Genomic DNA, 55,494 nt, shown 5'->3' with positions numbered 1-55,494 from the left:
TTCCTCAGGCGGTGCGCGCGCCGAGGTGGTGGAGCAGGTTCTGCGAGAACCGTTGTCCCATGAGCGTGACGACGCCCTTCATCGCGGCGGTGACCGCCGGCCGGGTGACGGCCGGGAAGGGCAGCTCGACGGTGATCGCCATCGAGGTCTCGAGGTGGGTTCCCGCCGGGTGCGGCGCGAGGGCGTACCAGCCCTCGACCCCGGCGCTCTCGTGCCCGGTGCCGGCCGCGGGGTCGTGGGTGAAGCCGATGCGGTCGGGCTCGTCGAAGGCCATCCGCTCGGTGAAGGTGAAGGAGAAGCTGCGCCCGAGCACCGGCACCCGGGTCATCTCCCACACCCAGTGCTCGCCGCGCTCGGTGACCCGGTGGAGGAACGGGGTGAGGTGGGCGATGAGGTCGGGGTCGGTGAGGGTGGCCCAGACCTCGTCGGGGTGCGCGGTGACGGTGGCCGCCGAGCGGGTCGCGGTGGAGAACGAGGCCATCAGGGCGTGATGGCGAGCGCGGCGAGGACCCGGCGCGCGACGTCGTCGTCGCCGGAGACCGTGACGGGCAGGTCCTCGGGGGCGCGGCGGCCACCGGCCAGGCGCATCGCGACGCGCGTGGACATCGAGAGGGTCGTCGTCACGACGTCGGGGTGCTCGACGTCCTCGCCGATGAAGAGCGGGATGCCGACCGCCCGGCCGTCCTGCTCCTCGACGCGGGCGCCGACGCGGCCGACGGTCGGCCCGGTGAGGTCGAGGACGACGGCGTTGCCGGGCTCGATGCCGGCGTCCTTGGCGACGACGCGAGGGAGCTGGCGGAAGACCCAGGCCACGCTCGTGGCGGCGGCCGGGCCGTCGAGCCCGCCGGGGCGCTCGAGCGCCTCGCGCAGGTCCTGCTCGTGCATCCAGACGTCGAAGGTCCGGACCGCCACGAGGTCGACGAGGCGCGTGGGGCCGAACGGGCCCTCGACCTCCTCCTCGCCGGTGACGCCCTCGGCCCGGTAGGCGGCCAGCCGCTCGGCGAGCCGCCACTCGAGCTCGTCGAGCAGGTCGTCGAGGGTGCGTCCGCGCCGCGACTCGACGAGCCGCTCCATCCGGGCGCCGAACGCGTGGCGGACGTGGGCGTGGCCGCTGACGTCGAGGTCGGGCACGGGGTCGCCGGCGACCGCGGCCTCCGCGCTGGCGACGTGCGCGACCTGGTCGAACACCGTCCACCCCGGGCAGTCGGTGGCGTGGCCCTCGTCGCCGGGGCGGAGGGTGCGGCCGAGGTCGAGCACCGACTGCACCGTCTGGGCCCAGGCGTCGACGGCGCCGGCGAAGTCCGTCGGGGCGGGCGGGTGCAGCGACATCCCGCCACAGTACCTACGCTGGAGGACATGGCCGTCCCGCAGCGCAACCCGCTCGTGCAGCCGCTGTCCGCGGTGGTGGGTGCCGCGCTGCTCGCGCTCGTCCCGGCGGCCCTGCTCACCGGGGCGGTGGCGCCGCTCGCGCTCGCCGACGCCGGGCCGTTCGTGCGGTGGATGGTCCCCGTCACCGACGCGGTGGCCGTGCTCGCGTCCGTGACCACCGTCGGGCTGCTCGGGCTGGCCGCCTTCCTCGTCCCCGAGCGGGCGAGCACCGACCGGCGCGGGGAGGCCGTGCGGCTCGCCGCGACGAGCGCGACCATCTGGTTCGTCGCCGCCGTCCTCGAGCTCGTCGTCACCTTCGCCGACCTCGCCGGGACGCCCCTCACCGCCCCCGAGCTGCTCGGCCAGCTCGTCTCCTTCACGTGGTCGCTCGAGACGACCCGGGTTCTCCTGCTCAGCGCGCTCGCGGCGCTCGTCGTGGCCGTCGCGGCGCGGGTCAGCCGGCGCCGGGCGCCCATCGCCTGGCTCGGCCTCGTCGCCTTCGTCGGCGTCCTCGTCAAGTCGCTCACGGGTCACGCGGCGGGGTCGGCGAGCCACGAGGACGCCGTCAACGGGCTCGCCGTGCACCTGCTCGGGGTCGTCGTCTGGGTCGGGGGGCTCGTGGCGCTCGTCGTCATGCGCTCGCGGCTGGGGCGCGACCTCGGGGCCACGGTGGCGCGCTACTCGACGTTGGCGCTCTGGTCGTTCGTCGCCGTCGCGGCGTCGGGCACCCTTCAGGCGTGGATCCGGATCGGTTCTCCCGCAGGCCTCCTCACGGCGTACGGCGGGGTGGTGCTGGCCAAGACCGTCGCGCTCGTCGCGCTCGGCGTCATCGGCTGGCGGCACCGGCGCAACCTCGTCGAGCGGCTGGCCACCGACCCGTCCGACGGCCGGGCGTTCGCGCGGCTCGCGACGGCCGAGGTCCTCCTCATGGGGGTGGCCACCGGTCTGGCGGCCGTCCTGGCCCGCAGCCTCCCGCCCGTCCCCGACGCCCTGCCGGACCCCGGCATCGTCCTCAACCTCACCGGCTCCCCCGACCCCGGGCCGATCTCCGGCGCCGACTGGTTCCTCACCTGGCGGATGGACTGGCTGTTCGTCGCCGTCGCCGTCCTCGCCGTCGGGCTGTACGTGGCGGGGGTCGTGCGGCTGCGGCGGCGCGGTGACGCCTGGCCGGTGCTGCGGGTCGTCCTCTGGGTGCTGGGGTGGGCGCTCTTCGTGTGGGCCACGTGCGGTGCGCCGGGCATCTGGGGCCGCGTGCTCTTCAGCGCGCACATGGTGATGCACATGGCCGTGGCGATGATCGTGCCGCTCTTCCTCGTGCCCGCGGCCCCGGTGACGCTGGCCCTGCGGGCGCTGCCGACGCGGCGCGACAAGACGTGGGGGCCGCGTGAGCTGCTCCTCCAGGTGGTGCACTCGCGCGCGCTGCGGGTGCTCGCCAACCCGGTGGTCGCGGCGGCGTTCTTCTTCTTCAGCCTCGCGGCCTTCTACTACACGGGCCTGTTCGACCTCGCGCTGACGACCCACACGGGTCACCTGCTGATGATGGCCCACTTCCTCCTCACCGGGTACCTGTTCGTCTGGGTGATGATCGGCATCGACCCGGGCGTGCCCCGGTGGTCGCCGCTCATGCTCCTCGTCATCCTCTTCGCGACCGTGTCGTTCCACGCGTTCTTCGGGGTGGCCCTCACCGGGAGCACCTCGCTGCTCGCGCCCGACTTCTTCACGGCGATCAACCTCCCGTGGGGCCCGGACCCGCTCGCCGACCAGCACACCGCCGGCGAGATCGCGTGGGGCATCGGGGAGGCGCCGACGCTGACGCTGGCCGTCATCGTCGCCGTGCAGTGGTTCCGCAGCGAGGCGCGCGAGACCGCCCGCCTCGACCGCAAGGCCGACCGCGACGGCGACGCCGACCTCGCCGCGTACAACGCCCGGCTCGAGCAGCTGCGCGAGGAGGCCGAGCGGCTCGGCTGAGTGGGAACGGTGCGCCGCTCGCGCGAGCGGGTGCGGTGCGCCGGTCCGGCCGGCGGCGCAGCCGTCCCGGGGCGGGCGCAGCCGTCCCCCGGGCGGGCGCAGCCGTCTTGGGGCGGGCGCAGCCGTCCCGGGGCGGTACTGATGTCCTCCAGCGATCCTTGCCGGTCGGGCGTCCGGTCCCAGGGCGCCGCGGCCGCGGCCCCGGCCCACCGTGGGGGAGGATGGACGCATGCGCATCGCCGTCGTCCAGCTCGCCTACGGGGACGAGGAGCCGCGCGCGGCCCGGGTCGAGCGGGTCGCCCGCCTCGTCGCCGACCTCCGCGGCCACGACCTCGTCCTCCTGCCCGAGCTCTGGGCCCCCACCGGCTTCGACTACTCCGGCTGGGACGCCGCCGCCGAGCCGCTCGACGGACCCTGGGCGGCCGCCATGGCCGACGCGGCGCGGGCGCTCGGGGCCACGCTGCACGCCGGGTCCTTCGTCGAGCGGCTCCCCGAGCCCGGGCCCGACGGCAACACCCTGGCCAACACCTCGCTCGTCTTCGCGGCCGACGGCGACGTCGTCGCCACCTACCGCAAGGTGCACCGCTTCGGGTTCGGCAGCGGCGAGCCCAAGCTGATGGAGGCCGGTCAGGACGTCGTCGTCCTCGACCTGCCGGACGGCGCCGGCGGCAGCATCCGCACCGGCCTGTCCACCTGCTACGACCTGCGCTTCCCCGAGCTCTACCGCCGCCAGCAGGAGGCCGGCGCCGAGCTCCTCCTCGTGCCGGCGGCCTGGCCCGCGGCGCGCGTGGCGCACTGGACGCTTCTCGGACGGGCCCGGGCGGTCGAGGACCAGTGCGTCGTCGTCCAGGCCAACACCGGCGGCACCCACGCGCGCACGCCGATGGGTGGGCACAGCCAGGTCGTCGCGGCCACGGGCGAGGTCCTCGCCGAGGCGGCGCACGGTGACGAGGCCGTGCTCTCGGTCGACGTCGACCTCGCCGCCACGTCCGCCTACCGCGAGGCCTTCCCCGTCCTCGCCGACCGCCGCCTCTGAGAGGGTGGTGCCCATGACCACCGACGCCGTCGCCGCCGTCGCCGAGCTCGTCCAGGCCCTGCCGCAGGGAGTCGTCACCACCGACCCGGCCGCCCTCGAGAAGTACCGCCACGACTGGACCCACGACGCGAGCGCCGACACCCCGCTCGCCGCCGTCCGCGCCGAGGACGCCGGCCAGGTGCAGCAGACCCTGCGCTGGGCGACCGCGCACGGCATCGGCGTCGTCCCCCGCGGCGCCGGCACCAGCCTCTCCGGCGGCTCGATGGGCGTCGACGGCACCGTCGTCCTCAGCCTCGAGCGGATGCGTGCCGTCGAGATCGACACCGCCGCCCGCGTCGCCGTCGTCGAGCCCGGGGCCCTCAACGTCGCGGTGAAGAACGCCGCTGTGGCAGAAGGCCTCTGGTACCCACCGGACCCCAGCTCGTTCGAGATCTGCTCGATCGGCGGCAACATCGCCACCAACGCCGGCGGCCTCTGCTGCGTCAAGTACGGCGTGACCACCGACTACGTGCTCGGCCTCGACGTCGTCCTCGCCGACGGCACGCTCGTCACCCTCGGCGGCAAGCGGGTCAAGGACGTCGCCGGCCTCTCGCTCCTCAAGCTCTTCGTCGGCTCCGAGGGCACCCTCGGCATCGTCACCCGCGCGATCCTGCGCCTCGTCCCGGCCCAGGCCCCGCGCTCCACCGTCATCGCCTTCTTCCCCACCGTCGCCGACGCCGCGGCCGCCGTCATCGAGCTCGGCCGCACCGTGCGCGCCTCGATGGTCGAGCTGATGGACCGCGCCTCGATCAACGCCGTCGAGGACTTCCAGCCGATGGGCCTGGACCGTGACTCCGGCGCCCTCCTCCTCATCCAGTCGGACGCCCCGGGCGCCTCGCGCGAGGAGGAGGTCGCGGCCATCGTCGCCGCGTGCGAGGTCACCGGCGCCAAGGAGGTCGTCGCCACCGACGACCCGGACGAGGCCGAGATGTTCGTCCAGGCCCGGCGGGTGCACTTCACCGCCCTCGAACCCCGGGGCGCAGTCCTCCCCGAGGACGTCGGCGTCCCCGTCCCCCAGCTGCCGGCCCTCCTCGCCGAGGTCGAGGCCATCGCCCAGCGGCACGAGGTCGAGATCCCCGTCGTCGCGCACGCCGGCGACGGCAACACCCACCCGGCGATCGTCTACGACCCCACCGACCCCGACTCCGAGCGCCGCGCCCGGCTGGCCTTCGACGACATCATGCGCGCCGCCATCGACCTCGGCGGGACGATCACCGGCGAGCACGGCGTCGGCCGGCTGAAGAAGGGCTCGCTCGAGGCCCAGCTCGGCCCCGACGTCATGGCCCTCAACCGCCGGGTCAAGGCCGCCCTCGACCCCGACGGCATCCTCAACCCCGGTTCCTTCGTCTGACCCGACCTCCTGTACACCGGATCGGTCGTGTGCGACCCTGACCGGACAGGGGCCCGGAGGCACCGGGCGCCGGAGGGAGGGACGCCATGTGGTGGTTCATCGGGTTGCTGGCGCTCATCGTGGTGCTCGGGGTGGTGCTCGACCGGCGCCGCCGGGGCACCGGCACCCGCTCGGAGTTCACCGGTGACGCGCCCTACGGGGCGGAGTCGGCCGCCTCACGCGTGAGCCGCGGTGGCCCCGGCTTCGGCAGCGGCGGGGGCGGGGCCGGCTGACGGTCCCGAGGACCCCGGTCGAAGGAGTTTGCACAAACCTTCGACGGCCGGCGTCGTCGCAGGTAGGGTCGGTGCGCCAGCCGACCCCGTGCCCCAGAGGAGACCCCCATGTACATCGGACTCGGCATCTTCCTGCTCGTCGTCGGAGCCATCCTGACCTTCGCGGTCGGTGACAGCGTCGACGCCGTCAACCTCACGATGATCGGCTACATCCTCATGGCCGGCGGCGTGCTGGCCATCCTCCTGTCCTTCCTCGTCCAGGCCGGCGGCCGCCGGGGCCGGGTCACGACGACGCGCGAGAGCCACGTCGACCCCGCCACCGGCACGCGGGTCGACCGCACCGACATCGACCCGCACTGACGGCACCCGCCGCAGGCAGTCGCAGCACGCGCCGACGGCCCGTCCCCCACCGAGGGGGACGGGCCGTCGCCGTGTGGGCCGGGCCGGGAGCGCGCTCCGGGCTGCGCTCCCGACCCGGGGTCGAGGTGGCTCAGAAGGCCGACTCGGGGAGCTCCATCAGCTCGTTGTCGGTGGCCTCGGCCATCGCGCGCTCCGCCGAGAGGCGGGGCAGCACCTGACGAGCATAGAACTGCGCGGCCGCCACCTTGCCCTCGTAGAAGTCCTTGTCCCTGCCCTCGGCCCCCGCGGCGAGCGCGTCGAGGGCCACGGCGGCCTGCCGCAGCAGCAGCCAGCCGACGACGAGGTCGCCGGCGCCGAGCAGCAGCCGCGAGGTGTTCTGGCCGACCTTGTACAGGTTCGGCAGCTCACCCCCCTGGCGCGGGTCGGACTTCATCAGCTCGCCGACCATGTAGCCGAGGATGCCCTGGACGTCCTCGACGCCCTGGCCGAGCAGCTCGCGCTCGCGGTCGATGCGCCCGCCGTGGGCGCCGAGGTCCTTGGCGAACTCCTGCATCTGGGTCGCGAGGTGGGTCAGCGCCTGCCCCTTGTCGCGGACGATCTTCCGGAAGAAGAAGTCCATGCCCTGGATGGCGGTCGTGCCCTCGTAGAGGGTGTCGATCTTGGCGTCGCGGACGTACTGCTCGACCGGGTAGTCCTGGAGGAAGCCGGAGCCGCCGAAGGTCTGCAGCGACTCGGTGCCGAGCAGCACCCAGGCCCGCTCCGAGCCCAGGCCCTTGACGATCGGGAGCAGCAGGTCGTTGACCCGGTTCGCGACGTCGGCCGCCGAGCCGGTCTCGAACGACTGCTCTCCGGTGGCCAGCACGTGCTGGTCGACGACGTCCTGCTGGCTCGCGGTGAAGAGCACGAGCGCGCGCAGGCCCTCGGCGTAGGACTTCTGGAGCATCAGCGAGCGGCGGACGTCCGGGTGGTGGGTGATGGTGACCCGGGGCGCGCTCTTGTCGGTCATCTGGGTGAGGTCGGCGCCCTGGACGCGCTCCTTGGCGTACTCGAGCGCGTTGAGGTAGCCGGTGCTCAGGGTGGCGATCGCCTTGGTGCCCACCATCATCCGGGCGTTCTCGATGACGTGGAACATCTGCGCGATGCCGTCGTGCACCTCGCCGAGGAGGGTGCCGGTGGCCGGGGCGTCGCCGCCGAAGGTGAGCTCGCAGGTGGGGGAGACCTTGAGGCCCATCTTCTTCTCGACGTTCGTGACGTAGACGCCGTTGCGCTCGCCGAGCTCACCGGTCTCGAGGTCGACGTGGTACTTCGGGAGGATGAAGAGGGACAGGCCCTTGGTGCCCGGCGCGCCGCCCTCGGGGCGGGCGAGGACGAAGTGCACGACGTTGTCGACCATGTCGGACTCGGCGCTCGTGATGAAGCGCTTGACGCCGGTGAGGGTCCACGTGCCGTCGCCGTTGTCGACGGCCTTGGTGCGGCCGGCGCCGACGTCGGAGCCGGCGTCGGGCTCGGTGAGCACCATCGTGCAGTGCCAGCCCTTCTCGACGATCCACTTCGCGAGCTGCTGCTGCTCGGGGGTGCCGAGGGTGTGCAGGAGCTTGGCGAAGGAGTACGAGGCCGCGAACATCGCGAGCGCCGGGTTGGCGCCGAGGAGCATCTCGTTGACCGCCCAGCGCAGGCTCGGCGGGGCGACGGTGCCGTCGAGCTCGGCCGGCAGGTCGATGTTCCAGAAGCCGCTCTCGCGGTAGGCCTCGAAGCTCCTGGCGAACGACGCGGGCATCGTCACGGCCTGGCTCTGCGGGTCGTAGACGGGCGGGTTGCGGTCGGCGTCGGCGAAGGACTCGGCGATCTCGTGCTCGGCGAGCCGGGAGACCTCCTTGAGCATCTCGCGCGCGGTGTCGGCGTCGAGCTCCTCGTAGGGGCCGGAGCCCAGGACGTCCTGGCGACCGAGCACCTCGAAGAGGGTGAACTCGATGTCGCGCAGGTTGCTCTTGTAGTGGCCCATGGTGGTCCTCCCGGAGACGTCGCAAAGTGAGCGCTTGCTCATCAGTGTGCTACCAGTGGGTAACAAGCGCAAGCAGCAGGGGTGTTCCCGATGGGCCGCGCGCTGCCCCGTGGGGTGCTCGTGGCGACGGCATACTCGGGGCGTGAGCATCGTCCCCGTGCCGCTGCGCCGGCCCGTCGTCGCCCGCGAGCGCACCGAGCGCCACCGCGTCGCGACCCCGCTGGAACTGCTCTTCGACCTCGTCTTCGTCGTCGCCATCGCGAGCAACGCCGCCGAGCTCCACCACGGGCTCTCCGCCGCGCACTACGGCACCGTCGTCGGCTACACGATGACGTGGTTCGCGATCTGGTGGGCGTGGATGAACTACACGTGGTTCGCCAGCGCCTACGACAACGACGACGTCGTCTTCCGGCTGCTGACCTTCGTCATCATGACCGGCGCGTTGTTCATCGCGGCCGGCGTGCCGGACATCTTCGCGGACGGGCAGTCCACGACCGTCGTCATCGGGTACGCGATCATGCGCTTCGCGATGGTCGGCCTGTGGTTGCGGGCGGCGGCGGGTCATCCGGAGGGCCGCCGGACCGCCCTCTGGTACGCGGGAGGCATCGCCGTCGCCCAGGTGCTGTGGATCGCGCGGTTGTGGGCGCCCGACTCCTGGCTCGTGCCGTCGTTCTTCGCGCTCGTCGCCGTCGAGCTGCTGGTGCCGGTGCTGGCGGAGGGCCGGCACGGCTGGACGCCGTTCCACCCGCACCACATCGCCGAGCGCTACGGCCTCCTGACGATCATCGTGCTCGGCGAGGTCATCCTCTCGTCGGTGCAGGCCGTCCAGGGCGTGATGGCGGCTCCGGCCGAGGGGCCGGCCGGGTCCGGCGGTCACACCGCGCCCTACGCCACGGAGGCGGCCTCGGGCCTGGGCTGGGGGATGGCCCCCCTCGTCGTCGGAGGGCTGCTCATCGTCTTCTCGCTGTGGTGGTCCTACTTCGCGCGCGACAACGCGACGATCCTCGAGAACCCGCGCGCGGTGTGGATCTTCGGGTACGGGCACCTGCCGGTGTTCGCGTCCGTCGCCGCCGTCGGGGCCGCCCTGGCGGCCGCCGTCGACGTCGTCCAGGGCGCCTCGGAGGCCGGCCCCCGGCCGGTCGCCCTCGCGCTGGCCGTGGCCGTGGCCGTCGTGCTGCTCGCCGTGTCGGGACTGCACGCGCTCGCGGGCGACGAGGGCGTCGGGGTGGTCGTGCCCGGTGCGCTGGCCGGCGGGCTGTGCCTCCTCGTGGCCCTCGTCGTCCCGTCGATGGCGTGGGCGGTGCTGCTCATCGGGCTCGTGCTCGCCGGCCTGGTCGCCCACAAGGTCTGGGTCACCCGCGCGGCGGCGCCGCGTGGTGTCGAGGTGGTGGCGTGAGCGGCGCCGACGACGTCCTCGCCGAGGCGCGGGCCCACATCGAGGAGGGCTCGGCGTGGAAGGCGCGCGACCTGCTCGCGGCGCACGTCGAGACGCGTGAGGACGCCGAGGCCCTGACGATGCTGGGTCACGTGCTCCACGGGATGGGGGACCTGCCGCGGGCGGGCGCGATGTGGTTCGCGGCCGGGACCAAGGGTCCGGAGGCCGACGCCGCCGTCGCCGCCTGGCGCGAGCAGTCGGGCGACGACTTCGCCGTCATGTGGCGCTCGCTGCCCACGCCGGTGCGCGAGGAGCCCCGGCCGGCGCGCATCGAGGCCCTGCACGCCAAGGCCCTCGACGCGGACCCGCGGCTCGACGCCGACCCCGAGCCCTTCGTCCGCACCGGCGAGCTCGTCGCTGCCCCGGAGGACGAGGCCGACGGCGTCGACGGCGCGCAGGTCATCGGCTGGATCCTCGCGGCGCTCTTCGTCGTCGCGGCCGTCATCGGCGTCGTCACCGTCCTCGGCTGGCTGGTGCCGGGCGGCTGACGGGCCGGCTCGGCCGACGGGCTCGGGTCAGTAGCAGCCGTTCACCGTCGCCGCGAGCATGTCGACGTCCTTCTTGAGGGTCGTCGACGAGGTCTTGCCGTTGACGACGAACGCGAAGACCTTGACCCGGCCGTCCTTGGCGACCGTGAACCCGGCGAGCGAGACGACGTCGTTGAGCGTGCCGGTCTTGGCCCACACCTTGCCGGCGGCGCAGCTGGACGGCGCGGTCGTGAAGCGCGAGTACTTCGCCGCGAGCGTGCCGGTCCGCCCGGCCGTGGGGATGGCGGCGGCCGAGCGCATCGGCGCCAGCGCGGAGTAGTCGGTGTTCAGCCCGCGGTCGACGACCCGGGCCAGCTGCAGGCTCGAGAGCCGGTCGGAGCGGGAGAGCCCCGAGCCGTCGTAGAGGGCGCTCGCCGAGAGGCCCTGGCCGGTGAGGACGGACGACTGCGCGGAGCGCGCCCCCGTCCACGAGCTGCCCTTGCCCTTCTTGATGCCGACGATCTTGTGCAGCGCCTCGGCGATCTCGTTGTCGCTGTTGAGGAGCATCCGGCTGACGATGTCGGAGAGCGGCGCGCCCTGCGAGGAGGCCATCACCGAGGCGTCCGTGGCCGCGTTGCCGCGGCCGATGTAGCTCACCGTGGGGATGCCGTGCGCCCTGACCCGGTCGCGGAAGTAGGTGCCGACGTCGACGCTGGTGTCGGCGACGTCGCGCTGGTCGCGGACGAGCCCGCGCACGGGGGTGATCGAGTCGGGGACGTAGCTGGACTTCCAGCCCGGCGCCAGCGTGGGCGTCGGGAAGACGTCGTCGTCGGCGTAGACCCGGGCCGAGGTGACGCCCCGGCTCTTGAGGACGGCGGCCGTCGTCGTCGCGAGCCGGTCGATGTCGGCGCTCGTGAGGCTCGGGTCGCCCGAGCCCTGGATGATCGCCTGGTTGCTGTTGGGTCCGCTGCGGACGGTCGTCGTGAAGCGGTACGAGGGGCCGAAGACGGTCAGCGCGTTGTGGGCCGTGACGAGCTTGGTCGTCGAGGCGGGCATCAGGGCGGTCGTGGGGTTCTTGGTCCAGATGACCCGGTTGGAGACCGAGTCGAAGACCGTGCCGGAGAACGACGCCCCGAAGCGGGCGGTCGTCGCGCGGCTGGTCAGGGCGGAGGCCATCCGGGTGTCGGCGCTGGTCAGCGCGTAGACGGGGGCGAGGGCAACGGGGCGCGGACCGCCGGGCGGGAGCGTCGCAGCGTGGGTGCCGGCCGTGGCCGCGGGGGCGAGGCCGAGAAGGGCCAGGCCGAGCGCGGCGACGAGGGCGGTGCGCATCGAGCGCGTCCTGCCGGTGCGGCTGCGGGGGCGGGGGGAGCGGGCGAGCTGGGGCATGGCGTTCCTCGCTGGTGTCACGGCACTGACTCCGCTGCCCCTGCACGCGGTGGCAGGAGGCTAACCCCCCGGGGGTGTCGGCGTCCGGTCGACGCGCGAACTGTCGCCGAACGGTCGGGGCGCCGGGTCGGGGCGCGGGTGGCCTCAGGTGAGGGTCAGGGCCCAGCCGAGGAGGGCGAGGGCGGAGGTGCTCGTGGCGACGCGCACGAGGTTCCACCGGGTCCAGGTGGGCTCGTCGAGGGCGGCGCGGGCCTCGGCGGCGGCGGCGGGGTCGTCGGCGAGGGCCGTGAGGCGGTTGTTGCGGGGGAGGTGCACGGTCGCGGTGACGACCGTCGTGAGGACGTGGAGGACGAGGGCGGCGGCGACCCAGGGGGCGGGCGGGTCTCCCCAGGTGGCGACGAGGGCCGCGACGGCGAGCGCGGGTGCGCCGAGGAAGGAGGAGGTGAGGAACCACGGGTTGACGATGCGGCGGTCGAGGAGGGCGTAGGAGGTGACGGCGGTGCGGTCGTCGGTGGCGCGCAGGGCGGGCATCACGGTGTGTGCGTAGAAGAGGTACACCCCGGCGACGAGGCCGGCCGAGACCGTCGCCGCGAGGAGCAGGAGCCGCGCCACCATGTCGGCGAGCCTAGTGAGGCCGGTCGGCGACGGGGTTCGAGGTGATGTCCGACCCTCTGGTGGTCCGATTTCACCTCGACCGGCCGGCAGATGCGGTGCTCTGCCGGCGGAGGCCGATGACGGGATCCGCCGCGTCGGGCTCGCTGCGCTCGCCCGGGGCGGCTCCCGATTCCCGGCCACCTCACCAATGAACGACGAAGGACCGGACGGAAAAGCGTGTCCGGTCCTTCGTCGTTCAGAGCCGATGACGGGAATCGAACCCGCGTGTCCAGCTTGGGAAGCTGGCGCTCTACCATTGAGCTACATCGGCGCGCCGGGTCGAGATCGTCAGCGCGACCTCCCCGGCGCCGGGAAGTCTAGCCGACCGCCGCCGCGCCACCGCACCGCCCCCCGAGCCCCACCGGTAGCCTGACGCCGTGCTCCTCTCCGACCGCGACATCCGCGCAGAGGTCGACTCCGGACGGGTCGTCCTCGACCCGTGGGACGCCGACATGATCCAGCCGAGCAGCGTCGACGTGCGCCTCGACAAGTTCTTCCGGCTCTTCGACAACCACAAGTACCCGGTCATCGACCCCGCGCAGGACCAGGCCGACCTCACCCGCCTCGTCGAGGTCGACCCGGCCGAGGGCTTCGTCCTCCACCCCGGCGAGTTCGTCCTCGGGAGCACGCTCGAGACGGTCAGCCTCCCCGACGACCTCGCGGCCCGGGTCGAGGGCAAGTCGAGCCTCGGCCGGCTCGGCCTGCTCACCCACGCGACGGCCGGCTTCGTCGACCCCGGCTTCACCGGCCACGTCACCCTCGAGCTCTCCAACGTGGCGACCCTGCCGATCATGCTGTGGCCCGGGATGAAGATCGGCCAGCTCGCGTTCTTCCGCCTCTCCAGCCCGGCCGAGAGCCCCTACGGCTCGGAGGGCTACGGCTCGCACTACCAGGGCCAGCGCGGCCCCACCGCCAGCCGCAGCTTCCAGAACTTCCACCGCGCCGACGTCTGAGCCCGCGCGGCCATCCGCCGCCGCGTCGGCACCGAACTCCTCCACGACACGCCCGGGGTGCGGGCGGTCCCGGCACGGCGCGTCGCTTCGCGATACCCATCGGTGTGCAGGAACGGTCCGCCCCGGACACCGACCGGCCTGCACCGAACCGGAGGACGCGATGCCCGACCGCCCCGCCAGCACGCCCGAGCACGATCTCCCGCCGCTGACGATCGCCCCCGAGCCCGCCGCGTCCCCGGCGCACACCACCCACCCCGAGCCCCCCGTCGACCCCTCCGACCTCGCCGCCGCGCTCCTCTCCGCCGACGGCGGTGGCGGTGCCGAGCTGCGCGGCCACGTGCCCGAGGACCCCCAGGGCGTCGTCCTCGTGCTCCACGGTGGAGCCGAGCGCAGCCACGAGCCGGTCAGCTGGCGACGGCTGGCCGTCGTGCGGATGCTCCCCTTCGCCACCGCCCTCCAGCACGGCGCCGAGGGGCGGCTGGCCGTGCTGCGCCTCAAGTACCGCGTCCGTGGCTGGAACGGGCACGAGCAGGACCCCGTGCACGACGCCCGCTGGGCCCTCGAGCGCATCCGCCGGGTGCTGCCGGGCGCCCCGGTGGCCCTCGTGGGCCACTCGATGGGCGGCCGGGTCGCCCTCCAGCTCGCGGCCGAACCCGACGTCGCCGCCGTCGCCGCCCTCGCGCCCTGGGTCGAGGGCGACGCGCGGCAGCCGCGCGCCGACGTCCCCGTCCTCCTCATGCACGGCACCGGCGACCGGATGACCGACCCGCGGCGCACGGCCGTCATCGCCCGCCGGTGGGAGGAGTCCGGCGCCGACGTCACGTACCTGCGCGTCCCGGGTGAGAAGCACGCGATGCTCCGGCGCGCCTCGTACTGGCACCGCACGGTCACCGACTTCGTCACCGAGGCGCTGCTCGGGCCGGCCCCCACCCGCTGACCGGCCCCGCCGGCGCCGTGAAAGGACGGTCGGCTACCCGCACCGCCCGGTCGCGACCCCGTTAGGGTCGTCGGATGATCCGGTTCGACGGCGTCACGAAGCAGTTCCCGGACGGCACGGTCGCCGTCGACGACCTGAGCCTCACGGCGCCGACGGGCAAGATCACCGTGCTCGTCGGACCCTCGGGGTGCGGCAAGACGACCAGCCTGCGGATGGTCAACCGGATGATCGAGCCGACCCGTGGCTCCATCTCCCTCGACGGCCAGGACACCGGCCGGATGGACCAGGCCGAGCTCCGCCGCGGCATCGGCTACGTCATCCAGCACGCCGGGCTGTTCCCGCACCGCACCGTGCTCGACAACATCGGCACCGTGCCCAGGCTCCTCGGGTGGGACCGCACGAAGACCCGCGACCGGTCGCGCGAGCTCCTCGAGCGAGTCGGCCTCGACCCCCACCTCGGCGACCGCTACCCGGCCCAGCTGTCCGGCGGCCAGCAGCAGCGGGTCGGGGTGGCCCGGGCGCTGGCCGCGGACCCGCCGGTGATGCTCATGGACGAGCCGTTCTCGGCCGTCGACCCCATCGTCCGCGACCAGCTCCAGGACGAGTTCCTCCGCCTCCAGGACGAGCTGGGCAAGACGATCGTCTTCGTCACCCACGACATCGACGAGGCGATCAAGCTCGGCGACCAGGTGGCCGTGCTGCGGGTCGGCGGCGTGCTGGCCCAGGTGGCGGAGCCGTCGTACCTGCTCGCCCACCCGGCCGACGACTTCGTCGCCGACTTCGTCGGCCGCGACCGCGGCTACCGGGCGCTGCAGTTCCAGGCCACGCCCCGGCTCCCGCTGCGCTCGGAGCGCACCGTGGTGCTCGGCGAGCGGCCCGACTCCGACGCCGGGTGGCTGCTCGTCGTCGACGACGACCGGCACCCGCTCGGCTGGGTCGAGCCGCGACGCATCGGCGGGCGGGCGGTCGAGGACGCCGACCTGCACCGCGGAGGCACGGTGGCGCGCGCCGACGGCACCCTGCGCGGGGCGCTCGACGCCGCGCTCTCCTCGCCGGCCCGGCGCGGCGTGGTCGTCGACGACAGCGGCGCGCTCGTCGGCACGGTGCTCGCCCACGAGGTGCTCAGCGCCATCGAGGACACCGACCGGCCCGAGCGCGACGAGGACGACCCCGTGCACGGCGGGGCGGTCGCGGTTGCGGCGGACGAGGCCTGACGATGGACTGGCTCGCCGCGAACTGGCGCACGGTGCTGGACCTCGGGCTCTCGCACCTCTACCTCGCGGGGGTGCCGCTGCTCGTCGGGCTCGCGCTCTCGCTGCCGCTCGGCTGGGCCGCCAAGCGCTGGCGCGGCTCCTACCCGGCGGTCGTCACCTCCACCGGCCTGCTCTACACGATCCCGTCGCTGGCCCTCTTCGTCATCATGCCGCTGGTGCTCGGGACGAAGATCCTCGACCCGGTCAACGTCGTCGTCGCGATGACCATCTACACGGTGGCGCTGCTCGCCCGCACCGTCGCCGACGGCCTGCTGTCGGTCCCCGACCACGTCGAGCAGGCCGCGACGGCGATGGGCTACCGGGGCCTGCGCCGGCTGTTCGGCGTCGAGCTGCCGCTCGCGGTGCCGGTCATCGCGGCCGGGCTCCGGGTCGCCGCGGTCTCGAACGTCTCGATCGTCTCCATCGCCTCGGTCGTCGGGGTCTCGCAGCTCGGCAACCTCCTCGTCGACGGCTACCGGCGGATCATCTGGGGCGAGCTGCTCACCGGCATCGTCGCGACGATGCTCCTCGCGCTCGTCCTCGACCTGGTCATCGTGGCCGTGTCGCGGGGCCTCACCCCGTGGCGCGCGGCGGCGGGGGCGCGGTCGTGATCGGCTCGCTCTTCTCCTGGATCGCCGACCCCGCCCACTGGTCGGGGTCCGACGGCATCCTCAACCGGCTGCTCGAGCACCTCTGGTACAGCGTGCTGGCGATGGTGCTGGCGCTCGTCATCGCCCTCCCGCTCGGGCTCTACATCGGCCACACCGGGCGGCTGCGCTGGCTGGTCACGGCGACGAACGCGGCCCGGGCGGTGCCCACGCTCGGCCTGCTCTTCGCGTTCGCGCTCTGGCTCGGGCCGTCCCTGCGCGGCGACCTCGCCTTCCTCGTCCCCGCGACGATCGTCCTCGTGCTGCTCGCCGTGCCGCCGCTGCTCGCCGGCACGTACGCCGGGGTGGAGGCGGTCGACCCGGCCGCGCGGGACGCCGCCCGTGGCGTGGGGATGACCGGGTGGCAGGTGCTGCGCCAGGTCGAGCTGCCCTGCGCCCTGCCCCTCGTCATGTCCGGCGTCCGCACGGCCGCGCTCCAGGTCGTCGCGACGGCGACCATCGCGGCGCTCATCGGGCTCGGCGGGCTCGGGCGGCTGCTCGTCGACGGCATCGCCTTCGGCGACTACCCGCAGGCCGCAGCGGGCGCGCTGCTCGTGGCGGTGCTCGCCGTGCTCCTCGAGGGCCTGCTCGCGCTGCTCCAGCGGCGGCTCGTCTCGCCCGGTCTGGGCGGCGGACGAGGGGCTGTCGGTGGGTCACGAAACGATGACGATGCCGCTGCGGCGGAAGCAAACGCCCGAATGCCTGTTGGTCCGGGTGGGATGGCGGGTGGGAACTCCTGACCGCCCGCCCGCCCGAGCCATCCGGACGCCACGTGCTGGTGTCCCCCGACCCGTGAAGCACCGACCGCACACCGGCCCCGGCCCCCGAGCCCGGCCACCACGAAAGGGACCGACCCGATGAAGCGCAGAACCGTCCTCAGCACCGTCGCCGTCGCCGCCGCCCTCGGGCTGTCGGCGTGCGGTGGCGGCAGCGACCCGCTCGCCTCCGACGCCCCCTCCGGAGGGTCGTCCGGCGGCTCCTCCGGCTCGATCGTCGTCGGCGGCGCCGACTTCTCCGAGTCCACCCTGCTCGCCGAGGTCTACGCCGGCGCCCTGCGCGCCAAGGGCATCGACGCCACGACGAAGACGAACATCGGCGCCCGCGAGATCTACCTGCGCGCGCTCGAGGACAACTCGGTGCAGGTCTTCCCCGAGTACACCGGCGCGCTCGCGGTGTTCTACGACAAGTCCTACTCCGGCACCGACGCCGAGGAGGTGTACCAGAAGGCCTCGGAGGTCATCCCGGACACCCTCAAGGTGCTCGACAAGTCGGCCGCCGAGGACGTCGACTCGCTCGCGGTGACGAAGGAGACGGCCGACTCCAAGAACCTCAGGACGATCGAGGACCTCAAGGCCGTGTCCGGCGACATGACGCTCGCCGCGCAGCCGGAGTTCAAGCAGCGTCCGCAGGGCGTCGTCGGACTCGAGAAGGTCTACGGCGTCACCTTCAAGACCTTCCGGCCGCTCACCGGCCAGGCCGTGCTCCAGGCGCTCGTCAACGGCCAGGCCGACGTCGCGAACGTCTTCTCCACCGACCCCGGCATCGCGGCCAACAACCTGGTGGTGCTCGAGGACACGAAGAAGGTGTTCGGGTCGCAGAACATCGTGCCGCTCGTGCGCGCCGACAAGGCCGACCAGGTCAAGGACGCGCTCAACGCGGTGTCGGCCAAGCTGACGACCGACGCGGTGACGCAGATGCTCAAGCAGACCGACATCGACAAGAAGGACCCCAAGGCCGTCGCCGAGGAGTTCCTCAAGGCCAACGGCCTCGGCTGAGGTCTGCCGGCCGCCGGCTGGCGGCTGCGACGCCCCGGTCCCCGTCGTGGGGGTCGGGGCGTCGCGCTGTGTGTGTCGGGCTGCGGCTCGTCGCGGGGTGACCCGCCCTGCCCCGATCGGAGGATCACCGCCCTGCGCCGGGCGGTGATCCTCCGATCGAGTCGGGTTGGGCCGTGTCCGGCGCGCCCGCTGCGCCTCGGACCGTGACTCATTGCCCAGAACCCACCCCGCGGGCCCTGTGTCGGGGGTCCGGAGGTGGGTTCTGGGCAATCAGTCGGGAGGGTGGGGTCAGTCCCAGGGGTCGGGCTCGTCGAGGAGTGACGCGTCGCCGCCGAACTCGCCCGAAGCCTTCGGCTGCTCGGGCTTCGGGGCGTCCTCCGGCTCGGGGTCGGCGGCCTCGGGCTCGGGGTCGGCGGCCTCGGGCTCGGGCTCCGGCCTCTCGGCTGTCTCCGGCTCGGGCTCGGGCTCGGAGAATGACTCCTCATGCTCGGGCTCCGACTCCTCCTCGGGCTCGGCGTCAGGAACTGACACCTTCGTCGATTCCTGGACGGCCGGCGTGGTGGTGTCGGCGGGCTCGTCCCAGGGGTCGACGTCGTCGTCCGCCGCCGGGGCGGGCTTTGCCTGCTTGGCCTCCGGCTCCGGGGTCTCCTCGGGCTCGGCGTCAGGAACTGACACCTTCGTCGATTCCTGGACGGCCGGCGTGGTGGTGTCGGCGGGCTCGTCCCAGGGGTCGACGTCGTCGTCCGCCGCCGGGGCGGGCTGGGCCTGCTGGGCCTCCGGCTCCGGGGTGTCCTCGGGCTCGGCGTCAGGAACTGACACCTTCGTCGATTCCTGGACGGCCGGCGTGGTGGTGTCGGCGGGCTCGTCCCAGGGGTCGACGTCGTCGTCGGCCTGCGCGGCAGCAGGAACTGACACATTCGTCGATTCCTGCTGTGCGGGCGCGTCGTCCCAGGGGTCGACGTCGTCGGTGGAGGCGGCCGCGTCGACCTTCGCCTTCTCCTCCGACGGCTCGCCCTGCGACCGGCCGGGCGCCGGGTCCGCGACGGCGGCCGGCTCGTCCCACGGGTCGGGCTCGTCGCCGGACTCGACGGCGTCGGCGGACGTGGCGTCGAGGGCGACGGCCGGGTCGGGTGCGGAAGCAGTGCTCGCTCCGGCGGGCTCGTCCCAGGGGTCGGCCTCGTCGGTCGGCTGGTGAGCAGAACCTGACACATTCGTCGATTGCTGCACGGGCGCGGGCTCTGTGGCCGCCGTCTCGGTCGACGGCTCCTCGCTCGCCGGCGCCGTCTCGGTCTCGGCCGGCGCCGCCTCGGTCTCGGCCGGCGACGCCTCGGTCTCGGCCGGCGTTTCCTCGGTGACCGTCGCCGCTGCTGTCGCCGCCGCAGCACCGACCCCGGCCTCCGCGGCCGCCGTCTCCGCCGGCTCCGGCTCCTGACCCCGACGCACCGCCGCGAGCAGCATCTGCGCGACGTCGACGACCTCGACCTCGTCACCGACCCCCTCGGCCTGCTTCGCGGTCAGGCCGTCCGAGATCATCACCCGGCAGAACGGGCAGCCGATGGCGATCCGCTCGGCCCCGGTGGCCAGCGCCTCGTCGGTGCGGTTGGTGTTGATGCGCGTGCCGAGCTTCTCCTCCATCCACATCCGGGCCCCGCCGGCGCCGCAGCAGAACGACGTCTCGCCCGAGCGCGGCATCTCGCGCAGCTCGACCCCGGGCAGGGCGCCGATGAGCTCGCGGGGCGGGGCGTACACCCCGTTGTGCCGGCCGAGGTAGCACGGGTCGTGGTACGTGACGGACGCCGCGGTCGACGCGACGTTCTTCGCCGACGACATCCCCGGCACCTCGTCCGGGCGCGCCACCGGCGTCAGGCGCTTCTCGCGCACCAGCCGGTTGAGCAGCTGCGTGTGGTGGACGACCTCGTACGACCCACCGAGCTGCGGGTACTCGTTCTTGATCGTGTTGAAGCAGTGCGCGCAGGTGACGACGATCTTCGTCACCCCGAACTCCCCGAACGTCGACACGTTCTGCGCGGCGAGGGTCTGGAAGAGCAGCTCGTTGCCGGCCCGTCGCGCCGAGTCGCCGGTGCACGTCTCGCCGTCACCGAGCACCGCGAACGACACCCCGGCGGCGTCGAGCAGCTCGGCCACGGCGCGTGAGGTCTTCTTCGCCCGGTCCTCGTAGGCGCCGGCGCAGCCGACCCAGAACAGCCAGTCGACCTCGGAGGCCTCCGCGACGTCCTGCCCGAGCACCTTGACGTCGAACGGCAGGTCCTTGGCCCAGTCGAGCCGCGCCCGGGCGCCCATCCCCCACGGGTTCCCCTTGCCCTCGAGGTTCTTGAACAGCCCGCCGAGCTCGTTCGGGAAGGCCGACTCGATGAGCGTCGCGTACCGGCGCATGTCGACGATGTGGTCGACGTGCTCGATGTCGACGGGGCACTGCTCGACGCAGGCGCCGCAGGTCGTGCACGACCACAGGACGTCCTGGTCGATGACGGCGTCCGGGCCGTGCGGGTTGTACGCCGACAGCGGCGCCGCCGGGTCGTACCCGGTCGAGCCGACGAGCGCCATCGAGGTCCAGTCGACGACGTCGACCGACCCGGCCGGCTCGATGCCGTCGGTCGGCACCGTCTGCGCGGCGGCGGTGACCGACGCCATCGCCTTCTCGGAGTCGCCGTCGGCGTCGGCCAGCGCGCGCAGGTACGGCGCCTTGGCGTCCGCGTGGTCGCGCAGCGTCATCATCAACAGCTTGGGGGACAACGGCTTCTCGGTGTTCCACGCGGGGCACTGCGACTGGCAGCGGCCGCACTCGGTGCACGTCGAGAAGTCGAGCAGGCCCTTCCAGGTGAAGTCCTCGACCTTGCCGACGCCGAGGACGTCGCCCTCCTCCATCTCCTCCATGGCCTCGAGGTCGAACGGCTTGCCGCCCACCGTCATCGGCTTCGCCGCGCCGAGGGCCGTGCGGCCGGACGACTCGCGCTTGAACCAGATGTTCGGGAACGCGAGGAACCGGTGCCAGGCGACGCCCATCGTCGGCTGGAGCGCGATGGTGATCATCCACGCGAACGAGATGAGGATCTTGACCGTCGCGACGACCTGCACCCACGCCGCGAGCCCGGCCGGCGACGTCCCGGCCCACCAGCCGGCCATCCACCCGGTGAGCGGGAAGTGGGCGACGAGCGAGACGTCGGGCTCGAAGCGCTGCACCATCGCCGCCTCGAGGCCGCGGAGCAGGACGATGCAGATCGTCACGAAGAGGATGGTCAGCTCGACGTAGTACGCCTGCCAGAAGGTCGACCCGAAGAACCGCGAGTAGCGCCCGCCCTCGCCGCGGGCCCGCCGCGGGTGGTTCTTCTGGCGGATCGCCATGAGCACGACGATGCCGACGAGCCCGCCCCACGCGAAGATCTCGACGACCCACTCGAACGGCGCGAAGTGGCCGATGAGCGGCAGCCGGTAGTCCGGCTGGACGAGCTGGAAGAAGGCGTTGACCAGCGTCGTGAAGAGGATGATGAACGCCAGCGCGGTGAACCAGTGCGCCGCCGCCACGACCCGCAGGCGCGACATCCGGGTGTGCCCGAGGAACTCCTTGGCGAGGGTCCACGTCCGGGCCGCCGGGGCGTCGGTGCGCGTGCCGTCGGCCTGACCGAGCCGGTAGAGCGAGACGAACCGCCCCACCTGCCGGAAGAGCAGCGCCCACCCGATCGTCGGGACGACGAGGCACAGGACGATGGCGACCACCTGGAGCGCGGTCACCCCGCCGAACCGGTCGTCGAACGAGGGGACGACGTCGCTGGCCAGGGCGGGGGCGAGGGCAGCAGGCATGCGGTGCAGCCTACTGCCCGGTAAGCGGGCGCTCACCGGTCTGTGACGACCGTCAACGAGCCCGTCCGGGCGACACCGCGTCGCGGACCGGGGCGAGACCCCGTTGTCGACCGGATAACTCTCTGTTGGAATACGCATAACGCGCTCGGGGTTGGCCCGGGCAGCAGGACCGATGCAGCGCGCCGTCGCCCGTGGGCGGTCGGCGCACCCGACCGAAAGGCGACGCGATGCCCATCCTCGACGACGTGACCCAGGCCGTCGGCAACACCCCGCTCGTGCGGCTCAACCGGATCATCGGCGGGGAGGCCACCGTGGCCGCCAAGCTCGAGTTCTACAACCCCGCGAGCTCGGTCAAGGACCGCATCGGCGTCGCGATCATCGACGCCGCGGAGGCCTCGGGCCAGCTGACGGCCGGCGGCACGATCGTCGAGGCCACCTCGGGCAACACCGGCATCGCCCTCGCGATGGTCGGCGCCGCCCGCGGGTACAAGGTCGTCCTCGCGATGCCCGAGACGATGAGCAAGGAGCGCCGGGCCCTGCTGCGCGCGTACGGCGCCGAGCTCGTCCTCACCCCCGGCTCCGAGGGGATGAAGGGTGCGGTGAGCAAGGCCGACGAGATCGTCGCCGAGCGCGACGGTGCCGTCCTCGCCCGCCAGTTCGCCAACGCGGCCAACCCGGAGATCCACCGGAGGACGACCGCCGAGGAGATCTGGAAGGACACCGACGGCGCGGTCGACATCGTCGTGGCCGGCATCGGCACCGGCGGCACCATCACCGGCGTCGGCGAGGTGCTCAAGTCCCGTAAGCCCGAGGTGCAGATCGTCGCCGTCGAGCCCGAGGAGTCCCCGATCCTCAACGGCGGCCAGCCCGGCCCGCACAAGATCCAGGGTATCGGCGCGAACTTCGTCCCCGAGATCCTCAACACCGAGGTCTACGACGAGGTCATCGACGTCAACGCCCAGACCTCCGTCGAGTGGGCCCGCAAGGCCGCCACCGAGGAGGGCCTGCTCGTCGGCATCTCCTCCGGTGCGGCGCTGGCCGCGGCGAACGAGGTGGCCTCCCGCCCCGAGAACGCCGGCAAGACCATCGTCGTCATCATCCCGAGCTTCGGCGAGCGCTACCTCTCGACGATCCTCTTCGAGGGCCTCGTCGACTGACCATGTCCTTCCTCCAGCAGGCACGCGCCACGGTCCGGGAGGACCTCGACGCCGCGATGCTCCGTGACCCCGCCGCCGAGACGCGGGCCGACGTGGCGCTGAACTCGCCCGGGCTGCACGCGATCTGGTCCTACCGGCTCGCGCATCGGTTGTGGGACAGGGGCCCCCAGTGGCGTCCTGCGGCACGACTGCTGTCCACGCTGACCCGGGCGGTCACCGGGGTGGAGATCCACCCCGGTGCCCGCATCGGGCGGCGCTTCTTCATCGACCACGGGATGGGCGTCGTCATCGGGGCCACGGCGGTCGTCGGCGACGACGTGATGCTCTACCACGGGGTCACGCTCGGCGGGCGGTCGCTGGCGCGCGGCACGAAGCGGCACCCGACCCTCGGCGACCGGGTCACCGTCGGCACCGGCGCCCGCATCCTCGGCGACATCGAGATCGGTGACGACGTGCAGATCGGGGCCAACTCGGTCGTCGTCAAGCCCGTCCCCGCCGGCGCGGTCGCCACGGGCATCCCGGCGGTCGTCCGCTTCCCCGACCACCCGGCGCAGGACCCCTACGACGCGCTCTTCGCCGAGCCCGCCATCTTCATCTGAGCCGGCTCGTCGCCCGGCCACGGGGCCGCCCAGTCGGCCCCGTACGCACAGAACAGCCGTCCGTCGTCGACACCGGCGCTCGCGATCTCCAGGGCCTCCGCGGTGTCCATCCCGCGCGCGAGGAGCCGGTGGTAGGTCGACATCACGGCGTGCGCGTCGTCGTCGCCCACCGGCCCGACGGCGGCCACGACCGAGCGGACGCCGGTGGCGAGCAGGCTCGCGGTGAGGCCGAGGGGCTCGTCGCCCGGGCGCACGTGCGTGCGGCCGACCTCGCACGAGGACAGCACGACGTGGTCGGCTCGCACACCGCCGCGCTGCAGCTCGTGCGCGAAGACCGGGCCGTCACGCATGAGCAGCGAGGAGAAGAGCGGGCTCTCGTCCTGGTGCACCCCGTGCGCCGCGACGTGCACCACCGCGGCGCTGCGGAGGGCGGCGCGCAGCTGCCGGCCGTCGGCCACGGCACCCGACGCGACGTCGGCGAGCGGGTCGTGCCAGGCGGCCGCGACATCGGCGACCTCGTGGTGCGCGCGGGCCAGCCCCGGTCCGGCCAGGGCGGCGACCCGGGGGGCCGGGCCGGGCTCGGCCCGTCGTGAGCGCCGTGCCCAGAAGGTCGCCGACGGGGCGACGGTGACGAGGTGGCCGGCGATGCCCGGGACGAGGCGCCAGGGGATGGAGGCGAGCGCCGCGGAGGGGATGACGACGAGCCGGTGGGCCCGGGGGACGGTGGGTCCGAGCAGCGCGCCGAGCATCGCGGCGCTGCGCTCCATCGACCGGCGGACGACCGCCTCCATCGGGGTGCCGACGGCCAGCCGCCGGGTCACGAGGTCCGCGCGCAGCCGCTGCGCCGCCTCGACGACCGCCGGCAGGTCGACGACCCGCGTCAGCCGCGTCTCGTCCGGGGTGACGGTGACCGCCCACAGGTCGTCACGGTGGATGAACAGGCTGAGCAGCCCGGCCCGCGCCTCGCGCAGGACCGGGCGCAGGGCGGCGAGGGTGACCGGGGAGAGCTGCTCGCCCGAGCCGTCGGTGCCGGCCCCGGCGTGCGACCAGTCGCGGCGGGCCACGGCCCGCTCGGCGTCGCGGGCGGCCACCTCCAGGGCCCGCCGGCGCCGGGGGTCGGACGTCTCGGCGGCCTCGGTGTGCAGGCGCCGGGCATCCGCCGTGAGGCGGGCGAGCTCGGCGTCGGGCGGCGCCGACAACGGCGGGAGCCGGTGCGAGACACCGCGCCACAGCTCGGTGGCGTCGAACACCTGGCTGGCGGAGGCGCGCCCGAGCGCGAGGTCGAGGTGGGCCTCGCGGAGCCGCCGGCTGTGCAGAGCGACGGCCGTGCGCGAGTCGAGGGAGGTGTGTCGGGCCTGCTCGGTGACGAGGCGCTGGACCCCGCGGCGCAGCTCGCGCCGGACGAGGTCGGTGCGGCCCTCGGCCGCGTGCACCTCGGCGAGGACCAGCGTCCGGTGCAGCCGCAGCGGGAAGGACGCCGTGCGGCGCACGTCGGGGCGGGCCAGCTGGCGCCGGGCCTCGTCGAGGTCACCCACGCGAGCGGCTGCCTCGGCCGCGAGGACCGCGGCCTCCGCTCCGACCGCGCTGGTCCGGGCCGGCCCGTCGGCCAGCTCGGTGAGGGCGGTGGCGACCGCCTGGGGCCGACGCCCCGTGAGCACCTCGGCCTGCAGCCGGAGCAGCGTGGCCCGGACCGCCCACGCCTCCTCCGACCGGTGCCGGAAGCGTCGTTCGGCGCGGGCGGCGAGGGTTCGCGCGGCGGCGGGGTCCTCGCGCAGCAGGGCGAGCCGGGCGCGCTCGAGGTCGGCCTCGGCGAGGTCGTGCGCGATGCCACCGGCGCGGGCCGCCCGGGCGCCGTCCTCGAGGGTCTCGAGGGCCCGGTCGATGAGGCCGGCCTCGGCGAGCACGCGGGCGCGGTCGAGGAGGGCGCCGGGGGGCAGCACCTCGTCGGCGTGCTCCCCGGCCTCCGAGAGGAGGGCCAGGGCCCGCGGCAGGTCGCCGAGGAGGAGGTGCAGGCGCCCGCGGTTGTGCACGGCGGCGGCCGCGAGGTCGGGGTAGCCGAGGGCGACGGCGTGCTGCTGGGCCCGCAGCAGCCGGGCGTCGCTCTCGCCGTACCGACCGAGGAACTGGTAGCAGAGACCGAGGTTGAGGTGGATGAGGCAGCGGGTGCGCGGCGCCACGTGCCGGGTCAGCGGCAGCGCCTCGAGGAGGGCGGCGGCGGCGTGCCACTCGCCGACCCGGCCGTGCAGCCCGGCGCGCTGCACGACCGCGAGGGAGGACACCTGGTTGGCCGGCGCCCCGACGAGCAGCCGGTCGGCCTCGTCGAGCAGCTCGAAGGCGCCCCGCCGGTCGCCGCGCTGGACCCGGGAGACCGCGTGCGTGACGTGCACCCGCGCCCGCAGCACCGCGACCTCCGGGCCGTCGTCCTCGCGGTCGAGCCGCCGGTGGGCACGGCGCAGCCGGGCCTCGGCACGGGCGGGCGCACCTGCGGCGTTGGCGAGGACCGCCTCCTCGACGAGGTGTGCGACGTGGTGGTGCAGGTCGGTAACGGGGACCTCAGATCTCGACGGTCGGGGTGATGACCGGACGCACCTCGCCCTCGGGGGTGAAGACGAACCGGACGAGCCCGCGGGGGGCCGGGTCGATGATGAAGCGGCCGTCGGCGTCGGTGGTGGCGCCGAGGGTGCGGGTGCCGGCCCGGAGCTCGATGCTCACGGTCCCGTCGTGGCCGGTGACCCAGCCGTCGATGCGGACCGTGTCGTCGTCGAGCGGGGAGAGCGTGATCATCACCGACAGGGCCTCGGCCCCGAAGGTGAGGGTCTGGGTGTGGCTGTACTCGGCGGAGCGGGCGGCGGCGGTGTCGACCCCGAGGGCCTGCAGCTCGGCGACCTCGGCGTGCAGGGCCTGCATCGTCAGGGCGAACTTCACCTCGTCGACGAGGCCGGCCGGGACGGGGTCACCGGCTCGCAGGATGTCCGCGATCGTGTCGAGCACGTGCACGTCGACGTCGTCGAGCGGCTGTGTCGCGAGGTGGTCGGGGTTCACAGGGCACCTCCCCAGGCGGGGTCATCGGTCAGGGACGCCCGGAGCTTGGCCAGGCAGCGTCCGCGGGTGGGTCCGATGCTGCCGAGGGGCATCTTCAGCGCCTCGGAGACGGCGGCGTAGTCGGGTCGGTCGGCGAAGGCGATGACGCGCAGCAGCGCCTGGCACCGCGCGTCGAGCTTCTCGACGTGCGACCACAGGAGGATGTGCTCGGCGTGGCGGACGGTGACCGTCGCCGGGTCGGGCCGGGGGTCGGGACGCGTCTCGTCGAGCTCGTGGTCGGTGCGCGACTGGGCCCGCTGGAGCCGCCAGCACTCGCGGCGGACGGTGACGATGAGCCAGCCCATCACCGCCTGCGCCTCGCGGATGGTGCCCGCCCGCTCGACGAGCCGCAGCCACGCGGTCTGCACGGCGTCCTGCGCGGTGGCCTCACCGGCGCCCTGGGCGCGGGCGGTGTGCCAGAGGATCGGCGTCAGCAGGTCGACGAGGCGGTCCATCGCCGCGGCGTCGCCGTCGACGTAGGCCCGGAAGCAGCCGGCCGCGCGGGTGGCGAGCCCCTCGGCCGTGTGCTCGGTCACGGCTCCTGCTCCGTCCAGCGCGCGTTCGCCCGGGCCACGACCTCGGCGGCGGCCGAGAGCGCACGACCCTCGTCGCCGGTGGTCGAGGTGCCCGTCGCGACGATCTGGGCCGCGATCTCGCCGGCGATCCACGGCGAGGCGAACGAGGTCCCGCTCCACACGGCGAACCCGGAGCTGAAGTCGTCGAAGTCGACGCCGGCGCGGGGCCCGCGGTCGGTGCCCTCGACGTAGACGGTGCGGCCGAGGCTGCCCGACAGGGTCGTCGGCACGGTGCTGACGACCCCGGCACCGGGGGCGTGGGCCGTCACCCAGTCGCCGACGTTCGAGAACAGCGCCACGCTGCGGTCGTCGGGGTTCGTCGCCCCGACGCCCACGAGCCCGTCCACGTCAGGACGGGCGAAGGCGGCCGGGAAGAAGCGGGCCCGGGTGGAGTCGTTGCCCGCGCAGCACACGACCGCGATCCCCTCGTCGGCGAACTGCTGGAGCAGCGCCGCGAGCGCGGTGTCGTCGGCCTCGTCCGGGGTCTCGTGGTAGTAGCCGAGCGAGAGGTTGACGACGTCGAGGACGCCGTGCGTGATGCTGCCCGGCTTGGCCTTGGCGGCCCGGTGCCGGTCGAGCAGCTGGCTGAGGGCGCGCAGGACGTCCTCCTCGAGCGCCGCGCCGTCGGACGCCATGACCGGGACCGCGAGGATCACCGCCTCGGGGCAGCGCTGGCGGACGACGCCGGCGACGAACGTGCCGTGCCCGCAGAGGGAGTCGAGGAGGCCGTTGACGTCGTCGAAGAGGACGCCGGTGACCTCGGGGTCGCGGGACGGCTCGTGCCAGAGGCCGATCTCGGCGCCGGCCGTGCCGACCCGGCGGTGGGCGCCGGGGCAGTCGCCGGAGCACGTGTCCGCGGTGGCGCCCTCGTCCTCCTCGGGGTACCAGTCGTGGCGGCCCAGGCCGGTGTCGAGGACGGCGACGACCGGTCGCTCGGCACCCGGGCGCGCGGCGAGGCGCGGGTCCGGGGCCGACCAGACGACCGGCGAGCGGCCGCCGATGCCGGGCGTGCCGTACTCGGCGAGCAGGCCGCCGCCGCCCCACACGCCGCCACCGCCGCCCCAGACGCCACCGCCGCCACCCCAGACGCCGCCACCGCCGCCCCAGACGCCGCCGCCACCACCCCAGACCCCGCCGCCGGCGGTGAGGAGGTGCTCGACGAAGACGCCGCCGGCCATGCTGCGGGCCCGGGCCTCGCGGCGTGCGCGGCGGGAGCGCTCGGCGTCGTCGGTGGGCTCGGGGCAGTCGCGCCGGCCGAGTCCGAGCTTGTCGTAGAGCTGGGTGGCCCGCTCGCTCGGAGCGGTGATCGCCGTCTGGAGGAAGCGCCAGGCGTCGGGCATCTTGCCGGCCTGGGAGTCGCCGCGGCCGAGGCGCACCCGGGTGAGGGTGACCCGCGCGTCGCCGCCGAGGCTCTGGGGGGTGTCGCCCGTGTAGGGGATGGCGAGGGCGGCGCCGAGCACCTCGAGGTGGAGCGGGTCCGGCAGGCCCTTCGCGAAGGCGAGCAGCTCGTCGACCCGGGTGCGACCGGCGTCGGAGAGCCCGTCGTCGACGACGTCGCGGACGAGGAGGGTGTCGGAGACGTAGACCGTCGGCAGCGGGACCGGCTGGCCGGGGGCGAGCACGGCGGTCTCGGGGTCGAGGACCCGGGCCCGCAACCGCCGCGCGAGCAGCGGTGAGAGCACCGGCATCGGCGGCAGGGGGGAGGCGTCGTCGACCGGCCGGTCGTGCGTCTCCCGCGGCGGGTGCTTGTCGGGACGGGCGCTCATGCAGGGCTCCTGACGGTGCAGGGCGTGGCAGTCGCGCCCAGCGTAGTGATGTTCGTGCTCGACGAACAGGAGCCCGGGGTGGGTGCGCTGATACATCCGGCGCGACGGAAAATCTCGACGGGGACGTATCAGGGGGGCGCGGCCGCGCTCCTGCTCCTCGAGACCCAGGGGCAACGGCTCCGGGTGACCGCTGCTGTCACCCGGGGGCGGGACCGATCCGGGTCTCGGCCACCGGGTCGCCCGGACCTGCGACGCGGTGGCCGTGCCGGTCCCGCTGGCGGGGAGCCGGTCACGCCGGGGCGGCGCCCGCAGGGGGGCGCCACCCGGACCGTTCCCGCGGGGACGGCCCGGACCGGCGTGGCCGGCGTCCCCCCGCGGGTCCTCCCGGCGGGGGACCCTCAGTCGGGGGACCGTCAGTCGGAGGAGCCCGGCGGCCTCGTGGCGGCGGCCCAGGCGTCGGAGTGCGTCCCGTTCGTGTCGGGCGCACCGGTGCCGTCCGCGGGGCGGTGCGCGTCGTGGTGGATGGCCTCGGAGGCGATGGTGCGTCCTTGGCGCAGCTTCTCCCCGGTCGCCCGGGCGGCATCGGCCACCATGTCGGCGACGACGGGAGCGGCCTTGGTGCGCGCGGCCTCCTTGGCCTGGGCGACCTGCTTCTGCACCGGGTCGGAGTTCCAGACCTTGCCGGACGTCCGGCGGATCTGCTCGTAGCGCTGGGTCCCCGCCTTGGCCCCGAGGACGTAGCCGGCGGCCATGCCGGCGAGGAAGGACAGCTTGCCCATGGGGGCTCCTTTCGTCGGCCTCCGACCTTACCCACTGCCCCAGCGGGTCACGCGGGGCAGTGACGGGCGGCCCGTCAGCCGGCGGCCGGGGCGCCGAGGGCCGCGAGGAAGGCGTCCGGGTCGGCGAGGCTGACGCGCAGCGTGCGCAGTCGCACCGGGATCCCCAGGCAACGACCGCGCTGCGGTGGGTCGAGGTCGATGCGTACGAGGTCGTGGCCGCTCGTGTTGACGAGCCAGGTGCCGCGCCTGCCGTGGGCGCCGATGCTGATCCGGTGCCGGGGGTCCCGGCTCGCGGAGACGATGCTCGAGCGCGGCACCGTCGACTGCCACCCGATGCCGAGGTGCACGGAGAGGGTCTCGTCGGTCAGCTCGACCGTGCCCCGTCGGAAGGCGGTGACGGCGAGCAGGACGCGGACCAGGGGGTTGGGGGCGGTCATCGCGAACGTGCTCATCCCTCGATGCTGCCACCGGGGCGGGGGTGCGGCCGCGGATGGTGACGAGCCCTACGCTGGGCGGGCGGACCGGCCGCCCGTGGCGGCCCCGGTCCGATGGAGGGCTCGCATAGTGGCCTAGTGCGGCGGTCTTGAAAACCGAGACCAGCACAAGGTGCTCACCCCATCCAGGTGCTTCCGGACGTGACTCCGTGCTCACTGGCGCTCGCTGGCCTCCACCAAAGCTCATGACGGTGGTACCCCGGTGGTACGGAACGCACTGCCCCGACGCAGCAGCTACTCGAGGTGCACCGCTGTGGTTCGTCGCCGATGCCCACGGTTGGCGCTGGCCCACGCTGTGTAGGTCCGGCGCTTGGCATGCGCTCCGCCGCTGCGCGTAGGGCTCGAGAAGGTCTCGCTCTGTCGGAGGGCGCCGTGAGCATGTGTGTATGGACATGGTGGTGCAGTGGACGGCAACGATCAGCACGGTGATAGCGACTGCGTTGTCGCTGTTCCTGCTTCGGCAGGGCCAGCTGGACCGCCGAGCATTGGCCGAAGAGCGGCAGCGCGAGCAGGCAACCCGGGTCACCTACTGGTGTGACTGGAACTCACAGTCTCCTGAGGCCGATTGCGATCACCCACACGTGCCGGCCATCTACGTGCGCAACGCCTCGGACCAGGCGGTGTATGAGGTCTTCGTTGACTTCTGGCACCCCGACGGCGTAGAGGAACGCATTGACGTCGGCCCAGTTCCACCCGGTGAGACGCGCCACCGCGATGTCGTGGCACCCATCTCAGCCGACCCGAGGTGGGAGCCCTCTGGGATGCGGCCGAAGGTGTACTTCAAAGACGCCGACGGTAGAGCGTGGGTGCGCGACCGCCGGGGACGGTTGCGCCCCGACCCCGGACCCTTCAATGACGGGTTTGGGCCGGACGCACGCTACAACCTGGGTTTGCCTCGGCCGAGACGAAGTGACTGAGTATGTGCCTCGCCAGAGGACTCCCAAATCGGACTAGTCGTTGCTAGGCAGGGTAGAAGTGCCATGGAACCACCGCTGCCGTATGCAGATTGCATGCAGACTTGTCATCGTCACCTGACCATTGCGAGAACTCGCAGGTCCCCAAGTGGCACAGCCCGACTGGATCGTCGTACGGTCGAAATCTGACGAGTACCGACCAGTAGCCGGGCCCGAGGGAGCGGACCGGCGTACCGCGACCCAGGGGGTGGCCGCAGATGAGCACACCGCAGACCTTTGCCCGACCTCGCGACGGCGAGAGCTTCGAGGAGTTCCAGGCCCGCTACCGGGCCTCCATCCCGCCGGTGCTGTACCTGCCAGTGGCCCGTGCCACCGGCGAGGGCGAGCCGCTCGAGATCGAGATGCGGACCACGACCGACGGCCGGTTGGCGCTGCTGGCGTACTCGGCCTTCGACCGGCTGCTGGACTGCTGCGGCCCGCACCAGCCGTACGCGCTCGTGCCGACCGCGAACCTGGACCAGCTCAAGGCGGAGCAGCCCTACGACGTCGTCTACTTCGGCATGGTCATCCCCGACGAGCTGCGCCACACCGAGACCGAACCGGCCGACCCGGCGCCGACGGTGCGCGAGGTCGGGGACCCGGCCGGTCCGGGACGGAGGACCTCGTGAGCGACTTCGACATCTCCCCGGCCCGGCTGACCTCGATGGCCGGCACCCACGCCGACGCCGCGACCGAGGTCGCCGGCACCGCACCGGCGCAGCCGGTCCGTGTCGACGGCGGCGAGGGCGGCCCGCACGTGCTGCTCATGCTGGCCGACCTCGGCGCCGACGCCGACGCCCTGGCCCAGCTCAACACCGGCACCGCCTCCGCCCTGCGTGCGGTGGCCGCCGACACCCAGACCACCGACGCCGAGGCGGCCGCCGTGCTGCGCCAGTCCGCGGCCCCGATCTGTACCCCGGCGTCATGATCGACACCGACCTGCCCGGCTCGTTCGCCTCCCTGCAGGCCGCCTCGACCTGGCTTGCCGACCTCGCGGACGCGATGGACGGCGCCGGCGACGACGCCGTGGCCGCCCGCTCGGCCGCCGCTGCCGACTGGGACGGGGCCAGCCACGCGGCGTACACCGCGCACGTGAGCGAGGTCATCGCCGCCGGCGACGCCCGCGTCGGTGTCGTGCGACGCTGCGCCCAGGCCGTGGACACCTACGCCTGGGAGCTGCAGGCGTGCCAGGCCGAGATGGCCGCCCATCGCGCGCGCGCCGCCGCCGGCGGCCTGGCCGTGGTCGGCACCACCATCGAAGCCCCACCGGCCGCGTTCGACCCCGGGCCGCCGCTGCTGATGGCCACTCCCGCCCAGCAGCGCCAGTTCGACGAGGACCGAGGCGCGTTCACGGCGCGGCTGGAGCAGAACGAGCTCTACGAGCAGCTGCGCATCGACGTGCGCGCCACCTACGACCGCCTCGACACCTGCGTCACCGCCACCCTCGCCCCGGCCCAGGAGGAGGCCGCGTCCGACTCGGGCCTGAAGGCCCTGCTCGAGAAGGCCAAGACCGCCGCCGACCGGATCGGGGACTCCATCTCCTTCGGAGACGCCGCGTTCACGGTGCGCGAGAGGGACCTGCGCAAGGCCGCGACGAGCGCCGCCACCGCTTTGGCGGCCAGCCGCTCCGGCAACCCCGCCGTGCGCGCCGGCAGCAAGGCGCCCAGCGCGAGGGGGCTGGCCAACGCGGCCAAGACCGGCACGAAGGCGGCGAACCTGGCCGAGGAGGCTGCCGCGGCCGCCAAGTGGGGCAAGGTCCTCAAGGGCGGCGGGCCCGTGACCGGCCTCGTCGGGGCCGGGGTCTCGGTCGCGGGCGGCGAGTCGCCCGGTAGAGCCGCGAGCGGGTTCGCCGGCGGGATGATCGGTGGCGCCGCAGCCGGGGCCGCCGTGGTCGGCGGCGCCGCCCTCCTCGGCGTCTCCGCCCCCGTCATCGTCGTCGGGGGAGCCGCAGTCGTCGTCGGTATTGCCGCCGCCAAGGGCGGTGAGTGGCTGTGGGACAACGTCGTTCCCGACGGCGCGAAGGAGGCCATCGACAACGCCGCCCATGAGGCGTGGGACTGGACCACCGACAAGGCCTCCGACGCCTGGGACAGCACCACGGACACCGTCTCGGACGCATGGAATAGCGTGTTCGGATGAGCGCCGCTGCGACCGGAGCGCCCGTGGAGGACGTGACCGTCCCGGGTGCCGTCCGCCGCCCCCTCGGGGCTGTTCCCTGGGTCCTGGCCGGGTTCGTCGCTGTGCCTGCGGCGATCTGGGTAGCCATCGCCGCAGGGTTCGGACTGGACGCTCCCCTGTTCTTCATCCTTGCCCTGATCCTGCCGCTGGTGCTGTTCGGCGCCCCGTTCCTGTGGGCCTTGGTCACGCGTCGACGTGGCGTGGTCCGCCTCGTGCACAACCGAGGCGGCATCGTGTTCCCCGCGACCAGCTCCAACCGCATCTGCTACCTGCTCATGTCGCTCGGCCTCATCGCCCTGCCCGTGGTCGCGACGTGGGACATCGCCCGGGTCGGGAGCGAGAACAGCGGCGTCGCGCGGGCGTTCCTGTACGCCGCACCGGCGATCGGGATCTACGGCCTGTTCTGGCTGCGCGGCTGGACCCCGACCAGCCTCACCCTCACCCCGGCCGGCGTGACCGCCCACGCCAACCGCACCGAGTCCACCCTGTCCTGGGACGACCTCCCGCCCGTGGACGCCAACGGCGCCCCCCGCCTGGACAAGACCCTGCGCGCCGCCGGGACCCTCTTCCCCGGCACCATGCTGCGCTCCGACCCCGACGTCGTCGCCGACCTCCTCGAGCTCTACCGCACCCGCCCCGACCTGCGGCGAGAGCTCGCCACCGGCGACGTGCTCGAGCGCCTCCGACGCGGTGACGTCACCACCTCGGAGCCACCGCGTTGACGGCTCGCCGTGACGACCAGCTCGACTCGTGAAATCCAGGTGCGGGCGGCGCGCCGCAGGTGTTGCGCGAGTTGGCATGGACGCGATCGATGGTCACGGCCAGCTCGGCGTCAGCCACCGATCACGCATAGGGCGGCGGGGCGATCAGCGAACTCCACCTCCCGGCGAAGCCGAACCCGGAGACAGCTGAACCCAGGTGACCAGGCGTATCCGCGCCGGCTCGCAGCGCCCCGGGGCGTGGGCGCTCACAGCCAGGTGACGAAACCTGCGCCGAGCACCAAAGACCGCATGACGCACGCCCGCGGCGCAATCTGACCGTCCCGGCCAGCAACTGCCTGACTTGGGGGAAGAAGCCCCCGGCTGCCTGATGTCTGCTCAATCGCCTTCCACTTTGCGACTTCTCGCAATCGCTCTTCTCAAGAACTGGGCCAGGCCACTACCTTCGCACCAACATCGGCGCCCTGCCGCTGACGTTGATTGCATCAACTATCTAGACGGGGGTTTGACATGCGCCGCTTGATGCTGACTCGCTCGCTGGTTCTTGGACTGCTTTGCGCCAGCGCAATCGTCGCACCCCCGCTGGCCGTGGGTGCGGAGTTGCCCAGTACGACAGTCGCGGCAGCTCCTAGCCCAGAACCCTCAGGCGGGGAAGCCGTACTCCTAACAGACCCGGACTTGAACAAGTGCAACGTCCTTGTTGACGGGCCGCACTATTCGTCCGGAGCGGGCGGGGTCATTGCAAAGATTCGGTTCGTCTGCACAGGGAGTGCATCCCGTAAAGTCACGAGCTTCATCGGCAACCTCTACCGTTGTCCGCGCGAGCCCGCACGCGGCCTGGCGGAAAAGCAGTGGACAACTGACTACGGATGTTCACCCACACGCAGCGCCAACGGCCCGGCAGGCTTCACCTTCTCTGCAACAACCCCCGTGACTCGCTACATTCCACGAACTGGGGAGTCTGGAGCACCCCGGGGCGCATGGTTTGTCGCCTGCGTGCGCGGCTACTACAGCACCGGTTCAACCTTCGCTGCCGCCAGTGTCCCCCTCTACTGGTGACCGCCGCGGTGTGCTTCGCGCGGCTCTGAGCCTCGGAGCCTTGACCACTCTGGGAGCATGCACCTCCTCCGAGAAGCCCCCCGCGACCACACCTGAGCTCTCAATCACCTTCCTCCAGAAGCTCGTTGCGTTTACCGCCGACCTCTGCGCTATCGAGGGTTTCACACCCGTACAAACCGCGCGATTCTTCAGCCACTTGATGCTGGCCACCCAATCGGTCCTAGAACCGAACCCTCGCCTAAGGGTGAAATCCGACCGGCTGAGCAGTGCACCATCGGGGCTTGGCTCGGGCAGCGTGGCCGATGCGATCGATGTATGGCGAACGCTAGCGCCGCTCCTGACGCCAGGAGTCAGCCCGGCATTCTGGGACATGCTGTCCCTCCAAGTCGACGAACTTCGTCAGCGCTTCGCCGGGGGCCGCGATGGTTCGGCTGCCGCTACAACTCGATTCGTCCTCAGCTTCGCGGAATGGTCCCAGAACGACGCCTACCTACTTCTCCGCGACGGCCCGCTTGTCATGCCTTCGGGTGAAGGGAGCTGGGTGCCAACTCCACCGGGGTTCCTACGGCCGGTCGACTCATTCTGCGACCGCGTCGTACCCCTGTTCTTGCCAAGCCCCATGAGCCTGCCCCTGCCCCCGCCTCCGGACTTCGCCACTTCGGGCGACGCGCCCTATCGGCGAGAGGCACTAGAGGTGTACCGCCGAGGCGCGAAGCTCACCTCGTCAGAAGACCAGATGGTGCGCTGGTGGGCAGATGGGCCCTACATGTCCGCCTCGCCTGTCGGTCACTGGATGCTGTTAGGCGTGGAGGCAGCGCGCGCTCAAGGCACCGACCCGGCGAGGGCTCTCGCGGTCCTTTCGAGCCTAGCCGTGGTGATGCACGACGCCGCCGTCTCATGTTTCGCGTGGAAGTTCCGTTTCGGCACCATGCGTCCCGTGACGTACATCCGTAAGTACATGGACTCGAAGTGGACACCCGCCCTCACGACACCACCATTCCCTGAGTACCCCTCCGGCCACTCGGTAATCAGCGGTGCTGCGGCGACGGTGCTGGAGCGCTGGCTTCCTCTGAAGGAGCCGATCCAGGATGTCCTTCGCAACCCCATGAACGAGTCCGCCCCCCGCACGGTGACGTCGTGGACGGCGGCGGCGACCGAGGCCTCGAAGTCACGCATCCTGGCCGGGCTTCACTATCGGAGTGCTGTGGAGCGTGGTCAAGAACTTGGCGTAGCCATCGCAGGGGCAGCACAATGACCTCCCAGCCCCCGGAAGCGACCTCGCCTGTGCCTTTCAGTGCCCACCTCATCGATCCGCGCGACGTGGACTGGGAGGTCACCGCTCCGGTCTTTCGCGTCGAGTTTTGGAGCCACGGCGCTGACCGAGATCACGTGCCACGCGAGAAGCAGGCGCTGAGTTGTGATACCTACCGTTTGACTGGGGTCTCGGACGTCCGGGACGTCATGGCTTGGGCGAACGAGCAATCAGGTGACGCCACTCGCACTGCGATCTACGTCGAGTCGTCAGCGCACACGAGTCTCGGGCTCATCTTGGTCGCTGAGTGGTCGTCCTAGTGACCCTAGGCCCCTCGGCTGGCGCTGAGCTTTAGTCGCCCGACCCTTCAGCCGTCCCAGCCATTAGTCGAAGCCGGACAGTCGGCGAATGCGGATCCGGCCTACGCATCGCTTGGGACTGCTGCACCGATAGGTGACAACCGATCTGTGGCGTTGTGAGGCGCCGCGGGGAGGCGGTCAGGATCGTGTTGAGCTCACGCAGGGAGTCGAAGATGACCGGGTCGTCGAACCGGTCGATGTCCTCGAAAATGACGAAGTCCTCCTGTCCTTCGTCGAAGTGAGTGACGAGCTCTTCGAGATAGGCGTCGAAGTAGGTGTCCCCGCGCTCCCCGAGGGTGATCGAGGTGCCCGCTGTCGACAGGCTGGTGATGATGCGACTACCGAGCGCACGGCGCGCCCACGCCATCAGGATCGTGACCACCAAGAAGAACAGCGCCCACAGCGCGAAGAAGGTAGCTAGGTCACCCGCGGTCACCGGTTCCTGACGGGTGGCTCGCGGGAAGACTGCCACCGAGGGCAGCCATCCTGCTAGGGCGAGGACAACACCCAGCAGGGCGGCGAACAGGCCGCTCTGGAGCAGGGCTCGAGTCCGGGTGATGTGGTCGGTGCGAGCGAACTGGGAGGTGCGTAGCTTGTCCGGGGGAGCCCGGTAGATGACCTGCTTGACGAGCTCCTTCTGGATCCGGTTCGTCAGCCCTTCCCCGTCGCGATCTGGGCCTAGTGTCGTGATGCTGACGCGCAGGACCTTGCCCCGGTGGCGTCTCTCGAACTCGTCCAGGACGCTGGACTTGCCCGTGCCGTACCGGCCGGTGAGGGCGACGTTCTTGGTTCTGGGGTCGGCAACGGCCGCCTCGAGGTGCTCGAGGTAGACGGCGTGGTGTTCGGCTTGGTAGAGCGGAGCCAATGGCCGCAGCTTCAGGTTCTGGGTAGCGCTTTGGGCTGACGCTGGTGTTCTCGAGCCCTGGCCTGCAGGGCCGGCCGTGACGGCTGGGGTCGGGCGGGCAGTGCGGTGATGCGTCACGCGAGGCTCCTGTCTGTGCTCTCTGCCAGCACTGTGCCGCATGGTTCCGACAGTTGATGCCGGGACAGCCACGGCCGCAACGGCCAAGTGCCAGGTGAGGGCGGGGAGGGTATCGGCCCGGGTCGGAGCAGGGCGGACATCGGCGTCGGCGATCCGTGGGTGGTTGTCGCCCTAACCGGCCCTTGCGGGTCGAGGCGGGTGGACCACTCGATGAGATGGCCGTGCCGTGAGGGGCTCTCCGCACGTCCATCGTGGCAGCCGGACTCAGTGCTGGGCTGCCTCTAGGCTGGGAGTGCGACACCGGAAGCTGGTTGCAGCGGTTGGTGGTACCACGGTGGTACGCCGGCCAGTCATCACGGTGTCGCGCGACGCGAGTGCACCGCTGACCTGCGGAGATGCTCGTTGGAGGGCTCGCATAGTGGCCTAGTGCGGCGGTCTTGAAAACCGCTATGGCGGCAACGTCATCGTGGGTTCGAATCCCACGCCCTCCGCTGCGCCCGCGGGCGCGCAGCGCCCTGGGCGCTCGGAGGGCGGGGGATGACGGGGAGGCTCGAACGGAGTGAGAGCCGGAGTCCCACGCCCGTCGCTTGCGCCGACTCATTGCCCATCACCCACCTCCTGGCGGCCGTTGGGAGCGCTTCCGGAGTGGGGGATGGGCAATAAGTCGGGGACGCGGGGCCGCCGGGGCTACCGTGGCCGGATGGTCGAGTGGGAGCCGGTGCGCGTCGTGCGCGACGACGAGCTCGTCGAGGCCGACCCAACGTCCGGGATGTTCCGCCGCCGCGCCCTCGAGGTGCCGGGACTCTGGGCCGGACAGGTCGTCACCGACCCCGGCGCCGTCTCGGGGTGGCACCACCACGACGCCAACACCAGCGTCCTCTACGTCGTCCGGGGCGTCCTGCGCCTGGAGTGCGAGGGGGTCGAGGGCTGGGTCGACGCCGCGGCCGGCTGCTACGTCCACGTGCCGGCCTTCACCGTGCACCGCGAGTCGAACCCGGGCCGGGAGCCCTCGCTCGCCGTCATCGCCCGCGCCGGCACGGGCATCCCGACCGTCAACGTCGCGGACGCCCCGCCCCCGCACCGGTGAGCCGCCCCGCCGAGCCGACGGACGAGGCACCCGCCGAGGGTCCGCTCGCCGCGGTCGTCCACGAGGTCGAGGAGGTCGCCGCACCCGTCGTCGAGACGGTGCACAACGCCGTCGACACCGTGCACGACGCGGTCGAGGCGGCCGGCGAGGTGACCCGGCAGGCGGTGGAGACGACGGCCCGCGCGGCCGAGGTCGCCGAGACCCACCGGGCGGTCAGCGCCGGCGCCCGCTTCGGGTTCCTCCTCGACGGACTGCTCCACGTCGCGATGGGCTGGGCCGGCCTCCAGGTCGTCTGGATCGGGCGCAGCACCACGACGGCCGACGAGTCCGGTGCGCTCACGGCCATCGCGACGACGCTCGGCGGGCGCGCGGTGCTCTGGGTCTCGTGCGTCGGGTTCGCCGTCGTCACCGTGTGGAACCTCGCGCGGGCGGTCACCGGCCGGCACTGCCACACCCGGCTCAAGCGGCTCGAGCACGCGGCCGACGGCATCGCCTACGCCACCGTCGCCTGGGCCGCGGCGGCCTTCGCCATCGGCGCCGGCCAGACGAGCCGCGACTCCACCGTCGGCATCACCCGCTCGCTCCTCGGCCTGCCGGGCGGGGTGCTGCTCGTCGTCGGCACCGGCATCGCGGTCGCCGGGGTCGGCGTCTTCAGCATCTGGTCCGGCCTCTCGCGCGACTTCCTCCTCGACCTCGCCCGGCCACCCGGGCGCCTCCTCGTCTCGGTGGGCATCCTCGGCTTCGTGACCCGCGGCGTCGCCTTCGCCGTCGTCGGGCTGCTGTTCGTCATCGCCGCCCGCACGCACGACGTCACGGCCTCCACCGGCATCGACGGCGCGCTGCACTTCCTCCAGCAGGCCCCGGCCGGGCGGTGGGCGCTCGCGGTCGTCTCCGTCGGGCTCGTGGCCTTCGGGGTCTACCTCATGACCCGCGCCCGCCACCTGCGCGCCTGACCGTCACGGCGCCGACGCTCAGGCCGGGGGCGGGATCTCGCCCGAGCCGCGGACGACGAGGGTCGGCTCGATGACGACGTGCCGCGGCGGCGAGCTCTCGCCGCCGATCCGCTCGAAGAGCATCTGCGCCACCGTGCGGCCGATGCGCGAGACGTCCTGGCGGACGACGGTGAGCCCGGGGTCGAGCAGGTCGGCCATCGGGAAGTCGTCGAAGCTGACGAGCGCCACCGAGCGCCGCAGCCCGCGCTCGGCGAGGGCCCGGACGGCGCCCGAGGCGAGGATGTTGCGGCCGGCGAAGATCGCCGTCGGCGGGTCGTCGAGGTCGAGCAGCCGGTGCACGACCTCGGTCGCCTCGTCGGTGGAGGTGATGCCCTCGACGACGAGCCGGTCGTCGGGGCGCACCCCGCGGTCGGTGTGCGCCGACGTGAATCCGGCGATGCGCTCGTGGGCGGTGGGGATCTGCGGCAGGTGGAAGAGCGCCGCGATGCGCCGGTGCCCGTGGTCGAGGAGGTGCTCGGTGGCCAGCCGGGCACCGAGGAGGTTGTCGACGACGACGGAGTCGGCGTCGACCCCACGCGGCGGGCGGTCGACGAAGACCGCCGGTGTGCCGGTGCGGAGCTCGGCGACGAGGTAGTCCTGGCGCTGGCTGGCCGGCATGAGGACGAGGCCGTCGACGCGCCGGGTGACGAGGTCGTGGACCATCGCCTGCTCGCGGTCGACGCCCTCGTCGAGGCTGGCGGCGAGGACGGCGGTGCGGTGCGCCCGGGCGATGTCCTCGAGCGAGCGGAGCACCCCCGCGGAGAACGAGTTCGAGAGGTCCTGCACGAGCGCGCCGATGAGGCCGGTGCGGGCGCCGGTGCGCCGGAGGTTGCTCGCGGCGAGGTTCGGGCGGTAGTCGAGGCGGCGCACGGCGGCACCGACCCGCTCGCGGACGTCGGGGGAGACGCCGGCCTCCTCGTTGACGACCCGGGACACGGTCTTGAGGCTGACGCCGGCCAGGGCGGCGACGTCGCGCATCGTCGCGCGGGAGCGTCCCGGATCTGACAACGATGTCACGGCCACATCACGATGTGTAACGGATGTCTTGACCTGCGCGCAAGTGAACGCTACAAATGGTTCCTGACAACGTTGTCACGAGGCAGCGTCGTTCGACCCAGCCCAGTACTCAAAGGAGAGTCACGGATCATGCACATCCGTCAGGTCCCCTCGCCGCGCACGGCCCGCCGTGTCGTCGCCTCGGTCGGCATCGTCGGCCTCGCCCTCACCGCCACCGCCTGCAACCGCTCCTCCGACTCCGACTCCGGGAGCGGAGGGGAGTCCACCGTCGGCGTCACCCTCATCACGAAGGACTCCTCGAACCCCTTCTTCGTCGCCATGCAGAACGGCGCGAAGGCCGACGCCGCGAAGAACGACGTCAAGCTCACCGTGGCCTCCGGCAAGCAGGAGGGTGACGACCAGGGCCAGATCACGGCCATCGAGAACGCGATCGCCCGCCAGGACAAGGGGATCCTCATCACCCCGATGTCCACCGGCGTCAACGCCGCCATCAAGAAGGCCCGCGACGCCGGCCTCTACGTCATCGCCCTCGACACCCCGCCGGACCCGGCCGACACCGTCGACATCACCTTCGCCACCGACAACCGCTCCGCGGGCAAGCTCGACGGCCAGTGGGCCGCGGCGACGCTCGACGGCAAGGCGGCGGTCATCGCCCTCCTCGACCTGTTCAACGACAAGATCGTCTCGGTCGACTACAACCGCGACCAGGGCTTCCTCGAGGGCATGGGCATCGATGTCGCCGACGGCAAGAAGAACGGCGACGAGGCCCCCACCGGCAAGTACACCGCCGGCAAGGGCGGCGACTACACGATCGTCTGCAACGAGGCCTCGAACGGCGCCGAGGACGGCGGCCGCTCCGCGATGGAGAAGTGCCTCGCGAAGAACCCGGACATCAACCTCGTCTACACGATCAACGAGCCGGCGGCGGTCGGCGCCAACGCCGCCCTCCAGGCCGCGGGCAAGACCGCGACCATCGTCTCGGTCGACGGCGGCTGCGCCGGCGTCAAGTCGGTCAAGGACGGCGTCATCGGCGCCACCGCCCAGCAGTACCCGCTGAAGATGGCGACCCTCGGCATGGAGGCGATCGCGAAGATCGCCCGCGGCGGCGAGAAGCCGCAGACCACCGAGGGCCTCGACTTCTTCGACACCGGCGTCGCGCTCGTCACCGACAAGCCGGTCGACGGGGTCGAGAGCATCGACTCGACCAAGGGTGCCGACATCTGCTGGGGCAACTGAGCATGACCGCCTCTGGCTCTGCTGCCGCCGCCGAGTTCGCTCGGCGGCGGCAGTCCCCGGTCCAGCAGCTGCAGAACCACCTGCACAAGCGCCCGTGGCTCAGCCCGCTGCTGCTGCTCTTCATCACGTTCGTCGCCTTCTTCATCGCGACGCCTCTGTTCCTCACCGCCGGAGCGATGGGAACCCTGTTGCAGCAGACCGCGATCGTCGCGGCGCTGGCGGTCGGCCAGACCCTGGTCATCCTCACGGCGGGCATCGACCTCTCGGTCGGCGCGATCATGATCCTCTCGATGATGGTCATGGCCTCGCTCGCCAAGGACGGGGGGATGCCCGGGCTGCTCGCGCTGCTGATCGGCATCGCGCTCGCCACGCTCGCGGGGTTGCTCAACGGCCTGCTCGTCACGCGGATCAACCTGCCCCCGTTCATCGTCACGCTCGGCACGCTGAGCATCTTCACGGCCATCGCGCTGCTCTACTCGGGCGGGTCGAGCATCCAGGCCGAGCACCTGCCGCGGATCCTCAACTTCCTCGGCGAGGGCTTCGGCATCGGGGCGTTCCGGCTCACCTGGGGGATCGTCGTCGTGGTCCTCATCTACGCGGTGATGGCCTTCGTGCTGTCGCAGACCGCCTGGGGGCGCTACGTGTACGCGGTCGGTGACGACGCCGAGTCGGCCCGCCTGTCCGGTGTGCCGAGCAAGCGGATCCTCTTGGCCGTCTACACCGTCGCCGGCCTCATCTACGGCATCGCGGGCTGGGTCCTCATCGGACGGGCCGGCTCGGCGACGCCGAACGCCGTCCCGACGGCGAACCTCGACAGCATCACCGCGGTCGTCATCGGCGGCACGAGCCTCTTCGGCGGGCGGGGCCGGCTCATCGGCACCCTCATCGGGGCGCTCATCGTCCAGACGTTCGACTTCGGGCTCTCGCTCATCGGCGTCAACCAGCAGTGGCGCGTCCTCGCGATCGGCGTGCTCATCGTCGTCGCGGTCGCCGTCGACCAGTGGATCCGGAAGGTCAAGTCGTGAGCACCATGGAGAAGCTGCCCCTCGCGGTCGACCACATCCCCGAGGCCAAGCGGCACATCTACGACGCGGAGCCCGTGCTCTCGGCGCGCGAGCTCGTCATCACCTTCGGGCGGGTCGTCGGCCTCGACGGGGTCAACCTCGACCTCTACAAGGGCGAGGTGCTCGCGGTCATCGGCGACAACGGGGCCGGCAAGTCGACGCTCATCAAGTGCCTCACCGGCGCCTACGTGCCCGACTCCGGCAGCATCCGGCTCGAGGGCTCGCCGGTCACCTTCCGGCGGCCGCAGGACGCCCGCGAGGCCGGCATCGAGACGGTGTACCAGCAGCTGGCCGTCATCCCCGCGCTCGACATCGCGAGCAACCTGTACCTCGGTCGCGAGACGCGTCGCAAGGGCGTCCTCGGCTCGGTGTTCCGGATGCTCGACAAGGGCGGCATGGAGCGCGAGGCCGGCCAGTCGGTGCAGGACCTCGGCATCCAGACGATCCAGAACATGGGTCAGGCCGTCGAGACCCTCTCCGGTGGTCAGCGCCAGGCCGTGGCGGTCGCCCGTGCGGCGGCGTTCGGGTCCAAGGTCGTCGTGCTCGACGAGCCGACCGCGGCCCTCGGCGTCAAGGAGTCGGGGATGGTCCTCGACATGGTGAAGCAGCTGCGGGACAACGGTCTCGCGGTCATCCTCATCAGCCACAACATGCCGCACGTGTGGGACGTCGCCGACCGCATCCACATCCAGCGGCTCGGGGGCTGCGCGGGTGTCATCACCCCGCAGTCGCACGACATGGGAGAGGGCGTCGCGATCATGACCGGCGCCAAGACCCTCTCGGGCTGACGGCCGGGCGCCGCACCCCCGCGCGGGGTGCGGCGCCCCGTCCCGCCGTCGCGCGCGGGACGCGATGCCCCCTGCCCCCACGCACACCGGAGTGCCCATGACCATCGTCGTCGGCTACGTGCCGCGCCGCGACGGCCTCGCCGCCCTCGAGGCCGCGGTCGCCGAGGCGGCGCGCACCGCGCAGCCGCTCCTCGTGGTCAACGCCGGCACCGATGCCGAACCCCGTCGGCGCGGTCTGGCCGACCGGCGCGACATCGACGCACTGTGCGCCTGCCTCGCGGACGTCGGTGTGCCGCACGAGGTCCGGCAACCCTCGCGCGGGCTCGCGCCGGCCGACGAGCTCGTGCAGGCGGCGGCGGGATGCTCCGCGCGGCTGCTCGTCGTCGGCCTCCGGAGGCGGCGGCCGGCCGGGGTCGGAACGGGGGGCTCGACCCTCTCGGGAGTCCTCGCGGACGCCGACTGCGACGTGCTCGTCGTGCCCGCCGCCGACGCCTGAGTGCCCGCCTCGTGGACTCTGCGCCACGCAACCGGTGAGAGCGACCAACCTCTGCTAGGTTCGCTGGCGGTTGCAGCAACAGCAGTACCTCGAAGGTCGAACTACCCTCGCGCCACAGGGGGGCTGGAGTCGCATCCACGGTCGATGCGACGGGCACCGGCCGAGTGCACACAGGTAAAGGAAGTTCTCCCCATATGGCACAGGGCACCGTGAAGTGGTTCAACGCCGAGAAGGGCTTTGGTTTCATCGCCCAGGACGGCGGCGGCCCGGACGTGTTCGTCCACTACTCCGCCATCGACGTCCAGGGCTACCGCAGCCTGGACGAGGCCCAGCGGGTCGAGTTCGAGGTCACCCAGGGTCCGAAGGGCCCGCAGGCCGACCAGGTCCGCCCCATCTGACCCGGGTTCACCCGAGTCCTCGCGACGACCCCCGTCCGGCACCGCCGGGCGGGGGTCGTCCGCGTCCGCCGGCCGGTGCGCGGCGCGTCCAGGAATCGACGAATGTGTCGTTTGGTGGACGGCGGGACGTCGGGTCCGCGGGCTGGGGTGTCCAGGAATCGACGAATGTGTCACTTGTCGTCGTCCGGTTGGGTGCTCAGCCGGCGAGGGCGGTGAGGAAGCGCTTGGCGACCGGTGCCGCGACCGTGCCACCGCTCGCGCCCTCCTCGACGAGCACCGCGAAGGCCACGCTGCCCTGGTACCCGGTGAACCAGCAGTAGGGTTTCTCGTCGACGCCGTGGTCGGCGGTGCCGGTCTTGCCCCGCACCGTGCCCCCCGGCGTCCCGCGCAGCACCGTCGCGGTCCCCGACGTCACGACGTCGGACATCATCGAGCGCAGCTGCCCCACGGCCTGGCCGTCGAGCGGCGTCGGCCGCGGGGTGCCGGTGTCGCCCCGGACGAGCACCGGCGGGAGGAAGGTCCCCCGGCCGACGCTGCCCGACATCACCGCCAGCGCGAGCGGGGAGACCTCGGTGCGGGCCTGCCCGATGACGGCCGCCGCCTGGTCGGTGCCCTTGCGGGTCTCCGGGATGCTGCCGTCGAACGCGCCGGACACCCCGAGCGAGTCGGCCCACCCGGCACCGATGCCGAGCGCCTTGGCCGCCGTGGTGAGGTCGGTCGTCCCGAGCTTCTGCGAGAGCGAGATGAAGGCGGTGTTGCACGAGTGCGCGAAGTCCTGCGCGAAGGGCACCGAGCCGGGGATGGACTCACCGGCGTAGTTGCGGAACGAGCGCCCGTCGACGGTGATGGTCTTCGGGCACGGCACGGTGCTCGACGGGGTCGTGACGCCCCGCGTCAGGTACGCGTACGTCGACGCGATCTTGAAGGTCGACCCCGGCGGGTACTTGCCGGTGACCGCCCGGTCGAACCCGCTCGACGGCGAGTTGGCCGCCGCGAGGACCTCGCCGGTCTTCACGTCGACGGCGACGATGGCCCCCGGCACGGTGAGCGACGCGTCGGCGAGGGCCTTCTCGGCCGCGCTCTGCACGCGCGGCGCGAGCGTCGTCGCGACGTCGGCCCCGTCGACGGCCTTGGTCTCGAAGAGCGTGGCGCCCCCGCTCGTGGTGACGGCCAGCCCGGGCGTGCCGGCGAGCGTGGAGTCGTACTGCGCCTGCAGGCCGCTGCGCCCGGCCCGGTCGCCGGCGGCGTAGCGCCCGTCGCTCTTCTCGACGATCTCGGCGGTGACCTCCCCGACCGAGCCGAGCAGCGGCTGGCCGAAGGTGCGGGTCGGGCCGAGCGGCTGGGTGGCCGTGGGCGCGATGACCCCGGTGATCGCGTCGAGGCGCGCCTTGCGCGGGGCGTAGTCGGACTCGCGGTAGGTGATGACCGGGACGGGCGCCTGCGACCCCGTGCGCTTGCGGTCGGCGAGGGCCTTGACGACCGAGCCCTTCGTCACGCCGGTGACCTGCTCGACGGCGGCCGCGTCGGCCTCGTCGGCCTTCACCGGATCGAGCTGCACCTGGTAGACGGTGCCCTGGGGCATGAGCGCCTTCCCGTCGCGGTCGAGCAGGTCACCGCGCGCGGGAGCGCTGCGCTCGAGCGCCATCGTCTCGCCGGCGGGTAGGTCGGGGTGCCAGGGCGAGCCGTCCGCCGGGCCCGTGACGAGCCATCGGCCGTCCCGCTCGACGAGCCGCACCGGCGTCGAGTACCGCCACGTCGCCTTCCCCGGGAGGGCCCACGTGACGGTGACCGACGAGGTGGCGCCCGAGCCGTCGCGCTGCACCGCGCCCCGCTCGGCCGTGACCCCCGCCGACCCCAGGCCCTTGACGGCGGCGGCGAAGTCGGCGGCCGCCCCCGACCCGGCGAACGGCACCCGCGAGAGGTCCTTGGCGCGCCAGCCCTCGACGTATCGCGTCACCGCCGCCGTCGCGGCGTCGTCCCGCGCCGACTCCCGCTGCACCCACCACCAGCCGCCCCCGGCCACCAGCCCCACGAGGAGGACCGCCCCCACCACCCACGCCACCCGTCGTCCCATGCGCCCCATCCTCCCCGACGGGTGCCCCGGTCGCGCCCCGCGGCGCGTCGCCCGCCCCGGCGGCACGCGTCACACCCGTGTCCGACTCGCAGCCGGGACACAGCATCACTCCGTACACTCCGAAGGTCGCCCACCCGCCTCGGCACGTCCCGTGCCCGTGGGTGCCCGGATCGCAAGGAGCACACCCGTGTCGGAACCCACCCGGCGCACCCGGTCGGAGGCGCGGGGCTCGGCCTCGCGCACCAGCCGGCGTCGCCGCCTCGTGGCGGGCGGCACCGCCTTCGTCGTCGTGCTGGCCCTCGCCGCCGGATTCGTCTGGTGGCGGCTCGACGGCAACATCAGCCGGCTCGACATCAGCCAGGCCCTCTCGAGCGAGCGGCCCACCGTCGCCGAGGGGCCCCTGAACATCCTCCTCATCGGGTCCGACACCCGCGTGGGTCAGGACGCCCCCGACGCCGGGAAGGTCTCCGGGGCGCGCTCCGACACCACGCTCGTCGCGCACCTCTCCGCCGACCGCAAGCACGTGACGTTGGTGTCGATCCCGCGCGACTCGATGGTCCCGATGCCCCCGAACTGCGACGCCAAGGTGCCCAAGAGCGAGTGGCCGGTGCAGCAGTTCAACGCCGCGTTCAGCCTCGGCGGCCCGGCCTGCCTCATCAACACGATCGAGGGCAACACCGACCTGTTCATCAACCACTTCGCGGTCGTCGACTTCAACGGCTTCAAGGGGATGGTCGACGCGCTCGGCGGGGTGCCGGTGTGCACCCCCGTCGCCATCGACGACCCCAAGGCCCACCTGACGCTCGCCGCCGGGCGTCACGTGCTCACCGGGAAGCAGGCGCTCGGCTACGTCCGGGTCCGCTACACCGAGGGCGACGGGTCCGACCTCGGCCGGATCAAGCGCCAGCAGGCCTTCCTCTCCTCGATCGTCCAGGAGGCCACCCGCACCTCCCTCCTGCTGCGGCCCGACAAGCTCTACGGCTTCCTCGACGCCGCGACGAAGTCGCTGACCACCGACGAGGACCTCGGCCTTGGCACGATGAAGGACATCGCCGACTCCGTGAAGAACGTCGGCGTGAAGAACGTCGCCTTCGTCACCGTGCCGGTCGAGACCTACCCCGAGGACGCCAACCGCGTGCAGTGGACCGACGCGGCCGACACCCTCTGGCAGCGGCTCCGGGCCGACCAGCCGGTCACCGGGAAGCCGAAGCCCTCCGCCAGCCCCTCGGCGAGCGCCACCCCGCTCACGGTGAGCCCGGCGAAGGTCAGCGTCCTCGTCGTCAACGCCACCGGCACCGGTGGGCTGGCCGGCCAGGTGGCCGAGGCGCTGCGCGTCCAGGGCTTCGCGCGGGTCACCACGTCGAACACGACCGAGCGCCCCACCGGCGTCACCGTCGCGTACGCGCCGGGGCGCGAGGAGGCGGCCCGCACGGTCGCGGCGGCCTTCCCCGACGCCAAGCTCTCCGAGGACGCCGCCCTCGACGCCACCGTCCGGGTCACGCTGGGCGCCGGCGCACCCGCCGTCGTCGAGGTGCCGAACCGCCTCGGTACCGACCCCATCCCGAAGCCGTCGGTCAGCGCGCCCGCCCCGTCGACGTCCATCGAGGCGCGCACCGCCGACCAGGACATCTGCTCCTGACCCCCTTCCCCGGCCCGATGCAAAACCATCGGGTGCTGATGGTTTCGTTCCGTTGTGCCGACGGGGTCTCCCCAACGGCCCGGGATGTTGGTTTCATGCCGACGGACCCGCGAGGCCGCGTGTGACGGCCCCGGCCGCGCGCGAAAGGACCTCCCGTGACCGCACTGACCACCGCGACCGCACCCGACCAGGGTGTGCCGTCGCCCAGCTACGACCGCTCGAGCGCGACGGTGGGCATCGTCCACTTCGGCTTCGGCAACTTCCACCGCTCGCACCAGGCGATGTACCTCGACCGGCTCATGGAGACCGGCGAGGGGCTGGACTGGGGGATCTGCGGGGTCGGGGTGCTGCCGCAGGACGCCGCGATGCGTGACGCGATGCGGGCCCAGGACTGCCTCTTCACCCTCGTCGTGCGCCACCCGGACGGCTCGCTCGAGCCACGGGTCGTCGGCTCGGTCCTCGAGTACCTCCACGGCCCGGAGGACCTCGCCACCGTGCAGGAGCGCCTGCTCGACCCCGCGGTCCGCATCGTCAGCCTCACCGTCACCGAGGGCGGCTACCTCAAGAACGCGGCGACCGGCGAGTTCGACCCCGCCGACCCGTCCGTCGTCCACGACGTCGCGCACCCGGACGACCCGCGCACGGCGTTCGCCTACATCGTCGAGGGGCTCCGGCGCCGGCGCGAGGCGGGGATGGAGCCGTTCACCGTGCTCTCCTGCGACAACCTCCAGGGCAACGGCGACGTCGCCCGGCAGACCATCGCCGGGTTCGCCCGGCTCGTCGACCCCGGGCTCGCCGACTGGATCGAGGCCGAGGTCGCGTTCCCCAACTGCATGGTCGACCGGATCACGCCCGCGACGACGGACGCCGACCGCCAGACGCTCATCCGCGACTTCGGCATCGAGGACCGCTGGCCGGTGCCCGCCGAGCCGTTCACGCAGTGGATCGTCGAGGACGAGTTCCCCCTCGGCAGACCGCACCTCGAGGCCGTCGACGTCCAGTTCGTCGAGGACGTGCGGCCCTACGAGCTGATGAAGCTGCGGCTGCTCAACGCGAGCCACCAGGCCCTCGCCTACCTCGGTGCGCCGCTCGGCTACGTGCTCGTCGACGAGACGATGCGCGACGACCGCGTGCGCACCTTCCTCGAGCGGTACATGGCCGACGAGGCCGCCCCGACCCTCGGCGACCTCCCGGGCATCGACCTCCCGGGGTACATGGCCACGCTCCTCGAGCGCTTCGCCAACCCCGGCATCAGGGACACGCTCGTGCGGCTCGCGACCGACGGTGCCAACCGGATGGCGACCTTCACCCTGCCCGCCGTGCGCGACAACCTCGCGGCCGGCCGGCCGGTCGAGCTCGGGGCCCTCATGGTCGCCGCGTGGGCCGAGTACTGGGCGCTCATCGCCCGCGGCGGCCTCGCCGACCCCGAGGTGCCGCCGGACGTGCACGCCGACACCCTGCGGTCCGCGGCGGCCGCCGACGACCCCGCGGCCTTCCTCGGGATCGAGGCGGTCTTCGGCGACCTCGGCACGGACCCGACCTTCCGCGAGGCCTTCCTCCGCTGGCGCGCCGCGCTCGCGGCCGAGGGCGTCGCCGCGACCCTCGACGAGGCCCTCGGGCGCTGACCGGCGCTAGTCGTCGACGGGGGCCCGCAGGCCGAGGCTGAAGACCTCCGGCGGCGGCTTCTGCGACGACTCGAGCCGGCGGTAGGTGGTCGGCGTGGTGCCCACCTCGGTGAGGAACTGCCGGTTGAAGTTGGCCATGTTGTGATACCCGCTCATGGCCGCCACCTGGGCGATCGCGTGGTCGGTGGTGTCGAGCAGCCGGCGCGCGTGGGCGATGCGCAGCTTCTTGACCATCGTGCTGAAGGTCGTGCCCGTCGCCGACTTGAAGTACTTCGAGAAGGTCGGCTCGGACATGTACGCGAGCTTCGCGGCGGTGGCCAGCCGGATGTCGCCGGTGAGGTTCTCGAAGATGTAGGCCAGCCCCGCCTCGACGGCCCCGAGCGAGTTGGCGTCGGTGGGGCGGCCGAGCCACTCGCTGGCGACGACCTCGCGGTCCTCGGCGGGCGATCGGGCGAAGAGCGCGAGCAGCTTGAAGAGCAGCGAGACCTGCTCGGCGCCGTGGCTGCGCACCACCTCGAGGATGGTCTCGGCGGCGCGCCAGGCGGTGGCCCCGGAGAAGACCAGCCCGCGGCTGGACTGGGTGAGGACGTCGCCGACCTCCTGGAGCTCGGGGATGAGCTCCATGCACTGCCGGATCCACTCGTCGGTGAACTGGATGACGGCGTCGCGGTCGACGGCCACCTGTCCCGGCTCGAGGTCGCTCACCCAGTCGTGCGGGAGGTTCGGACCCATGATCGAGACGTGGCCCGGGGAGAAGGTGCCCACGTGGTCGCCGGCGATGAAGCTGCCGTGCGACTTGGTGATGAGGTGGATCTCGTACTCGGGGTGCGCGCCCCAGCCGCAGATCTCGCTCGGGAAGTCGTGGGTGAGGGTGCGGACGGCGTGCTGGGGGTGCGGCGGGATGATCTCGCGGCGCGGCGCCGAGGGGTAGGGGCCGCGGACGAGCTGGCGACCCTCGGGGCCCCCCTCGACGGACAGGGAGGGGAAACCGGCCAGGCGAGCGCGGGGGGTTCCCGTGGACTGATACGAAATCGTCACCACTCCTCGTTGACTCCGTCGTCGACGTGTGGTCCGCAGCGGGGCCACGCTGCTGGCCCGCTCACCCGAGAACAGGCCCGCACGGGTGAGCACTGGAAAAATAGTATCGAAACAGCGGGGCTGATGGTGCTTGTCGTGGTGAGGCGACCCTTCCTACATTGCGGGTGTTCCAGGCGGCAAGGCGCATCGGAACGCCCCCGGAGGCATCCGGGACCCCGTCTCCTCCCGTGGCAGGGAGGGGGCACACCTACCAAAGGAGTTAGGCATGCTCAGCTCGAAGCGCGCCCTGACCTTCGGCGCCGGTGCGCTGGCTTCGGCCCTCGCCCTCGCGGCCTGCTCGTCGGGGAACGTCTCCACCGACAGCGGGTCCGGCGGCGGTGACGCCGGAGGAAAGGTCACCCTCAACCTGGCCACCGTGAACAACGGCCAGATGAAGGACATGGAGAAGCTCAAGACCGAGTACGAGTCGGCGAACCCCGGCACGACGGTCAACTTCCAGGTCATGGAGGAGGGCGACCTGCGCGCCGCCGTGACCGCCGACGTCGCCTCCGGCGCCGGCCAGTACGACGTCGTGACGATCGGCGCGTACGAGACCCCGCAGTGGGGCGCCAACGGCTGGCTCGTCGACCTCACCGACAGCCTGAAGTCCGACTCGTCCTACGACGTCGACGACATCCTCCCGCCGGTGCGCGACGTCAACACCTACGACAACAAGCTGTTCGCGGTCCCGTTCTACGGCGAGTCCTCGATCCTCATGTACAACAAGGACGTCCTCTCCAAGGCCGGCGTCACCCTCGGTGACAGCCCGACCTGGCAGGAGGTCGCCGACGCGGCGAAGAAGGTCAACAGCGCCGACATGTCGGGCATCTGCATGCGCGGCAAGCCGGGCTGGGGCGACCTCTTCGCGCCGCTGACGACAGTCATCCAGACCTTCGGCGGCAACTGGTACGACGACCAGTGGAACGCCACCGTCGACACCCCGGAGTGGAAGGAGGCCGTCACCTTCTACAAGACGATGCTCGACACCTCCGGTGAGAAGGACCCGGTGTCCTACAGCTTCAACGAGTGCCTCACCGCGCTCAAGGAGGGCAAGGCCGCGATGTGGGCCGACGCCTCCGTCGCCGCGTCGATGCTCGAGGCCGACGACTCGCCGGTCAAGGGCAAGATGGGCTACGCCCACATGCCGGTGAACAAGACCCAGCAGTCCGGCTGGCTCTGGAGCTGGAACCTCGCCATCCCGTCCTCGACGAAGAACAAGGACGCCGCGCTGAAGTTCGTCAAGTGGGCCACGAGCAAGGACTACATCAAGCTCGTCGGGCAGAAGATCGGTTGGAGCAACGTGCCCCCGGGCTCGCGGACCTCGACCTACGAGATCCCCGAGTACAAGGAGGCCGCGGCCGCCTACGCCCCGATCACCCTCGACGTCATGAGCTCGGTCAACCCGAAGCAGCCGGGGGTGAACCCGCAGGGCTGGGTGGGCATCCAATACGTCTCGATCCCCGAGTTCCAGGACGTCGGCAACCAGTGCGCACAGCTCGTCGCCGACTACATCGCAGGACGCGGGTCCGTGGACGACGCGCTGGCCAAGTGCCAGTCGCTCGCCCAGGCCGCTGGTGACAAGCACAAGAGCTGAACCCAGCACACCGTGAACCGCGGGTGCCGGGGTCGGGTCCTCCGACCGACCCCGGCACCCGCAGCCACAAGGTCGACCATCCGCTCGCACAAGGGAGTGCCCAGATGTCCGTGACCGAGCTCGACACGGTGAAGGCCGAGGCCGCCACCGAGCCCAGGCGGGTGAACAAGAGGGAGCTGTGGTCGGCTCGCGGCCTGCTGCTCCCCGCCGTCATCTTCCTCATCCTGCTGACGCAGGTCCCGTTCGTCGTGACGATCGTCTACTCGTCGCTGAAGTGGAACCTGCTCTACCCGAACGACCGTGGCTTCACCGGCTTCGACAACTACAAGTCGGCCCTGACCTCGGGGGACCTGTGGCCCTCGATCGTCGCCACCGTCCTCATCACGGCCTTCTCGGTCATCCTCTCCGTCGTCATCGGGATGCTCTTCGCGATCCTGCTCGACCGCGAGTTCCGGGGCCGGGCCATCGCCCGCACCCTGATGATCACCCCGTTCCTGGTGATGCCGGCCGCGGCCTCGCTGATCTGGAAGTACTCGATGTTCGACACGAACATCGGCATCCTCAACTGGCTCTCCCGCGCGCTGCACCTGCCGGTGGTCTCGTGGTCGACCGAGCACCCGATGCTCTCGGTCGTCATCGTCCTGACCTGGCAGTTCACCCCGTTCATGATGCTCATCCTGCTGGCCGGGCTGCAGGGCCAGGACAAGGGCATCCTCGAGGCCGCGCAGGTCGACGGCGCCGGCACCTGGCGCACCTTCACCTGGATCACGCTGCCGCACCTGCGGATGTACATCGAGATCGGCGTGCTGCTCGGGTCGGTCATCATCCTCCAGGTCTTCGACCCGATCGCCATCCTCACCAAGGGCACCGGCGGCACGAAGACCCTGGCCTACCTGCTCTACGAGCGCGCGTTCATCGGGCTCGACGTCGGGCAGGCCGCCGCGTACGGCGTCGTCACGGTGATCCTGACGATCATCGTCGCCACCGTCGCGCTGCGCACCCTCTTCAAGGTCTTCATGGCAGGAGGCAGCCGATGAACCGCTCGCTCAAGGGCTCGCTCGTCACGACCCTCACCTGGATCCTCGTCCTGGCGTTCTTCTTCCCCGTCTTCTGGATGATCCTCAACGGGTTCAAACCGGAGTCGGTGGCCTCCTCGGTCAACCCGAAGCTGTTCTTCAGCCCCTCGACCGACGGCTACCAGCTGGCGATGGACCGCGGCATGAAGGGCTACCTGCTCAACTCGGTGACCGCGTCGGTGACCGCGACGATCATCGCCGTCGTCCTGTCGATCCCGGCCGCGTACGCGCTGTCGATCCGGCGGGTCAAGAACGTCGAGAACGCGCTGTCGTTCTTCATCTCCACCCGGTTCATGCCGCTGGCCGCGGTCGTGCTGCCGCTGTTCATGATCCTCAAGACCCTCGGGCTGCTCGACAACATCTACATGCTCGCGATCGTCTACGGGGCGGTGAACCTGCCGGTCGCGGTGTGGATGATGCGCTCGTTCTTCCTCGAGGTCCCGTTCGAGATCATCGAGGCCGCCCGCGTCGACGGTGCCGGGCTGGGGCGCGAGATCTTCCGGGTCGCGCTCCCGCTCGTGCTGCCCGGGGTCGCCTCGGCCGCGCTCATCACGTTCATCTTCTCCTGGAACGAGTACTTCCTCGCGACCCTGCTCACCTCCTCGGCCGCCCGCACGACCCCGCCGTTCCTCGGCTCGTTCGTCGACGGCCGCGGGCAGTTCCTCGCGGTCCTCTCGGCCGCGGCGACCATCGCCGCCCTGCCGGTCATCGTCGCGGGCTGGGTCGCCCAGAAGCAGCTCGTCCGCGGCCTGTCGATGGGAGCCATCAAGTGACCGATGCGGCCCGCGTCCCGGGCGGGGCGGCCTGATGCCCGCCCCGTCCCGGGACCTCACCGACACCGTCGTCGCCGTCACCGGTGCGGGAGGCGGCATCGGTGGTGCGACGGTGGGCCTGGCCCTCGAGGCCGGGGCCCGGGTCGTCGCCGGCGACCTGCGCGCCGACGGGCTCGACCGGCTCGTCGAGGAGTGGGGGCCCGGCCGGCTCGTCACGGTCGTCGGTGACGTCCGGGTCGAGACGACGGCCGAGGCGCTCGTCGCGGCCGGGGTCGAGGCCTTCGGGCGGGTCGACTCGGTCGTCGCGAACGCGGCGGTCGGCTTCTACGGCGGCATCCTCGACTACTCCTCCGAGCAGGTCGAGCTGATGGTCGACGTCACCGTCAAGGGAACCGTCTGGCTGGCGCGGGCGGCGGTGCGGCAGTTCCGGTCCCAGGGTGGTGGCGGCGACGTCGTCATCATCGGGTCGGTCGCCGGGCTGATGATCGGCGGTGGCAAGGAGGCCGTCTACTCGGCGACCAAGGGTGCCCAGATCAACCTCGGGTACGCGCTCGACCGCGAGCTGCGTTCCGAGGGGATCCGGACCACCGTCATCGCCCCGGCCGGGGTCAACACCGCGTTCGCCGCGGCCGACGGGCGCTTCGGCGAGGGCGACCCGTCGTCCGGACCGTTCATGGAGCCCGCCGACATCGCCGGCGCGGTGCTGCACACGCTCCAGCAGCCCCGGCGGATGCGTACCGAGCTCTGGACGATGTGGAGCCTCGCCGAGAAGCACTAGTGACCACCGCCGGGCCCTTCCCTGCAGGCCCGGCGGTCCGAGCGCGGAGCCCTCCGGGAGTGACTGGGCCCCCCGGAGGGCTTCGCCACGTCCGGGCGCCCCCGG

At 72.4% G+C, this 55,494-nt stretch carries 50 protein-coding genes and 2 tRNA genes; 35 read left to right on the top strand and 17 right to left on the bottom strand.

Annotated features, from left to right (window positions below; all coding sequences use genetic code 11):
* Positions 1-4 precede the first annotated feature (4 nt).
* Both JQN70_RS14630 and JQN70_RS14625 read right to left on the bottom strand, forming a co-directional pair.
* Positions 5-481, bottom strand: a complete 477-nt coding sequence (locus JQN70_RS14630; RefSeq protein WP_204132098.1) for an SRPBCC family protein — start codon at positions 479-481, stop codon at positions 5-7.
* Positions 481-1,329, bottom strand: a complete 849-nt coding sequence (locus JQN70_RS14625) for a maleylpyruvate isomerase family mycothiol-dependent enzyme (RefSeq protein WP_204132097.1) — start codon at positions 1,327-1,329, stop codon at positions 481-483. The genes JQN70_RS14630 and JQN70_RS14625 overlap by 1 nt, the downstream gene beginning before the upstream one ends.
* A 27-nt stretch (positions 1,330-1,356) precedes the next feature.
* Between JQN70_RS14625 and JQN70_RS14620 the strand changes: the two genes are divergently transcribed.
* The 5 genes from JQN70_RS14620 (at position 1,357) to JQN70_RS14600 (ending at position 6,394) form a co-directional block, all read left to right on the top strand.
* On the top strand, positions 1,357-3,336 hold the full coding sequence (locus JQN70_RS14620; RefSeq protein ID WP_204132096.1) for a bifunctional copper resistance protein CopD/cytochrome c oxidase assembly protein: 1,980 nt from the start codon (positions 1,357-1,359) through the stop codon (positions 3,334-3,336).
* Positions 3,337-3,565: 229 nt separating this feature from the next.
* The gene (locus tag JQN70_RS14615; RefSeq protein WP_204132095.1) at positions 3,566-4,372 is read left to right on the top strand and encodes a nitrilase-related carbon-nitrogen hydrolase; all 807 of its coding nucleotides are present in this window, start codon (positions 3,566-3,568) and stop codon (positions 4,370-4,372) included.
* 13 nt (positions 4,373-4,385) lie between these two features.
* Positions 4,386-5,762 (top strand): FAD-binding oxidoreductase, encoded by a 1,377-nt coding sequence (locus JQN70_RS14610; protein WP_204132094.1) that lies wholly within the window; start codon positions 4,386-4,388, stop codon positions 5,760-5,762.
* Between the two features lie 86 nt (positions 5,763-5,848).
* The gene (locus JQN70_RS14605; protein WP_204132093.1) at positions 5,849-6,034 is read left to right on the top strand and encodes a hypothetical protein; all 186 of its coding nucleotides are present in this window, start codon (positions 5,849-5,851) and stop codon (positions 6,032-6,034) included.
* Positions 6,035-6,142: 108 nt separating this feature from the next.
* A complete protein-coding gene (locus tag JQN70_RS14600; RefSeq protein ID WP_204132092.1) occupies positions 6,143-6,394 on the top strand; it encodes a DUF6458 family protein in 252 nt (83 codons plus the stop codon).
* A gap of 130 nt (positions 6,395-6,524) precedes the next feature.
* Here the strand turns inward: JQN70_RS14600 and JQN70_RS14595 are convergent, their stop codons facing one another.
* Positions 6,525-8,396: an acyl-CoA dehydrogenase gene (locus JQN70_RS14595; RefSeq protein ID WP_204132091.1), complete on the bottom strand. Its 1,872-nt coding sequence runs from the start codon at positions 8,394-8,396 to the stop codon at positions 6,525-6,527.
* Between the two features lie 142 nt (positions 8,397-8,538).
* Between JQN70_RS14595 and JQN70_RS14590 the strand changes: the two genes are divergently transcribed.
* Both JQN70_RS14590 and JQN70_RS14585 read left to right on the top strand, forming a co-directional pair.
* Positions 8,539-9,792: a low temperature requirement protein A gene (locus tag JQN70_RS14590; protein ID WP_204132090.1), complete on the top strand. Its 1,254-nt coding sequence runs from the start codon at positions 8,539-8,541 to the stop codon at positions 9,790-9,792.
* Positions 9,789-10,319, top strand: a complete 531-nt coding sequence (locus JQN70_RS14585) for a hypothetical protein (protein WP_204132089.1) — start codon at positions 9,789-9,791, stop codon at positions 10,317-10,319. Before JQN70_RS14590 ends, JQN70_RS14585 begins: the two co-directional genes overlap by 4 nt.
* A 27-nt stretch (positions 10,320-10,346) precedes the next feature.
* Here JQN70_RS14585 and dacB read toward each other — a convergent pair whose 3' ends face one another.
* The 3 genes from dacB to JQN70_RS14570 form a co-directional block, all read right to left on the bottom strand.
* The gene (dacB, locus tag JQN70_RS14580) at positions 10,347-11,684 is read right to left on the bottom strand and encodes a D-alanyl-D-alanine carboxypeptidase/D-alanyl-D-alanine endopeptidase (RefSeq protein ID WP_204132088.1); all 1,338 of its coding nucleotides are present in this window, start codon (positions 11,682-11,684) and stop codon (positions 10,347-10,349) included.
* 144 nt (positions 11,685-11,828) lie between these two features.
* Positions 11,829-12,299, bottom strand: coding sequence for an anthrone oxygenase family protein (locus tag JQN70_RS14575; protein WP_204132087.1), 471 nt, complete (start codon positions 12,297-12,299; stop codon positions 11,829-11,831).
* Between the two features lie 239 nt (positions 12,300-12,538).
* A tRNA-Gly gene (locus tag JQN70_RS14570) sits at positions 12,539-12,609 on the bottom strand.
* A gap of 106 nt (positions 12,610-12,715) precedes the next feature.
* Here JQN70_RS14570 and dcd point away from each other — a divergent pair.
* The 6 genes from dcd (at position 12,716) to JQN70_RS14540 (ending at position 17,903) form a co-directional block, all read left to right on the top strand.
* Positions 12,716-13,291: a dCTP deaminase gene (gene dcd / locus JQN70_RS14565; protein ID WP_204132086.1), complete on the top strand. Its 576-nt coding sequence runs from the start codon at positions 12,716-12,718 to the stop codon at positions 13,289-13,291.
* A 160-nt stretch (positions 13,292-13,451) separates the two neighbouring features.
* Positions 13,452-14,228: an alpha/beta hydrolase gene (locus tag JQN70_RS14560; protein ID WP_204132085.1), complete on the top strand. Its 777-nt coding sequence runs from the start codon at positions 13,452-13,454 to the stop codon at positions 14,226-14,228.
* A 74-nt stretch (positions 14,229-14,302) separates the two neighbouring features.
* The gene (locus JQN70_RS14555; RefSeq protein ID WP_204132084.1) at positions 14,303-15,442 is read left to right on the top strand and encodes an ABC transporter ATP-binding protein; all 1,140 of its coding nucleotides are present in this window, start codon (positions 14,303-14,305) and stop codon (positions 15,440-15,442) included.
* 2 nt (positions 15,443-15,444) lie between these two features.
* Complete coding sequence (locus JQN70_RS14550) at positions 15,445-16,092, top strand: ABC transporter permease (RefSeq protein WP_204132083.1); 648 nt, start codon at positions 15,445-15,447, stop codon at positions 16,090-16,092.
* Positions 16,089-16,868 carry an ABC transporter permease gene (locus JQN70_RS14545; RefSeq protein WP_204132082.1) on the top strand — a complete coding sequence of 260 codons (780 nt, stop codon included), beginning with the start codon at positions 16,089-16,091 and terminating at the stop codon, positions 16,866-16,868. Before JQN70_RS14550 ends, JQN70_RS14545 begins: the two co-directional genes overlap by 4 nt.
* A 117-nt stretch (positions 16,869-16,985) precedes the next feature.
* Positions 16,986-17,903, top strand: a complete 918-nt coding sequence (locus JQN70_RS14540; protein WP_204132081.1) for an ABC transporter substrate-binding protein — start codon at positions 16,986-16,988, stop codon at positions 17,901-17,903.
* A gap of 288 nt (positions 17,904-18,191) precedes the next feature.
* On the opposite strand, the gene JQN70_RS14535 is transcribed toward JQN70_RS14540, so the two are convergent.
* On the bottom strand, positions 18,192-21,653 hold the full coding sequence (locus tag JQN70_RS14535; RefSeq protein ID WP_204132212.1) for a heterodisulfide reductase-related iron-sulfur binding cluster: 3,462 nt from the start codon (positions 21,651-21,653) through the stop codon (positions 18,192-18,194).
* 296 nt (positions 21,654-21,949) lie between these two features.
* Here JQN70_RS14535 and cysK point away from each other — a divergent pair, with 296 nt between their 5' ends.
* Positions 21,950-22,879: a cysteine synthase A gene (cysK, locus tag JQN70_RS14530; RefSeq protein WP_204132080.1), complete on the top strand. Its 930-nt coding sequence runs from the start codon at positions 21,950-21,952 to the stop codon at positions 22,877-22,879.
* Positions 22,880-22,881: 2 nt separating this feature from the next.
* On the top strand, positions 22,882-23,478 hold the full coding sequence (gene cysE, locus JQN70_RS14525) for a serine O-acetyltransferase (protein WP_204132079.1): 597 nt from the start codon (positions 22,882-22,884) through the stop codon (positions 23,476-23,478).
* On the opposite strand, the gene JQN70_RS14520 is transcribed toward cysE, so the two are convergent.
* The 6 genes from JQN70_RS14520 to JQN70_RS14495 all read right to left on the bottom strand — a co-directional run bounded on the left by JQN70_RS14520 (position 23,439) and on the right by JQN70_RS14495 (position 30,131).
* Positions 23,439-25,880, bottom strand: a complete 2,442-nt coding sequence (locus tag JQN70_RS14520) for a CHAT domain-containing protein (protein WP_204132078.1) — start codon at positions 25,878-25,880, stop codon at positions 23,439-23,441. The genes cysE and JQN70_RS14520 overlap by 40 nt on opposite strands.
* Positions 25,881-26,031: 151 nt before the next feature.
* Positions 26,032-26,520, bottom strand: coding sequence for a carboxypeptidase regulatory-like domain-containing protein (locus tag JQN70_RS14515; protein ID WP_204132077.1), 489 nt, complete (start codon positions 26,518-26,520; stop codon positions 26,032-26,034).
* Positions 26,517-27,095 carry an RNA polymerase sigma factor gene (locus tag JQN70_RS14510; RefSeq protein WP_307836001.1) on the bottom strand — a complete coding sequence of 193 codons (579 nt, stop codon included), beginning with the start codon at positions 27,093-27,095 and terminating at the stop codon, positions 26,517-26,519. Before JQN70_RS14510 ends, JQN70_RS14515 begins: the two co-directional genes overlap by 4 nt.
* Positions 27,092-28,900: a S8 family serine peptidase gene (locus JQN70_RS14505; RefSeq protein WP_204132076.1), complete on the bottom strand. Its 1,809-nt coding sequence runs from the start codon at positions 28,898-28,900 to the stop codon at positions 27,092-27,094. The genes JQN70_RS14510 and JQN70_RS14505 overlap by 4 nt, the downstream gene beginning before the upstream one ends.
* 413 nt (positions 28,901-29,313) lie before the next feature.
* Positions 29,314-29,679, bottom strand: a complete 366-nt coding sequence (locus tag JQN70_RS14500) for a protoporphyrinogen oxidase (protein ID WP_239111650.1) — start codon at positions 29,677-29,679, stop codon at positions 29,314-29,316.
* Positions 29,680-29,753: 74 nt separating this feature from the next.
* Positions 29,754-30,131: a hypothetical protein gene (locus tag JQN70_RS14495; RefSeq protein WP_204132075.1), complete on the bottom strand. Its 378-nt coding sequence runs from the start codon at positions 30,129-30,131 to the stop codon at positions 29,754-29,756.
* Positions 30,132-30,559: 428 nt separating this feature from the next.
* Between JQN70_RS14495 and JQN70_RS14490 the strand changes: the two genes are divergently transcribed.
* The 6 genes from JQN70_RS14490 (at position 30,560) to JQN70_RS14465 (ending at position 36,337) form a co-directional block, all read left to right on the top strand.
* Complete coding sequence (locus JQN70_RS14490) at positions 30,560-31,090, top strand: hypothetical protein (protein WP_204132074.1); 531 nt, start codon at positions 30,560-30,562, stop codon at positions 31,088-31,090.
* Positions 31,091-31,344: 254 nt separating this feature from the next.
* Positions 31,345-31,755, top strand: a complete 411-nt coding sequence (locus JQN70_RS14485) for an SAV_915 family protein (protein ID WP_204132073.1) — start codon at positions 31,345-31,347, stop codon at positions 31,753-31,755.
* Positions 31,752-32,054 (top strand): hypothetical protein, encoded by a 303-nt coding sequence (locus JQN70_RS14480; protein WP_204132072.1) that lies wholly within the window; start codon positions 31,752-31,754, stop codon positions 32,052-32,054. The genes JQN70_RS14485 and JQN70_RS14480 overlap by 4 nt, the downstream gene beginning before the upstream one ends.
* Positions 32,051-33,265: a hypothetical protein gene (locus JQN70_RS14475; protein ID WP_204132071.1), complete on the top strand. Its 1,215-nt coding sequence runs from the start codon at positions 32,051-32,053 to the stop codon at positions 33,263-33,265. The genes JQN70_RS14480 and JQN70_RS14475 overlap by 4 nt, the downstream gene beginning before the upstream one ends.
* A complete protein-coding gene (locus JQN70_RS14470; protein WP_204132070.1) occupies positions 33,262-34,026 on the top strand; it encodes a hypothetical protein in 765 nt (254 codons plus the stop codon). Before JQN70_RS14475 ends, JQN70_RS14470 begins: the two co-directional genes overlap by 4 nt.
* Positions 34,027-35,701: 1,675 nt before the next feature.
* Entirely contained in the window at positions 35,702-36,337 is a 636-nt protein-coding gene (locus JQN70_RS14465; RefSeq protein ID WP_204132069.1) for a vanadium-dependent haloperoxidase, read from the top strand.
* A 348-nt stretch (positions 36,338-36,685) separates the two neighbouring features.
* Here the strand turns inward: JQN70_RS14465 and JQN70_RS14460 are convergent, their stop codons facing one another.
* Positions 36,686-37,558 (bottom strand): YobI family P-loop NTPase, encoded by an 873-nt coding sequence (locus JQN70_RS14460; RefSeq protein ID WP_204132068.1) that lies wholly within the window; start codon positions 37,556-37,558, stop codon positions 36,686-36,688.
* A 521-nt stretch (positions 37,559-38,079) separates the two neighbouring features.
* On the opposite strand from JQN70_RS14460, the gene JQN70_RS14455 reads away from it, so the two are divergent.
* The 3 genes from JQN70_RS14455 to JQN70_RS20680 all read left to right on the top strand — a co-directional run bounded on the left by JQN70_RS14455 (position 38,080) and on the right by JQN70_RS20680 (position 39,715).
* Positions 38,080-38,166: transfer RNA gene (locus tag JQN70_RS14455), tRNA-Ser, on the top strand.
* A gap of 209 nt (positions 38,167-38,375) precedes the next feature.
* Positions 38,376-38,762: a cupin domain-containing protein gene (locus JQN70_RS14450; protein WP_204132067.1), complete on the top strand. Its 387-nt coding sequence runs from the start codon at positions 38,376-38,378 to the stop codon at positions 38,760-38,762.
* The gene (locus JQN70_RS20680) at positions 38,759-39,715 is read left to right on the top strand and encodes a DUF1206 domain-containing protein (protein WP_204132066.1); all 957 of its coding nucleotides are present in this window, start codon (positions 38,759-38,761) and stop codon (positions 39,713-39,715) included. The genes JQN70_RS14450 and JQN70_RS20680 overlap by 4 nt, the downstream gene beginning before the upstream one ends.
* 18 nt (positions 39,716-39,733) lie before the next feature.
* Here JQN70_RS20680 and JQN70_RS14440 read toward each other — a convergent pair whose 3' ends face one another.
* A complete protein-coding gene (locus JQN70_RS14440; protein ID WP_204132065.1) occupies positions 39,734-40,732 on the bottom strand; it encodes a LacI family DNA-binding transcriptional regulator in 999 nt (332 codons plus the stop codon).
* A 168-nt stretch (positions 40,733-40,900) separates the two neighbouring features.
* On the opposite strand from JQN70_RS14440, the gene JQN70_RS14435 reads away from it, so the two are divergent.
* The 5 genes from JQN70_RS14435 (at position 40,901) to JQN70_RS14415 (ending at position 44,753) form a co-directional block, all read left to right on the top strand.
* A complete protein-coding gene (locus JQN70_RS14435; RefSeq protein WP_204132064.1) occupies positions 40,901-42,007 on the top strand; it encodes a substrate-binding domain-containing protein in 1,107 nt (368 codons plus the stop codon).
* Positions 42,008-42,009: 2 nt separating this feature from the next.
* Positions 42,010-43,032 (top strand): ABC transporter permease, encoded by a 1,023-nt coding sequence (locus tag JQN70_RS14430; protein ID WP_204132063.1) that lies wholly within the window; start codon positions 42,010-42,012, stop codon positions 43,030-43,032.
* Between the two features lie 5 nt (positions 43,033-43,037).
* Positions 43,038-43,859, top strand: coding sequence for an ATP-binding cassette domain-containing protein (locus JQN70_RS14425; protein ID WP_204132210.1), 822 nt, complete (start codon positions 43,038-43,040; stop codon positions 43,857-43,859).
* Positions 43,860-43,956: 97 nt separating this feature from the next.
* Positions 43,957-44,355 carry a universal stress protein gene (locus JQN70_RS14420; RefSeq protein WP_204132062.1) on the top strand — a complete coding sequence of 133 codons (399 nt, stop codon included), beginning with the start codon at positions 43,957-43,959 and terminating at the stop codon, positions 44,353-44,355.
* A 194-nt stretch (positions 44,356-44,549) separates the two neighbouring features.
* Positions 44,550-44,753, top strand: coding sequence for a cold-shock protein (locus tag JQN70_RS14415; RefSeq protein WP_204132061.1), 204 nt, complete (start codon positions 44,550-44,552; stop codon positions 44,751-44,753).
* Positions 44,754-44,949: 196 nt separating this feature from the next.
* Here the strand turns inward: JQN70_RS14415 and JQN70_RS14410 are convergent, their stop codons facing one another.
* Positions 44,950-46,827 carry a penicillin-binding transpeptidase domain-containing protein gene (locus tag JQN70_RS14410; RefSeq protein WP_204132060.1) on the bottom strand — a complete coding sequence of 626 codons (1,878 nt, stop codon included), beginning with the start codon at positions 46,825-46,827 and terminating at the stop codon, positions 44,950-44,952.
* 187 nt (positions 46,828-47,014) lie between these two features.
* On the opposite strand from JQN70_RS14410, the gene JQN70_RS14405 reads away from it, so the two are divergent.
* Together JQN70_RS14405 and JQN70_RS14400 are read left to right on the top strand one after the other, a co-directional pair.
* The gene (locus JQN70_RS14405) at positions 47,015-48,466 is read left to right on the top strand and encodes an LCP family protein (RefSeq protein ID WP_307835999.1); all 1,452 of its coding nucleotides are present in this window, start codon (positions 47,015-47,017) and stop codon (positions 48,464-48,466) included.
* A 155-nt stretch (positions 48,467-48,621) separates the two neighbouring features.
* The gene (locus JQN70_RS14400) at positions 48,622-50,091 is read left to right on the top strand and encodes a mannitol dehydrogenase family protein (RefSeq protein WP_307835998.1); all 1,470 of its coding nucleotides are present in this window, start codon (positions 48,622-48,624) and stop codon (positions 50,089-50,091) included.
* 6 nt (positions 50,092-50,097) lie between these two features.
* Here the strand turns inward: JQN70_RS14400 and JQN70_RS14395 are convergent, their stop codons facing one another.
* The gene (locus tag JQN70_RS14395; protein ID WP_307835997.1) at positions 50,098-51,129 is read right to left on the bottom strand and encodes a helix-turn-helix domain-containing protein; all 1,032 of its coding nucleotides are present in this window, start codon (positions 51,127-51,129) and stop codon (positions 50,098-50,100) included.
* A 265-nt stretch (positions 51,130-51,394) separates the two neighbouring features.
* Here JQN70_RS14395 and JQN70_RS14390 point away from each other — a divergent pair, with 265 nt between their 5' ends.
* The 4 genes from JQN70_RS14390 (at position 51,395) to JQN70_RS14375 (ending at position 55,389) form a co-directional block, all read left to right on the top strand.
* Positions 51,395-52,762 (top strand): ABC transporter substrate-binding protein, encoded by a 1,368-nt coding sequence (locus JQN70_RS14390; protein WP_204132059.1) that lies wholly within the window; start codon positions 51,395-51,397, stop codon positions 52,760-52,762.
* Between the two features lie 104 nt (positions 52,763-52,866).
* The gene (locus JQN70_RS14385; RefSeq protein WP_204132058.1) at positions 52,867-53,799 is read left to right on the top strand and encodes a carbohydrate ABC transporter permease; all 933 of its coding nucleotides are present in this window, start codon (positions 52,867-52,869) and stop codon (positions 53,797-53,799) included.
* Positions 53,796-54,611 carry a carbohydrate ABC transporter permease gene (locus JQN70_RS14380; RefSeq protein ID WP_204132057.1) on the top strand — a complete coding sequence of 272 codons (816 nt, stop codon included), beginning with the start codon at positions 53,796-53,798 and terminating at the stop codon, positions 54,609-54,611. Before JQN70_RS14385 ends, JQN70_RS14380 begins: the two co-directional genes overlap by 4 nt.
* A gap of 34 nt (positions 54,612-54,645) precedes the next feature.
* On the top strand, positions 54,646-55,389 hold the full coding sequence (locus JQN70_RS14375) for an SDR family oxidoreductase (RefSeq protein ID WP_204132056.1): 744 nt from the start codon (positions 54,646-54,648) through the stop codon (positions 55,387-55,389).
* The last annotated feature ends 105 nt before the right edge of the window (positions 55,390-55,494 follow it).

It is taken from the genome of Phycicoccus sonneratiae, from assembly GCF_016887965.1.
Taxonomy (GTDB): domain Bacteria; phylum Actinomycetota; class Actinomycetes; order Actinomycetales; family Dermatophilaceae; genus Phycicoccus; species Phycicoccus sonneratiae.
Note: the sequence above shows the minus strand (reverse complement) of the source record. Positions and strands in the feature narration are given on the sequence as shown.

What these genes read in the sequence shown, in the direction of transcription:
- JQN70_RS14630 (WP_204132098.1), bottom strand. Translation starts at nt 481, where the DNA reads ATGGCCTCGTTCTCCACCGCGACCCGCTCGGCGGCCACCGTCACCGCG.
- JQN70_RS14625 (WP_204132097.1), bottom strand. Translation starts at nt 1,329, where the DNA reads ATGTCGCTGCACCCGCCCGCCCCGACGGACTTCGCCGGCGCCGTCGAC.
- JQN70_RS14620 (WP_204132096.1), top strand. Translation starts at nt 1,357, where the DNA reads ATGGCCGTCCCGCAGCGCAACCCGCTCGTGCAGCCGCTGTCCGCGGTG.
- JQN70_RS14615 (WP_204132095.1), top strand. Translation starts at nt 3,566, where the DNA reads ATGCGCATCGCCGTCGTCCAGCTCGCCTACGGGGACGAGGAGCCGCGC.
- JQN70_RS14610 (WP_204132094.1), top strand. Translation starts at nt 4,386, where the DNA reads ATGACCACCGACGCCGTCGCCGCCGTCGCCGAGCTCGTCCAGGCCCTG.
- JQN70_RS14605 (WP_204132093.1), top strand. Translation starts at nt 5,849, where the DNA reads ATGTGGTGGTTCATCGGGTTGCTGGCGCTCATCGTGGTGCTCGGGGTG.
- JQN70_RS14600 (WP_204132092.1), top strand. Translation starts at nt 6,143, where the DNA reads ATGTACATCGGACTCGGCATCTTCCTGCTCGTCGTCGGAGCCATCCTG.
- JQN70_RS14595 (WP_204132091.1), bottom strand. Translation starts at nt 8,396, where the DNA reads ATGGGCCACTACAAGAGCAACCTGCGCGACATCGAGTTCACCCTCTTC.
- dacB (WP_204132088.1), bottom strand. Translation starts at nt 11,684, where the DNA reads ATGCCCCAGCTCGCCCGCTCCCCCCGCCCCCGCAGCCGCACCGGCAGG.
- JQN70_RS14575 (WP_204132087.1), bottom strand. Translation starts at nt 12,299, where the DNA reads ATGGTGGCGCGGCTCCTGCTCCTCGCGGCGACGGTCTCGGCCGGCCTC.
- JQN70_RS14560 (WP_204132085.1), top strand. Translation starts at nt 13,452, where the DNA reads ATGCCCGACCGCCCCGCCAGCACGCCCGAGCACGATCTCCCGCCGCTG.
- JQN70_RS14555 (WP_204132084.1), top strand. Translation starts at nt 14,303, where the DNA reads ATGATCCGGTTCGACGGCGTCACGAAGCAGTTCCCGGACGGCACGGTC.
- JQN70_RS14550 (WP_204132083.1), top strand. Translation starts at nt 15,445, where the DNA reads ATGGACTGGCTCGCCGCGAACTGGCGCACGGTGCTGGACCTCGGGCTC.
- JQN70_RS14540 (WP_204132081.1), top strand. Translation starts at nt 16,986, where the DNA reads ATGAAGCGCAGAACCGTCCTCAGCACCGTCGCCGTCGCCGCCGCCCTC.
- cysK (WP_204132080.1), top strand. Translation starts at nt 21,950, where the DNA reads ATGCCCATCCTCGACGACGTGACCCAGGCCGTCGGCAACACCCCGCTC.
- cysE (WP_204132079.1), top strand. Translation starts at nt 22,882, where the DNA reads ATGTCCTTCCTCCAGCAGGCACGCGCCACGGTCCGGGAGGACCTCGAC.
- JQN70_RS14505 (WP_204132076.1), bottom strand. Translation starts at nt 28,900, where the DNA reads ATGAGCGCCCGTCCCGACAAGCACCCGCCGCGGGAGACGCACGACCGG.
- JQN70_RS14500 (WP_239111650.1), bottom strand. Translation starts at nt 29,679, where the DNA reads ATGGGCAAGCTGTCCTTCCTCGCCGGCATGGCCGCCGGCTACGTCCTC.
- JQN70_RS14495 (WP_204132075.1), bottom strand. Translation starts at nt 30,131, where the DNA reads ATGAGCACGTTCGCGATGACCGCCCCCAACCCCCTGGTCCGCGTCCTG.
- JQN70_RS14490 (WP_204132074.1), top strand. Translation starts at nt 30,560, where the DNA reads ATGGACATGGTGGTGCAGTGGACGGCAACGATCAGCACGGTGATAGCG.
- JQN70_RS14485 (WP_204132073.1), top strand. Translation starts at nt 31,345, where the DNA reads ATGAGCACACCGCAGACCTTTGCCCGACCTCGCGACGGCGAGAGCTTC.
- JQN70_RS14475 (WP_204132071.1), top strand. Translation starts at nt 32,051, where the DNA reads ATGATCGACACCGACCTGCCCGGCTCGTTCGCCTCCCTGCAGGCCGCC.
- JQN70_RS14470 (WP_204132070.1), top strand. Translation starts at nt 33,262, where the DNA reads ATGAGCGCCGCTGCGACCGGAGCGCCCGTGGAGGACGTGACCGTCCCG.
- JQN70_RS14465 (WP_204132069.1), top strand. Translation starts at nt 35,702, where the DNA reads ATGAGCCTGCCCCTGCCCCCGCCTCCGGACTTCGCCACTTCGGGCGAC.
- JQN70_RS14450 (WP_204132067.1), top strand. Translation starts at nt 38,376, where the DNA reads ATGGTCGAGTGGGAGCCGGTGCGCGTCGTGCGCGACGACGAGCTCGTC.
- JQN70_RS14440 (WP_204132065.1), bottom strand. Translation starts at nt 40,732, where the DNA reads ATGCGCGACGTCGCCGCCCTGGCCGGCGTCAGCCTCAAGACCGTGTCC.
- JQN70_RS14435 (WP_204132064.1), top strand. Translation starts at nt 40,901, where the DNA reads ATGCACATCCGTCAGGTCCCCTCGCCGCGCACGGCCCGCCGTGTCGTC.
- JQN70_RS14430 (WP_204132063.1), top strand. Translation starts at nt 42,010, where the DNA reads ATGACCGCCTCTGGCTCTGCTGCCGCCGCCGAGTTCGCTCGGCGGCGG.
- JQN70_RS14425 (WP_204132210.1), top strand. Translation starts at nt 43,038, where the DNA reads ATGGAGAAGCTGCCCCTCGCGGTCGACCACATCCCCGAGGCCAAGCGG.
- JQN70_RS14420 (WP_204132062.1), top strand. Translation starts at nt 43,957, where the DNA reads ATGACCATCGTCGTCGGCTACGTGCCGCGCCGCGACGGCCTCGCCGCC.
- JQN70_RS14415 (WP_204132061.1), top strand. Translation starts at nt 44,550, where the DNA reads ATGGCACAGGGCACCGTGAAGTGGTTCAACGCCGAGAAGGGCTTTGGT.
- JQN70_RS14410 (WP_204132060.1), bottom strand. Translation starts at nt 46,827, where the DNA reads ATGGGACGACGGGTGGCGTGGGTGGTGGGGGCGGTCCTCCTCGTGGGG.
- JQN70_RS14390 (WP_204132059.1), top strand. Translation starts at nt 51,395, where the DNA reads ATGCTCAGCTCGAAGCGCGCCCTGACCTTCGGCGCCGGTGCGCTGGCT.
- JQN70_RS14385 (WP_204132058.1), top strand. Translation starts at nt 52,867, where the DNA reads ATGTCCGTGACCGAGCTCGACACGGTGAAGGCCGAGGCCGCCACCGAG.
- JQN70_RS14380 (WP_204132057.1), top strand. Translation starts at nt 53,796, where the DNA reads ATGAACCGCTCGCTCAAGGGCTCGCTCGTCACGACCCTCACCTGGATC.
- JQN70_RS14375 (WP_204132056.1), top strand. Translation starts at nt 54,646, where the DNA reads ATGCCCGCCCCGTCCCGGGACCTCACCGACACCGTCGTCGCCGTCACC.